Annotated in this window: 52 protein-coding genes (2 of these 52 cut by a window edge); 22 read left to right on the top strand and 30 right to left on the bottom strand. The window is 72.1% G+C overall.

From position 1 onward, the window contains the following. Positions 1–862, bottom strand: the 5' portion of a protein-coding gene (locus ACYVKX_RS07865; protein ID WP_460830375.1) for a thymidine phosphorylase. It extends 446 nt beyond the left edge of the window; 862 of the gene's 1,308 nt are visible here — the first part of the coding sequence; it begins with the start codon at positions 860–862; the stop codon falls past the left edge of the window. Next, complete coding sequence (locus ACYVKX_RS07870) at positions 859–1,266, bottom strand: cytidine deaminase (protein ID WP_460830378.1); 408 nt, start codon at positions 1,264–1,266, stop codon at positions 859–861. The genes ACYVKX_RS07865 and ACYVKX_RS07870 overlap by 4 nt, the downstream gene beginning before the upstream one ends. A gap of 126 nt (positions 1,267–1,392) precedes the next feature. On the opposite strand from ACYVKX_RS07870, the gene ACYVKX_RS07875 reads away from it, so the two are divergent. The 4 genes from ACYVKX_RS07875 to ACYVKX_RS07890 all read left to right on the top strand — a co-directional run bounded on the left by ACYVKX_RS07875 (position 1,393) and on the right by ACYVKX_RS07890 (position 6,663). Further along, positions 1,393–2,496, top strand: a complete 1,104-nt coding sequence (locus ACYVKX_RS07875; protein WP_460830974.1) for a BMP family lipoprotein — start codon at positions 1,393–1,395, stop codon at positions 2,494–2,496. 128 nt (positions 2,497–2,624) lie between these two features. Then, positions 2,625–4,139, top strand: coding sequence for an ABC transporter ATP-binding protein (locus tag ACYVKX_RS07880; protein WP_460830381.1), 1,515 nt, complete (start codon positions 2,625–2,627; stop codon positions 4,137–4,139). Beyond that, the gene (locus ACYVKX_RS07885; protein WP_460830383.1) at positions 4,136–5,374 is read left to right on the top strand and encodes an ABC transporter permease; all 1,239 of its coding nucleotides are present in this window, start codon (positions 4,136–4,138) and stop codon (positions 5,372–5,374) included. The genes ACYVKX_RS07880 and ACYVKX_RS07885 overlap by 4 nt, the downstream gene beginning before the upstream one ends. Then, a complete protein-coding gene (locus tag ACYVKX_RS07890; protein ID WP_460830386.1) occupies positions 5,371–6,663 on the top strand; it encodes an ABC transporter permease in 1,293 nt (430 codons plus the stop codon). Before ACYVKX_RS07885 ends, ACYVKX_RS07890 begins: the two co-directional genes overlap by 4 nt. 53 nt (positions 6,664–6,716) lie before the next feature. On the opposite strand, the gene ACYVKX_RS07895 is transcribed toward ACYVKX_RS07890, so the two are convergent. Both ACYVKX_RS07895 and meaB read right to left on the bottom strand, forming a co-directional pair. Continuing rightward, positions 6,717–7,895, bottom strand: coding sequence for an amidohydrolase (locus ACYVKX_RS07895; RefSeq protein WP_460830388.1), 1,179 nt, complete (start codon positions 7,893–7,895; stop codon positions 6,717–6,719). A 61-nt stretch (positions 7,896–7,956) separates the two neighbouring features. Further along, positions 7,957–8,967 carry a methylmalonyl Co-A mutase-associated GTPase MeaB gene (gene meaB, locus ACYVKX_RS07900; RefSeq protein WP_460830391.1) on the bottom strand — a complete coding sequence of 337 codons (1,011 nt, stop codon included), beginning with the start codon at positions 8,965–8,967 and terminating at the stop codon, positions 7,957–7,959. A 56-nt stretch (positions 8,968–9,023) separates the two neighbouring features. Between meaB and ACYVKX_RS07905 the strand changes: the two genes are divergently transcribed. Together ACYVKX_RS07905 and ACYVKX_RS07910 are read left to right on the top strand one after the other, a co-directional pair. Continuing rightward, the gene (locus ACYVKX_RS07905; RefSeq protein WP_460830395.1) at positions 9,024–9,386 is read left to right on the top strand and encodes a PadR family transcriptional regulator; all 363 of its coding nucleotides are present in this window, start codon (positions 9,024–9,026) and stop codon (positions 9,384–9,386) included. Next, complete coding sequence (locus ACYVKX_RS07910) at positions 9,383–10,708, top strand: permease prefix domain 1-containing protein (protein WP_460830398.1); 1,326 nt, start codon at positions 9,383–9,385, stop codon at positions 10,706–10,708. The genes ACYVKX_RS07905 and ACYVKX_RS07910 overlap by 4 nt, the downstream gene beginning before the upstream one ends. On the opposite strand, the gene scpA is transcribed toward ACYVKX_RS07910, so the two are convergent. From scpA to ACYVKX_RS07935, 5 genes are all read right to left on the bottom strand, one after another. Continuing rightward, positions 10,701–12,800, bottom strand: coding sequence for a methylmalonyl-CoA mutase (gene scpA, locus ACYVKX_RS07915; RefSeq protein ID WP_460830401.1), 2,100 nt, complete (start codon positions 12,798–12,800; stop codon positions 10,701–10,703). The genes ACYVKX_RS07910 and scpA overlap by 8 nt on opposite strands. After that, positions 12,797–14,467 (bottom strand): methylmalonyl-CoA mutase family protein, encoded by a 1,671-nt coding sequence (locus ACYVKX_RS07920; RefSeq protein WP_460830403.1) that lies wholly within the window; start codon positions 14,465–14,467, stop codon positions 12,797–12,799. Before ACYVKX_RS07920 ends, scpA begins: the two co-directional genes overlap by 4 nt. A 538-nt stretch (positions 14,468–15,005) precedes the next feature. Next, positions 15,006–15,782, bottom strand: a complete 777-nt coding sequence (locus ACYVKX_RS07925; protein ID WP_460830405.1) for a succinate dehydrogenase/fumarate reductase iron-sulfur subunit — start codon at positions 15,780–15,782, stop codon at positions 15,006–15,008. Between the two features lies 1 nt (position 15,783). Beyond that, positions 15,784–17,682, bottom strand: coding sequence for a fumarate reductase/succinate dehydrogenase flavoprotein subunit (locus tag ACYVKX_RS07930; protein ID WP_460830407.1), 1,899 nt, complete (start codon positions 17,680–17,682; stop codon positions 15,784–15,786). Next, positions 17,682–18,455, bottom strand: a complete 774-nt coding sequence (locus ACYVKX_RS07935; RefSeq protein WP_460830409.1) for a hypothetical protein — start codon at positions 18,453–18,455, stop codon at positions 17,682–17,684. The genes ACYVKX_RS07930 and ACYVKX_RS07935 overlap by 1 nt, the downstream gene beginning before the upstream one ends. A 260-nt stretch (positions 18,456–18,715) precedes the next feature. Between ACYVKX_RS07935 and ACYVKX_RS07940 the strand changes: the two genes are divergently transcribed. From ACYVKX_RS07940 to ACYVKX_RS07950, 3 genes are read left to right on the top strand one after another with little or no spacing between them, the layout of a single operon-like run. After that, positions 18,716–19,417: a succinate dehydrogenase cytochrome b subunit gene (locus tag ACYVKX_RS07940; RefSeq protein WP_460830411.1), complete on the top strand. Its 702-nt coding sequence runs from the start codon at positions 18,716–18,718 to the stop codon at positions 19,415–19,417. 18 nt (positions 19,418–19,435) lie between these two features. Then, the gene (locus tag ACYVKX_RS07945) at positions 19,436–21,469 is read left to right on the top strand and encodes a fumarate reductase/succinate dehydrogenase flavoprotein subunit (RefSeq protein ID WP_460830977.1); all 2,034 of its coding nucleotides are present in this window, start codon (positions 19,436–19,438) and stop codon (positions 21,467–21,469) included. Next, complete coding sequence (locus tag ACYVKX_RS07950) at positions 21,466–22,209, top strand: succinate dehydrogenase/fumarate reductase iron-sulfur subunit (RefSeq protein WP_460830414.1); 744 nt, start codon at positions 21,466–21,468, stop codon at positions 22,207–22,209. Before ACYVKX_RS07945 ends, ACYVKX_RS07950 begins: the two co-directional genes overlap by 4 nt. A gap of 64 nt (positions 22,210–22,273) precedes the next feature. Here ACYVKX_RS07950 and ACYVKX_RS07955 read toward each other — a convergent pair whose 3' ends face one another. From ACYVKX_RS07955 to trpS, 5 genes are all read right to left on the bottom strand, one after another. Next, entirely contained in the window at positions 22,274–23,314 is a 1,041-nt protein-coding gene (locus ACYVKX_RS07955) for a TIGR03032 family protein (RefSeq protein ID WP_460830416.1), read from the bottom strand. Further along, the gene (locus tag ACYVKX_RS07960; protein WP_460830419.1) at positions 23,311–25,110 is read right to left on the bottom strand and encodes an ELWxxDGT repeat protein; all 1,800 of its coding nucleotides are present in this window, start codon (positions 25,108–25,110) and stop codon (positions 23,311–23,313) included. Before ACYVKX_RS07960 ends, ACYVKX_RS07955 begins: the two co-directional genes overlap by 4 nt. 81 nt (positions 25,111–25,191) lie before the next feature. Continuing rightward, positions 25,192–26,229, bottom strand: coding sequence for a YihY/virulence factor BrkB family protein (locus ACYVKX_RS07965; protein ID WP_460830421.1), 1,038 nt, complete (start codon positions 26,227–26,229; stop codon positions 25,192–25,194). Beyond that, complete coding sequence (locus ACYVKX_RS07970; RefSeq protein WP_460830424.1) at positions 26,229–26,753, bottom strand: 2'-5' RNA ligase family protein; 525 nt, start codon at positions 26,751–26,753, stop codon at positions 26,229–26,231. Before ACYVKX_RS07970 ends, ACYVKX_RS07965 begins: the two co-directional genes overlap by 1 nt. Positions 26,754–26,762: 9 nt before the next feature. Then, entirely contained in the window at positions 26,763–27,821 is a 1,059-nt protein-coding gene (gene trpS, locus ACYVKX_RS07975; RefSeq protein WP_460830428.1) for a tryptophan--tRNA ligase, read from the bottom strand. A 68-nt stretch (positions 27,822–27,889) separates the two neighbouring features. Between trpS and ACYVKX_RS07980 the strand changes: the two genes are divergently transcribed. Both ACYVKX_RS07980 and ACYVKX_RS07985 read left to right on the top strand, forming a co-directional pair. After that, on the top strand, positions 27,890–28,495 hold the full coding sequence (locus tag ACYVKX_RS07980; protein WP_460830430.1) for a hypothetical protein: 606 nt from the start codon (positions 27,890–27,892) through the stop codon (positions 28,493–28,495). A gap of 13 nt (positions 28,496–28,508) precedes the next feature. After that, a complete protein-coding gene (locus tag ACYVKX_RS07985; RefSeq protein ID WP_460830432.1) occupies positions 28,509–28,709 on the top strand; it encodes a hypothetical protein in 201 nt (66 codons plus the stop codon). 93 nt (positions 28,710–28,802) lie between these two features. Here ACYVKX_RS07985 and ACYVKX_RS07990 read toward each other — a convergent pair whose 3' ends face one another. The 3 genes from ACYVKX_RS07990 to ACYVKX_RS08000 all read right to left on the bottom strand — a co-directional run bounded on the left by ACYVKX_RS07990 (position 28,803) and on the right by ACYVKX_RS08000 (position 32,777). Continuing rightward, positions 28,803–30,005, bottom strand: a complete 1,203-nt coding sequence (locus ACYVKX_RS07990; RefSeq protein ID WP_460830435.1) for an MFS transporter — start codon at positions 30,003–30,005, stop codon at positions 28,803–28,805. Between the two features lie 86 nt (positions 30,006–30,091). Continuing rightward, complete coding sequence (locus ACYVKX_RS07995; protein WP_460830438.1) at positions 30,092–30,592, bottom strand: hypothetical protein; 501 nt, start codon at positions 30,590–30,592, stop codon at positions 30,092–30,094. Next, on the bottom strand, positions 30,585–32,777 hold the full coding sequence (locus ACYVKX_RS08000) for an NADP-dependent isocitrate dehydrogenase (protein ID WP_460830439.1): 2,193 nt from the start codon (positions 32,775–32,777) through the stop codon (positions 30,585–30,587). Before ACYVKX_RS08000 ends, ACYVKX_RS07995 begins: the two co-directional genes overlap by 8 nt. Before the next feature lie 97 nt (positions 32,778–32,874). On the opposite strand from ACYVKX_RS08000, the gene ACYVKX_RS08005 reads away from it, so the two are divergent. Together ACYVKX_RS08005 and ACYVKX_RS08010 are read left to right on the top strand one after the other, a co-directional pair. Beyond that, positions 32,875–33,903: an MIP/aquaporin family protein gene (locus ACYVKX_RS08005; RefSeq protein WP_460830443.1), complete on the top strand. Its 1,029-nt coding sequence runs from the start codon at positions 32,875–32,877 to the stop codon at positions 33,901–33,903. 91 nt (positions 33,904–33,994) lie between these two features. Further along, positions 33,995–34,981, top strand: coding sequence for a malate dehydrogenase (locus tag ACYVKX_RS08010; RefSeq protein ID WP_460830445.1), 987 nt, complete (start codon positions 33,995–33,997; stop codon positions 34,979–34,981). 47 nt (positions 34,982–35,028) lie between these two features. Here the strand turns inward: ACYVKX_RS08010 and ACYVKX_RS08015 are convergent, their stop codons facing one another. The 5 genes from ACYVKX_RS08015 to ACYVKX_RS08035 are packed head-to-tail and all read right to left on the bottom strand — an operon-like array spanning position 35,029 to position 39,657. Then, positions 35,029–35,364: a DUF3017 domain-containing protein gene (locus ACYVKX_RS08015; RefSeq protein WP_460830447.1), complete on the bottom strand. Its 336-nt coding sequence runs from the start codon at positions 35,362–35,364 to the stop codon at positions 35,029–35,031. Beyond that, positions 35,361–36,206 (bottom strand): bifunctional methylenetetrahydrofolate dehydrogenase/methenyltetrahydrofolate cyclohydrolase, encoded by an 846-nt coding sequence (locus tag ACYVKX_RS08020; RefSeq protein WP_460830449.1) that lies wholly within the window; start codon positions 36,204–36,206, stop codon positions 35,361–35,363. Before ACYVKX_RS08020 ends, ACYVKX_RS08015 begins: the two co-directional genes overlap by 4 nt. 12 nt (positions 36,207–36,218) lie before the next feature. Continuing rightward, positions 36,219–37,784, bottom strand: coding sequence for a bifunctional phosphoribosylaminoimidazolecarboxamide formyltransferase/IMP cyclohydrolase (purH, locus tag ACYVKX_RS08025; RefSeq protein WP_460830452.1), 1,566 nt, complete (start codon positions 37,782–37,784; stop codon positions 36,219–36,221). Next, complete coding sequence (purN, locus tag ACYVKX_RS08030) at positions 37,781–38,398, bottom strand: phosphoribosylglycinamide formyltransferase (RefSeq protein WP_460830454.1); 618 nt, start codon at positions 38,396–38,398, stop codon at positions 37,781–37,783. The genes purH and purN overlap by 4 nt, the downstream gene beginning before the upstream one ends. Beyond that, on the bottom strand, positions 38,395–39,657 hold the full coding sequence (locus ACYVKX_RS08035) for a cell division protein PerM (RefSeq protein WP_460830456.1): 1,263 nt from the start codon (positions 39,655–39,657) through the stop codon (positions 38,395–38,397). Before ACYVKX_RS08035 ends, purN begins: the two co-directional genes overlap by 4 nt. A gap of 93 nt (positions 39,658–39,750) precedes the next feature. Here ACYVKX_RS08035 and ACYVKX_RS08040 point away from each other — a divergent pair, with 93 nt between their 5' ends. Continuing rightward, a complete protein-coding gene (locus ACYVKX_RS08040) occupies positions 39,751–41,592 on the top strand; it encodes a SigE family RNA polymerase sigma factor (RefSeq protein WP_460830458.1) in 1,842 nt (613 codons plus the stop codon). A 63-nt stretch (positions 41,593–41,655) separates the two neighbouring features. Here the strand turns inward: ACYVKX_RS08040 and sucD are convergent, their stop codons facing one another. The 3 genes from sucD to ACYVKX_RS08055 form a co-directional block, all read right to left on the bottom strand. After that, positions 41,656–42,537, bottom strand: a complete 882-nt coding sequence (sucD, locus tag ACYVKX_RS08045; protein WP_460830460.1) for a succinate--CoA ligase subunit alpha — start codon at positions 42,535–42,537, stop codon at positions 41,656–41,658. Between the two features lie 14 nt (positions 42,538–42,551). Further along, on the bottom strand, positions 42,552–43,718 hold the full coding sequence (gene sucC / locus ACYVKX_RS08050; protein ID WP_460830462.1) for an ADP-forming succinate--CoA ligase subunit beta: 1,167 nt from the start codon (positions 43,716–43,718) through the stop codon (positions 42,552–42,554). Between the two features lie 156 nt (positions 43,719–43,874). After that, complete coding sequence (locus ACYVKX_RS08055; protein ID WP_460830464.1) at positions 43,875–44,285, bottom strand: cobalamin B12-binding domain-containing protein; 411 nt, start codon at positions 44,283–44,285, stop codon at positions 43,875–43,877. 176 nt (positions 44,286–44,461) lie between these two features. On the opposite strand from ACYVKX_RS08055, the gene ACYVKX_RS08060 reads away from it, so the two are divergent. After that, positions 44,462–45,445: a M23 family metallopeptidase gene (locus ACYVKX_RS08060; RefSeq protein WP_460830466.1), complete on the top strand. Its 984-nt coding sequence runs from the start codon at positions 44,462–44,464 to the stop codon at positions 45,443–45,445. 2 nt (positions 45,446–45,447) lie between these two features. On the opposite strand, the gene pcrA is transcribed toward ACYVKX_RS08060, so the two are convergent. The 4 genes from pcrA to ACYVKX_RS08080 form a co-directional block, all read right to left on the bottom strand. Further along, complete coding sequence (pcrA, locus tag ACYVKX_RS08065) at positions 45,448–47,892, bottom strand: DNA helicase PcrA (RefSeq protein WP_460830469.1); 2,445 nt, start codon at positions 47,890–47,892, stop codon at positions 45,448–45,450. A 46-nt stretch (positions 47,893–47,938) separates the two neighbouring features. Continuing rightward, a complete protein-coding gene (locus tag ACYVKX_RS08070; protein ID WP_460830472.1) occupies positions 47,939–48,295 on the bottom strand; it encodes a hypothetical protein in 357 nt (118 codons plus the stop codon). Positions 48,296–48,391: 96 nt separating this feature from the next. Beyond that, a complete protein-coding gene (locus ACYVKX_RS08075) occupies positions 48,392–49,057 on the bottom strand; it encodes a response regulator (protein WP_460830476.1) in 666 nt (221 codons plus the stop codon). Beyond that, complete coding sequence (locus tag ACYVKX_RS08080) at positions 49,050–50,342, bottom strand: ATP-binding protein (RefSeq protein WP_460830479.1); 1,293 nt, start codon at positions 50,340–50,342, stop codon at positions 49,050–49,052. Before ACYVKX_RS08080 ends, ACYVKX_RS08075 begins: the two co-directional genes overlap by 8 nt. A gap of 252 nt (positions 50,343–50,594) precedes the next feature. Here ACYVKX_RS08080 and ACYVKX_RS08085 point away from each other — a divergent pair, with 252 nt between their 5' ends. From ACYVKX_RS08085 to ACYVKX_RS08100, 4 genes are all read left to right on the top strand, one after another. Then, positions 50,595–50,861, top strand: a complete 267-nt coding sequence (locus ACYVKX_RS08085) for a hypothetical protein (RefSeq protein ID WP_460830483.1) — start codon at positions 50,595–50,597, stop codon at positions 50,859–50,861. A gap of 161 nt (positions 50,862–51,022) precedes the next feature. After that, positions 51,023–51,391, top strand: coding sequence for an AAA family ATPase (locus ACYVKX_RS08090; protein WP_460830486.1), 369 nt, complete (start codon positions 51,023–51,025; stop codon positions 51,389–51,391). A gap of 135 nt (positions 51,392–51,526) precedes the next feature. Further along, positions 51,527–52,717, top strand: a complete 1,191-nt coding sequence (locus tag ACYVKX_RS08095; RefSeq protein WP_460830488.1) for a PspC domain-containing protein — start codon at positions 51,527–51,529, stop codon at positions 52,715–52,717. Then, complete coding sequence (locus ACYVKX_RS08100) at positions 52,714–53,010, top strand: hypothetical protein (RefSeq protein WP_460830491.1); 297 nt, start codon at positions 52,714–52,716, stop codon at positions 53,008–53,010. The genes ACYVKX_RS08095 and ACYVKX_RS08100 overlap by 4 nt, the downstream gene beginning before the upstream one ends. Here the strand turns inward: ACYVKX_RS08100 and ACYVKX_RS08105 are convergent. Continuing rightward, a complete protein-coding gene (locus ACYVKX_RS08105; protein ID WP_460830493.1) occupies positions 52,988–53,878 on the bottom strand; it encodes a glycerophosphodiester phosphodiesterase family protein in 891 nt (296 codons plus the stop codon). The two genes, ACYVKX_RS08100 and ACYVKX_RS08105, sit on opposite strands and share 23 nt — an antisense overlap. 72 nt (positions 53,879–53,950) lie before the next feature. Between ACYVKX_RS08105 and ACYVKX_RS08110 the strand changes: the two genes are divergently transcribed. The 3 genes in view from ACYVKX_RS08110 to ACYVKX_RS08120 are tightly spaced (at most 59 nt apart) and all read left to right on the top strand, a layout consistent with a single transcriptional unit that may run on beyond the window. After that, the gene (locus ACYVKX_RS08110; RefSeq protein WP_460830497.1) at positions 53,951–54,493 is read left to right on the top strand and encodes a YbaK/EbsC family protein; all 543 of its coding nucleotides are present in this window, start codon (positions 53,951–53,953) and stop codon (positions 54,491–54,493) included. A gap of 13 nt (positions 54,494–54,506) precedes the next feature. Continuing rightward, a complete protein-coding gene (locus ACYVKX_RS08115; protein ID WP_460830500.1) occupies positions 54,507–54,965 on the top strand; it encodes a DUF6328 family protein in 459 nt (152 codons plus the stop codon). A 59-nt stretch (positions 54,966–55,024) separates the two neighbouring features. Next, positions 55,025–56,298, top strand: partial view of an ABC transporter ATP-binding protein gene (locus ACYVKX_RS08120; protein WP_460830503.1) — the 5' portion only. 457 nt of this gene lie beyond the right edge of the window; 1,274 of the gene's 1,731 nt are visible here — the first part of the coding sequence; its start codon is at positions 55,025–55,027; its stop codon lies beyond the right edge, outside the window.

A 56,298-nucleotide genomic window follows, 5' to 3' on the forward strand; every position in this document is an offset into this window, starting at 1 on the left:
CCGCGCCGGCCAGCATCTCCCGCGCGAGCGCCAGGGTCAGCTCGACCACGTCGGCCGGGCCCCCGCCGGCGAGCACCTCGACCGACTCGGCGACCTCGATCGCGTTGCCCGCGCTGAGACCGAGCGGCGTCGACATGTCGGTGAGCAGCGCGACCGTGTGCACGCCGGCGTCCTGCCCGAGCGCGACCATCGTCTCGGCCAGCTCGCGCGCCTCGTCGAGCGACTTCATGAAGGCGCCGGTGCCGACCTTGACGTCGAGCACCAGCGCGCCGGTGCCCTCGGCGATCTTCTTGGACATGATCGAGGACGCGATCAGCGGGATCGCCTCCACGGTGCCGGTGACGTCGCGCAGCGCGTAGAGCTTCTTGTCCGCCGGGGCCAGCCCGTCGCCGGCCGCGCAGACCACCGCGCCGACCGACTCCAGCTGCGCGAGCAGCTCCTCGTTCGACAGCGCGGCCCGCCAGCCCGGGATCGACTCCAGCTTGTCGAGGGTGCCGCCGGTGTGGCCGAGGCCGCGGCCAGACAGCTGCGGCACCGCGACCCCGCACGCGGCGACCAGCGGCGCGAGCGGCAGCGTGATCTTGTCGCCGACGCCCCCGGTCGAGTGCTTGTCGGCGGTCGGCCGCGAGAGCGAGGAGAAGTCCATCCGCTCCCCCGACGCGATCATCGCCCGCGTCCAGCGGGAGATCTCGCGGCGGCTCATCCCGTTGAGCAGGATCGCCATCGCCAGCGCGGACATCTGCTCGTCCGCGACGTCCCCGCGCGTGTACGCGTCGACCACCCAGTCGATCTGGCCGTCGCTCAGCTCGATCCGGTCCCGCTTGGCGCCGATCACCTCGACGGCGTCATGGGGCTGGCTCACGCGAGGTCCTCCGGCCCGAACGCGTCGGGCAGCACCTGCGCCATCGTCCGGAGACCGGAGCCGGTCATCAGCAGCAGGTCCGGGCCGCCGTTCTCGTGCAGCAGCTGCCGGCAGCGCCCGCACGGCATGATCACCTCGCCCGCGCCGTTCACGCAGACGAAGTGCGTGAGCCGCCCGCCCCCGGTCAGGTGCAGCTGGCTGACCAGCCCGCACTCGGCGCACAGCACGACGCCGTACGCCGCGTTCTCGACGTTGCACCCCGTCAGCAGCCGTCCGTCGTCGGCGAGCGCCGCGGCACCGACGCGGTACCCGGAGTACGGCGCGTAGGCGTGGCCCGCCGCCTCGGCGGCGGCGGCGCGGAGCACCGCCCAATCGGCCTCGGCGGCCGCGACCGGAGCAGTCACGCGGGTCAGCGTAACCGTTACCCAATCTTGCTCTCGGATGGCCCTGACGGGCGGAGAACATTCGGTACGGTGACCGCTTGTCGCGCCGTACCGGACGGCCGGAACATGGAGGCAACTGTGAACAAGATGAGGAAGGCCGCGGCGAGCGGCTTCGTCGCGCTCCTCGCGGCATCCGCCCTGACGGCCTGCGGCGACGCGCCAGAGAAGTCCACCGACAACACCGGCAGCACCCCGGCGGCCTCGGACTTCCTGCCCTGCATCGTCTCCGACGCGGGCGGCTTCGACGACAAGTCGTTCAACCAGCTCAGCTACGAGGGCGTGAAGCAGGCCGCCGACGAGCTCGGCACCGACTTCAAGGCCGTCGAGTCCAACAGCGAGAACGACTACGCGCCCAACCTCGAGAACCTGGTCGCCGAGGGCTGCGACGTCATCGTGACCGTCGGCTTCGCGCTCGCCGCCGCGACCAAGGAGTCCGCGGCCGCGAACCCCGACATCGAGTACGTCCTCATCGACGACGCCGCCGACGGTGGCGACGACGGCCAGACCTTCGACGGCAAGCCCGACGTCGCGAACATCAAGCCGCTGCTCTACGACACCGCCCAGGCGGCGTTCCTCGCCGGCTACGCGGCCGCCGACTACACCAAGACCGGTGTCATCGGGACCTACGGCGGCCAGCCCTTCCCGACGGTGACCATCTTCATGGACGGCTTCAAGCAGGGCGCCGAGTACTACGCCCAGCAGAAGGGCAAGGACGTCAAGGTCGTCGGCTGGAACGGCAAGAACGGCTCCTTCACCGGTGGCTTCGAGGCCAACGAGACCGCGACCAACACCGCGCGTCAGCTCCTCGACCAGGACGTCGACGTGATCCTCCCGGTCGGTGGCCCGATCTACCAGGGCGCGCTGACCGCGATCGCCGACTCCGGCAGGGACGTCGCGATGCTCGGCGTGGACGCGGACTTCTACCAGACCGACCCGAAGACGCAGGACGTCGTGCTCACCTCGATCCTGAAGAACATGAAGGTCTCGACCTACGAGGCGATCATGGCCGCCGGCAACGACGAGTTCGACTTCACGCCGTACGTCGGCACGCTGGAGAACGGCGGCGTCGGCATCGCGCCGTTCCACAACTTCGAGGACAAGGTCTCCGACACGCTCAAGGGCGAGCTGGACAAGATCAAGGCCGGGATCATCGACGGCTCGATCAAGGTCAACTCGTACCTGAACCCGTGAGCCCGGCCACGGGCGGAGCGCTCTGACGACCGCGGCACCGGGCAGGGGGAGGCCGGCCCAGCCGGCCTCCCCCTGTCCTGCTCGGAATGCCCGGAACCGGCCCGTCCCCGACACTAGGATGCCGTGACATGAAGCTCGTCCTGCGAGACATCACCAAGCGCTTCGGGACCTTCGTCGCGAACGACCGGATCTCGCTGACCGTCGAGCCCGGCGAGATCCACGGCCTGCTCGGGGAGAACGGCGCCGGCAAGTCGACGCTGATGAACGTGCTCTACGGCCTCTACCGCGCCGACGAGGGCGAGATCGAGCTCGACGGCACGGTGCGGAGCTTCTCCGGACCCGGCGACGCCATCGCGGCCGGCATCGGCATGGTGCACCAGCACTTCATGCTGATCCCCGTCTTCACCGTCGCCGAGAACGTCATGCTCGGCAACGAGGCGACCGGCTTCGCCGGCGCGCTCGACCTCGACGCCGCGCGCGAGCGCGTGCGCGAGATCTCCGCCCGGTTCGGCTTCGACGTGAACCCCGACGCCGTGGTCGAGGACCTGCCGGTCGGCGTCCAGCAGCGGGTCGAGATCATCAAGGCCCTCTCGCGCGACGCGCAGGTGCTCGTCCTCGACGAGCCCACCGCCGTCCTGACGCCGCAGGAGACCGACGAGCTGATGGAGATCATGCGTCAGCTGCGGGCGGCCGGGAAGGCGATCGTCTTCATCACCCACAAGCTCCGCGAGGTCCGCGCGGTCGCGGACAAGATCACGGTCATCCGCCTCGGCAGGGTCGTCGGGGAGGCCAGTCCGACGGCGAGCAACGCCGAGCTCGCGGCCCTCATGGTCGGCCGCCCGGTCGAGCTGACCGTGCACAAGGACCCGCCGAGGCTCGGCGAGGACGCCTTCGTGGTCGAGGACCTGCGCGTGGTCGACGACCTCGGGCGCGTGCACGTCGACCGCGTCAGCTTCACGATCCGGTCCGGCGAGGTCCTGGCCGTCGCCGGCGTCCAGGGCAACGGGCAGACCGAGCTCACCGAGGCGATCCTCGGCCTCCAGGACCACGTCCGTGGCTCGATCAGGCTGGACGGCGAGGAGCTCGTCGGCCGTTCGGTGCGCCACATCCTCGCGGCCGGGGTGGGGTTCATCCCCGAGGACCGCCAGGCCGAGGGCCTGGTCGGCGACTTCACGATCGCCGAGAACCTGATGCTCAACCGCAGCCACGGCGAGCCGTTCGTCCGGCGCGGGTCGCTGCAGCTGGAGAGGCTCGCGACCTTCGCGCAGGAGAAGCTCGAGGAGTACGACATCCGCGCGCCCGGCATCACGACGCTGGCCGGGCAGCTGTCGGGCGGCAACCAGCAGAAGGTGGTCGTGGCGCGCGAGCTCTCCCGGGACCTCAAGCTCCTGGTGGCCGCCCAGCCGACGCGCGGCGTCGACGTCGGCTCCATCGAGTTCATCCACAAGCAGATCGTCGCCGGGCGCGACGCCGGCGTACCGGTGCTGGTCGTCTCGACCGAGCTGGACGAGGTCGTGGCGCTGGCCGACCGGATCATGGTCCTCTACCGCGGCCGGGTCGTCGGCATCGTGCCCGCCGACACCCCCCGCGAGGTGCTCGGCCTGATGATGACCGGTGAGCGCCCGGAGGGGATGACCGCATGAGCGCGCGCAGCGAGCGCAGGGTGGGGACCGAGGAGCGTCCGTCGGGCGAGCCCGAGGGGGAGCGGCAGGAGCCGAGTCGCTGGCACGGCGTGCTGCGCGAGATCACGTCGAGCGGCGCGCTGGTGGCCGTGCTCTCCGTGCTGCTCGCGATCGCGCTCGGCTCGGTCCTGATCGCGTTCACCGACGAGGAGGTCCGCAGCACCGCGGGCTATGTCTTCGCCCGGCCCAGCGACTTCCTCCAGGCGCTCTGGGACGCGATCTGGGGCGCCTACACCGCGCTGTTCCGCGGGGCGGTCTACAACACCCGCGCCGACACCTTCGAGGTGGCGATCCGGCCGCTCACCGAGACCGGCACGTTCGCGGCGCCGCTGATCGCGGCCGGCCTCGGCGTCGGCCTCGCGTTCCGCGCCGGCCTGTTCAACATCGGCGGCCGGGGGCAGATGCTGCTCGCCGGCGCCGCCGCGGGCTGGGTCGGCTACCAGTTCGAGCTGCCGTGGGTGCTGCACCTGACCCTCGCGGTCGCCGTCGGCATGGCCGCCGGCGCCCTGTGGGCCGGCATCGCCGGCGTCCTCAAGGCGCGCACCGGGGCGCACGAGGTGATCGTGACGATCATGCTCAACTACGTCGGCCTGTACCTGGTGTTCTTCGCGCTGTCGCGGCAGAGCCTGTTGCAGGCCCCGGACTCGTTCAACCCCAAGTCGCTGCCGATGAAGGACTCCGCGACGATGCCGAGGCTCTTCGGCGACCAGTTCAACCTCCACCTCGGCTTCCTGCTGGCGCTCGTTGCGGTGGCGTTCACGTGGTGGCTGCTGGAGCGCTCCTCGCTCGGCTTCCGGATCCGCGCCGTGGGCATCAACCCCTCGGCTGCGCGGGCGGCGGGCATCGACGCCGGCCGGACCTACGTCGTGGTCATGCTGATCGCGGGCGCGCTGGTCGGCCTGGCCGGCGCCAACCAGGTCCTCGGCACCGTCACCAGCGGTATCACCGTCGACCTCGACGCCGGCATCGGCTTCGACGCGATCACCGTCGCGCTCCTCGGCCGGTCCCGCCCGCTCGGCATCCTGGCCGCGGGCCTGCTCTTCGGCGCGTTCAAGGCCGGCGGCTTCGCGATGCAGGCCTCGCAGAACATCCCCGTCGACATCGTGCTCGTGGTGCAGTCGCTGATCGTGCTGTTCATCGCGGCCCCGCCGCTGATCCGGGCGATCTTCCGACTTCCCGCCAAGGAGGCGAAGTGAGCAGCCAGACCGGCGAGGCCAGCATCCCGATCCACGAGACCCCGCTGGCCGGGGTGACCGCGGTGGTCGACCGCAAGGCCCCGGTCATGCTCGGGGTCCTCACGCTCGGCCTGCTCCTCGTCGTGCTCCTCGCCGGCGAGTCGGGCGACACGACGTTCCGCCTCGCGGCGCGCACCGACCTCGTCGAGATCCCGGAGATCACGGTCCCCTCGGCCGCGACCGCGTGGCTGCTGGTGGTCCTCTGCGGGCTGTGCACCGCGTGGTCCGTCCGCCGGTACCTGCGCGGGCGCAACTCGCCCCTGTGGCTGGTCGTCGGGTTCGCGGTGCTGTGGATGGTCGGCTTCCTGACCTGGGCGGCCTCCGGCGCCACGATCCCGGTGGTCGGCCTGCTCGCCGGGTCGCTGGCGCTCGCCGTACCGCTCGTCTTCGGCGCGCTCGGCGGCGTCCTCGGCGAGCGCGCCGGCGTGGTCAACATCGCGATCGACGGCCAGCTCCTGGCCGGGGCGTTCGCCGCCGCGGTCGTCGCGTCGGTCGCCGGCAGCACCTGGGCCGGCGTCGGCGCCTCGATGGTGGCCGGCATGCTCGTGGCCCTGCTGCTGGGGCTCTTCGCGATCAACTACTTCGTCGACCAGGTGATCGTCGGCGTCGTGCTCAACGTGCTGGTGATCGGCCTGACCAGCTTCATGTTCACCCAGGTCCTCGCCCCCAACGCGGCGAGGCTGAACTCTCCCCCGCGCTTCCGCGCGCTGCCGATCCCGGTGCTCGGCGACATCCCGCTGATCGGCCCGATCTTCTTCCGGCAGACCGCGATCGTCTACCTCCTCTACGTCACCGTGGCCCTGGTGACCTGGGCGCTCTACCGCACCAAGTGGGGGCTACGGGTCCGCGCGGTCGGCGAGCACCCCAAGGCCGCCGACACGGTCGGCATCAGGGTCAACGCGACCCGCTACCGCACCATCCTGCTCGCCGGCGCGATCGCGGGGATGGGCGGTGCGTTCTACACGCTGGTGTCGGTGACGCAGTTCAACCGCGAGATGACCGGCGGCGCCGGCTACATCGCGCTCGCCGCGGTCATCTTCGGCAAGTGGGACCCGATCCGCGCGACGCTCGCGGCGCTGCTGTTCGGCTTCGCGTCGAACCTGCAGGGCGTGCTGTCGGTCATCGGCTCGCCGGTGCCCAGCCAGTTCATGCTGATGCTGCCCTACGTCGTCACGATCTTCGCCGTCGCCGGGCTGGTCGGGAGGTCGCGACCGCCGGCGGCCGACGGCATCCCCTACCGCAAGGGGTAGCTGGGCTCACTCGCTGTCGGGTCGTGTGCCTGAGCACGCGCCATGGCGCGTGCTCAGGCACACGACCCGTTCTGCGCTGCGCACGCGAGCACCTTCGCGCCGATGGCCACGGCGCGCTCGTCGACGCGCAGGTTGCCCTGGTGCAGGTCGTACGTCGGACCGCCCGGTGCGCGCGTGCCGAGCCGGCCCATCGCGCCGGGGACCCGGTCGAGGTACCAGCCGAAGTCCTCGCCGCCGAGGCTCTGCTGGGTCGGCACATGGCCCGCGACGCCGAGCACCCGCTCGACCGCGTGCCCGAGCCGGACGATCGACTCGACGTCGTTGACCACGGGCGGGACACCGCGCTGGTAGTCGACCTGCGCGTGCACGCCGTACGGCGCCACGATCTGCTCCACCAGCACCGGCACCAGCTTCTCGGCCTCGGACCAGGCGATCGCGTCGAGCATCCGGACGGTGCCGCCGACCGTCCCGGTCGCCGGGATCACGTTGTGGGCCGAGCCGGTGCGGACGATGCCCCACACGACGCTGACGCCCGCGCGCGGGTCGAGCCGGCGGGAGAGGATCGCGGGCAGCTCGGTGACGACCTTGCCGAGCGCGTAGGTGAGGTCCTCGGTCAGGTGCGGGCGCGAGGTGTGGCCGCCGGAGCCGGTGAGCGTGACCTCGAGGTGGTCCGCGGCGCCGGTGATCGGGCCCTCGCGGAGGCCGACCCGGCCGACGTCCAGGCTCGGGTCGCAGTGCAGGCCGAAGACCCGCTCGACGTCCTCGAGCGCCCCGAGCTCGATGAGCGAGAGCGCTCCCCCGGGCATCACCTCCTCGGCCGGCTGGAAGAGCAGCCGGACCCGTCCGGGCAGCAGCCCGGCCTCGTGCGCCCGGCCGAGCGCGATCGCCGCGCCCACGAGTGCGGCGGTGTGCACGTCGTGCCCGCAGGCGTGGGTGACGCCGTCGACGGTGCTCGCCCAGGGGTCGCCGGTGAGGTCGGTGACCGGCAGCGCGTCGAGGTCGGCCCGGAGCGCGACGACCGGCCCCTCCTCGGGGCCGATCTCGGCGATCAGCCCGGTGCGCGGCAGCTCGGCGACCCGCCAGCCGGCCCGGCGTACCCGCGCGGCCACCAGGGCGGTGGTGCGGACCTCGTGCCACGACAGCTCGGGGTGGGCGTGCAGGTCGCGGCGCAGCTCGAGGAGCTCCGCCTCGTGCTCGTCGACGGCGGCGTCGACCAGATCTGGCTCGGGCATCCCCCCGAGATTAGTTCACGACGCGGGACCCGCGGGCCGCGGCCGTGCCGACGACGAGGGGTCAGTCGGCGTCGTACGCCGCGAGGATCCGGTCGGCGGCGACGGTGGCCGGCAGCTCGCCGGAGAGCACGGCGGCGCGCACCTCGGCGCGGATCGCCTTCACCCCGGCCGAGCGCCGGAGCCGCTGGTCCAGCTCGTCGCGCACCAGCGCCCAGGCGAAGTCGAGCTGCTGGCGGGCCCGCTTGGACGCCAGCCCGTCGGTGCCGAGGTGGTCGCGGTGCGCGAGCACCCGGTCCCAGACGTCGTCCACGCCGACGTCCTCGAGTCCCGAGCAGGTCACCACCGGCGGCGCCCACTCCTCGCGTCCGCGGACCAGCCGCAGCGCGCCGGCCAGGTCGCGGGCGGCCGCGCGGGCCTCCTGCCGCCGGTCTCCCCCGGATCCGACGCCGTCGGCCTTGTTCACCGCGATCACGTCGGCGATCTCGAGGATGCCCTTCTTGATGCCCTGGAGCTGGTCGCCGGTGCGGGCGAGGGTGAGGAAGAGGAACGTGTCGACCATCCCGGCGACGGTCACCTCGGACTGGCCGACGCCGACGGTCTCGACCAGCACGACGTCGTACGCCGCCGCCTCGAGCACCGCCATCGCCTGGACCGTCGCGCGGGCGACTCCCCCGAGGGTGCCGGCGCTCGGCGAGGGGCGGACGAACGCGTGCGGGTCGGTGGCCAGCCGTGCCATCCGGGTCTTGTCGCCGAGCACGGACCCGCCGGTGCGCACGCTGGACGGGTCGACGGCGAGCACCCCGACCCGGTGCCCGGACGCCGTGAGCCGGGTGCCGAGCGCCTCGATGAACGTGGACTTGCCGACGCCCGGCACGCCGGAGATGCCGACCCGCACGGAGTCCCCGGCGCCCAGCTCGGTCAGCAGCTCGCGCGCCTGGGCGCGGTGCCGCGGGCTGGTCGACTCGACGAGCGTGATCGCCTGCGAGACGGCGGCCCGGCGGCCCTTCCGGATGCCGTCGAGGAGCGCGCTCACGTCCGCCACGGGCGCGAGTCTAGGGCGTGACCCCTCCATCCCTAGGTCTGCTAGGTATGCTTACCTCGTACTTCTAGGTATCGAGAGGGAGCACCATGCGCATCGACAAGGACCTGGTGGCGGCGTCCGCCACCCCGCTCGTGCTCGGCATCCTGGTCGAGGGCGAGTCCTACGGCTACGCCATCGGCAAGCGCGTCCACGAGCTGTCGCAGGGTCGGCTCGCGTGGACCGACGGCATGCTCTACCCGCTCCTCCACCGGCTGGAGCGGCTCGGCTACGTCAGCGCCGCCTGGCGGGTCTCCGAGCAGGGCCGGCGACGCAAGCACTACACGATCACCGGTGCCGGCCGCGCCGCCCTCGGCGAGCACCAGCGCCAGTGGACCGTGGTCAACGAGACCCTCGATCGGCTCTGGCGCGGCGGCCGGGCGCCGTCCGTCGTCCTCGGGGGTGCGCGATGACGCTCGACCAGCAGATCGGGCGATGGCGCGGCCACGTCGAGCGCCACCGGGCGATCTCGGCGCACGACGTGGACGAGATGGAGGCGCACCTGCGCGAGCAGGTCGACGACCTGGTGGCGGTCGGACTGGACGACGACGAGGCGTTCCTCGTCGCGGTCAAGCGGATCGGCAGCCTCGACGCGGTCTCCCGGGAGTTCGCCCAGGAGCACACCGAGCGGCTCTGGAAGCAGCTCGTCACCAGCGCCGCGGCCACCCCTCGGCCCAACCCCGACCTCGGGGTCGCGATCGGTCTCGCGGTCGGCGCGGCGCTCGTCGTCCGCCTCGCCATCGCGCTCCTCAGCCCCGAGCGGGCCGCCCTGAACGCCGCGCTGCTCGTGCTGCCGTTCCTCACCGCCTACTTCGCCTGGAAGCGGCGGCTCTCCCCCGTGGCGATCGCGGCGGCGGCCACGTCGTACGCCGGAGCGGCGCTGCTGCTCAACCTCTATCCGTTCGACGTGGATGGGACCACCGGGCCGCTCGCCGCCGCGCACTCCGCCGTCGCGCTGTGGCTGCTCGGCGTCGGGACCGCGTACGTCGCAGGCCGCTGGCGCTCGGATCGCCGACGGATGGACTTCATCCGGTTCACCGGCGAGATCACCGTCTACTACGCCCTGCTCGCCCTGGGCGGCGGCGTGCTCGTGGGGCTCAGCGCGGGCGCGTTCACAGCCGCGGGCATCGACATCGACGAGGTCGTCGTCCAGACCGTGCTGCCGTGCGGCGCCGCGGGCGCGGTCCTGATCGCCGCGTGGCTGGTCGAGGCCAAGCAGAGCGTGATCGAGAACATCGCGCCGGTGCTGACCAAGGTCTTCACGCCGCTGACCGTCGTGATGCTGGTCGCCGTCGCGGGCGCGTTCGTCGCCAGTCCGGGTGTCCTCCGCGTCGACCGGGAGCTGCTCCTGGTGATGGACCTGATCCTGGTGCTGGTCGTCGGACTGGTCCTCTACGCGCTCTCGGCCCGCGACCGCGGCGAGCCGCCCGGGTGGTTCGACGCGCTCCAACTCGGCCTGATCGTGCTGGCCCTGCTGGTCGACGCCCTGGTCGCGATCGCCATGGTCGGCCGGGTCGCCGAGTGGGGCTGGTCGGCGAACAAGGTCACCGCGCTCGGCCTCAACCTGGTCCTGCTGGTCAACCTCGTCTGGTCGGCCCGGCTCACCTGGGGCTTCCTCGGCCACCGGCGCGGACTCGTCGTGCTCGAGCGGTGGCAGACGTCGTACCTGCCCGTCTACGCGCTCTGGGCGGTCGCCGTCGCCGTCGTGGTGCCGCCGGTGTTCGGGTTCAGCTAGCCAGCTGCTCCCGCAGCCGGGCCAGGAGGTCGAGCGCGGACTCGGCGATCACCGTGCCGGGCAGGAACACCGCGGCCGCGCCCATCTCGGTCAGCGTGGGCACGTCGTCGGGCGGGATCACGCCGCCGATGACGACCATGATGTCCGGTCGGCCCTGCTCCTCCAGCGCCTTCCGCAGCGCGGGCAGCAGCGTCAGGTGGCCGGCCGCGAGCGAGGAGACGCCGACGATGTGCACGTCCGCGTCGACCGCCTGCTGGGCGACCTCCTCGGGCGTGGAGAAGAGCGGGCCCACGTCGACGTCGAAGCCCATGTCGGCGAACGCGCTCACCACGACCTTCTGGCCGCGGTCGTGGCCGTCCTGGCCCATCTTGGCGACCAGGATCCGCGGGCGGCGGCCCTCGGCCTCCTCGAACTCCGCGGTCGCGTCGAGCACCTGACGCACGAGCGTGCCGCCCGCCTCGTCGGAGGTCTCCCTGAACACCCCGCTGATCGTACGGATCACCGCCTGGTGGCGCCCGTAGACCTTCTCCAGCGCCTCGGAGATCTCCCCGACGGTCGCCTTCGCCCGGGCCGCGTCGACGGCCAGCCCCAGGAGATTCCCGGAGCGGCCGTCCGCGGCGTTCGTCAGCGCTTCGAGGGTACGTCGCACGTCCTGGTCGTCCCGCTCGGCGCGGAGCCGCTCCAGCTTGGCGAGCTGCTGGCGGTAGACGTCGTCGTTGTCGACCTTGAGCACCTCCAACTTGTCCTCGGCGGCGAGCCGGAAGGTGTTGACGCCGATCACCTTCTGCGCGCCGGAGTCGATCCGGGCCTGGGTGCGGGCGGCTGCCTCCTCGATGCGCATCTTCGGGATGCCCTGCTCGATCGCGGCGGCCATGCCGCCGGCCCGCTCGGCCTCGAGGATGTGCGCCCACGCGCGCTCGGCGAGGTCGTGGGTCAGCCGCTCGACGTAGTAGCTGCCGGCCCACGGGTCGATCGTGCCCGTCGTACCGCTCTCCTGCTGCAGCAGCAGCTGGGTGTTGCGCGCGATCCGGGCCGAGAAGTCGGTCGGCAGCGCGATCGCCTCGTCCAGCGCGTTGGTGTGCAGCGACTGGGTGTGGCCCTGGGTGGCGGCCATCGCCTCGATGCAGGTGCGCTGGACGTTGTTGAAGACGTCCTGGGCGGTGAGCGACCAGCCGGAGGTCTGCGAGTGCGTGCGCAGGCTCAACGACTTCGGGTTCTTGGGGTCGAACTCGCGCACCAGTCGCGCCCAGAGCGCACGCGCCGCGCGCATCTTGGCGATCTCCATGAAGAAGTTCATGCCGATCGCCCAGAAGAAGGACAGCCGCGGCGCGAACCGGTCGATGTCGAGACCCGCGTCGAGGCCGGCTCGGAGGTACTCGACGCCGTCAGCAAGCGTGTAGGCGAGCTCCAGGTCGGCGGTCGCCCCGGCCTCCTGGATGTGGTAGCCGGAGATCGAGATCGAGTTGAAGCGCGGCATCCGCTCGGCGGTGTACCGGAAGATGTCGCCGATGATCCGCATGCTCGGCCCGGGCGGGTAGATGTAGGTGTTGCGGACCATGAACTCCTTGAGGATGTCGTTCTGGATGGTCCCCGCGAGCCGTTCCGGCTGCACCCCCTGCTCCTCGGCCGCGGCGATGTAGAGCGCCATCACGGGGAGTACGGCGCCGTTCATGGTCATCGACACCGACATCTCGTCGAGCGGGATGCCGTCGAAGAGCGTGCGCGCGTCGTAGATCGAGTCGATCGCCACGCCGGCCATGCCGACGTCGCCGCGCACCCGCGGGTGGTCGGAGTCGTAGCCGCGGTGGGTGGCCAGGTCGAACGCGACGCTCAGGCCCTTCTGCCCGGCCGCGAGGTTGCGGCGGTAGAAGGCGTTGGACTCCTCGGCGGTCGAGAAGCCGGCGTACTGCCGGATCGTCCACGGCTGGGTCGTGTACATCGTGGGGTAGGGCCCGCGCAGGAACGGGCTCAGGCCCGGCAAGGTGTCGAGCGCGTCCAGGCCCGCGAGGTCCTCGGGGCCGTACACCGGCTTGATCTCGATGCCTTCCGGCGAGAGCCAGGGCTCGCCACTGAAGCTCGTCGGGATGGTCATGCCAGCTTCTCCCGGGTCCGGGTCAGGAAGTCGAGGGCGTCGACGCCCAGCGCGCAGGAGTCGTCGGCCCAATCCCGCGGCTTGCCGGCGACGATCACCCACTCGGCGCCGTTGCTGCGCAGTTCGGCGGCGACGTCGGCGCCCTGCTCGTCGTACGCGGCATCGGTGCCGGCGACACAGACGACGCGCCCCGCGTCCTGCGTGACGGCGATGCCACCGGCGGCCAGCAGGTTGGTGGCGAACGTCGCCCGCGCGGTGTGCTGGGCGACCGGCCCGAGCGTGGCCAGGTGGACGGGGGCGACGGCGGGCTCGTCGCGCAGCGCCTCGAAGCTCGCGCCGTAGCGGCGGACCGGGTCGGGCTCGCCGGCGCGCTCCGGCAGCGCCTCGCCGAGGTTCGGGAACTCGGTCAGCCCGGTGATCGGGCGCTTGCGGGTGGCGATCTCGCGTTCACGCTTCTCCACGACCCGGGCGATCTCCTCGTCCAGACTCGCGCCGTCGTCGAGGCGGCCGAGGATCGTCCAGGCGGCGCCGGCGAGGTCGTCGGTCAGCCTCTCGACGGCGTACGCCCCGCCCGCCGGGTCGGCGACGCGGGCGACGTGGGACTCGTCGATGAGCAGGTGGCTGGTGTTGCGCGCGATCCGGCGCCCGAACGCGTCCGGGCGGCCGAGCGGACCGTCGAACGGCAGCACGGTCACGCTGTCCGCTCCCCCGACGCCGGCGGCGAACGCCGCGACCGTGGTGCGGAGCATGTTCACCCACGGGTCGTACCTGCTCATCATCGGCCGGCTGGTGACCGCGTGCAGCCGCATCTGCGTCCCGTTGGTCGAGCCTGTCGAGACCCCCGACATCTCCAGCACGCGCGCCCAGAGCCGGCGCGCCGCGCGCAGCTTGGCGATCGTCGCGAACTGCTCGTCGGTGGCGGCGTAGCGGAACTCGACCAGCGCCGCGGCCTCGGCGACGGAGAGCTCGCCCTCGGTGAGCCGGCGGAGGTACGCCGCACCGGCGGCCATCGACCAGCCCAGCTCCTGCGCGTCGCTGGCGCCGCGATCGTGGACGGCGGTCGCGTCGACGACGAACGCGCGGACGCCGCGCTCCTGTGCCTGGCGCGCGACCCCGGCGGCGGCGTCGGCGGCCGGGATGCCGAGGTTGGTGTCCGGGTGGAGGTCGCGACCCTCGGCGTACTCCAGGAACGCCCGCGGGTCGCCGCCGTCGAGCACGACCGGGGCGAGGTCGAGGAGCACGTCCTTCAGCACGACCGGGTAGTCGGCATCGCCCGCGAGCCAGAGGCTGGTGACGCCGCCGTCGAGGTCGACCAGCGACTCCTCCTGGGCGAGCCTCGCGTCGCGGGCGTCGACGCGGGCGCGGATGTCCCAGGCGCCCTGGCGCGTGGGCCGGCCGCTCGTGTCGAGCCCCTCGAGGAGCGCGGCCGTGCCGAGCGGGGTGACGGCGATGCCGTCCAGGGTGGTGCGGGTCAGCTTGTCCCAGACCTTCGCGTCGGGGTCCTCGTCGCTCAGCCGCCTGCTCTTGCCCAGGACGGCGGCCGCCTCGCGCTCCCAGTCGGCGACGGTCCACCGGTCCTCGGGGGACGCCAGGTCGAGCGAGCCCTGCGCCGGCTCCAGCTCCTGCGGCTCGTCCAGCCCGCCCTCGACGGTCCCTGGTTCGGTCATGGAGCGAACGATAGGAGCCCGTCCGGGCCGGTGCCACGCACTGTGACCTTTTCGACCCTCGCGCTCGCTCGGCCGCTGCCGCTGCCGCCGCTTCACCATGGTCCGTGGGTGAACCCGCACTTCCCACGAAGTGCCCACCGTGGGAAGTGCCGGTTCGCCGGCATCCCGTGATGAAGCTGCAACCTCACGATGCCCGACCGTCGACAACCCCGCCGCCCGCTCCCGCGTCGTACCGGCAGGAGCGAATCGAAAGGGGGCTCGGGCCCATGAGGTGCCTGAAGGCAGTGCTGACCCTGGTGCTGGTCACCGCGGTGGTCGCGGCGGGAGCGGGGGTGGCGGCGTACGCCGCCTCGCGCGTCCTGGTGGGGCTGATGAGCTGACACGACGTACCCTCCTCCGCGTGAAGGTGAGCCCCCGGACGGGACGACGGGATCAGCCGGAGGCGCGCGGGAGACGACTGCGGAGACCGACTCGGCTCCCTAGCAGCCGACCGAGTCCGCGGGTTTCGGCTGCTGACGGCCGAAACCCGGCGCCCGGCTCAGACCTCGGTCCGCCCGTCGTTGTCCCGGTTCCGCAGCCCGATCTTGCTGCCGAGCCACACGAGCGGGTCGTACTTGCGGTCCACGACCCGCTCCTTCATCGGGATGATGGCGTTGTCGGTGATCTTGATGCCCTCGGGGCACACCTCGGTGCAGCACTTGGTGATGTTGCACATCCCGAGCCCGGCCGCGCCCTGCGCGAGGGCCCGCCGGTCGTGGGTGTCGAGCGGGTGCATGTCCAGCTCGGCGTACCGGAGGAAGAAGCGGGGGCCGGCGAAGGCGGGCTTGTTGTCCTCGTGGTCGCGTACGACGTGGCAGGTGTTCTGGCACAGGAAGCACTCGATGCACTTGCGGAACTCCTGCCCGCGCTCGACGTCGATCTGCGCCATCCGGCGCTTGCCGTCGGCGTCGCGCGGGCCGAGCTCGGCGTACGGCAGCTCCTTGGCCAACTCGTAGTTGTACGAGACGTCGGTGACCAGGTCGCGGACGACCGGGAAGGTCCGCATCGGCGTGACCGTGATGGTCTCGGCCGGGTCGAAGTCGGAGAGCCGGGTCATGCACATCAGCTTGGGCCGGCCGTTGATCTCCGCCGAGCAGGAGCCGCACTTGCCGGCCTTGCAGTTCCAGCGGATCGCGAGGTCGCCGGCCTGGGTGGCCTGGAGCCGGTGCAGCGCGTCGAGGACCACCTCGCCCTCGGACACCTCCACCGTGTAGTCCGCCAGCGAGCCGCCGTCGGTGTCGCCGCGCCAGACGCGCATCTTCAGGTCGTAGCCCATGTCACTTCTCCTCGAAGTACTTCGTGAGCTCGTCCGGCATCACCGGGAGCGGCTTCTCGGACAGGTCCACGCCGGTGCCGCCGGCGTTCAGGGTGACCACGAGGTTCTTGGTGCCCCACACCTCGTGGTCGGTGGCCGGGTAGTCGTCGCGGGTGTGGCCGCCGCGCGACTCCTCGCGCGCCAGCGCCGCCTTCGCGATCGCCTCGGAGACGATCAGCATGTTGCGCAGGTCGATGGCGAGGTGCCAGCCCGGGTTGTACTGCCGGTGCCCCTCCACGGCCATCGTCTTCGCCCGCTCCTTGAACCGCTCGATCTCGCGCAGCGACTGCTCCAGCTCGGCCCCGGTGCGGATGATGCCGACCAGGTCGTTCATCGACTGCTGGAGGTCCTGCTGGATCGTGTAGGGGTTCTCCCCTCCCTCCACCGCGAACGGCGCCAGCGCGCTGTCTGCGGCCTTGCGGATATCTGCCTCCGCAACCACAACGTTGCCGCCGGAACCCCGTAGCTGCCTTACGTACGCCGATGCCGCCTCGCCCGCGCGCTTGCCGAACACCAGCAGGTCGCCGAGCGAGTTGCCGCCGAGCCGGTTGGAGCCGTGCATGCCGCCGGAGCACTCGCCCACGGCGTACAGCCCGGTGACCGCGCTCTCCTGGGTGTCCGCGTCGACCTCGACGCCGCCCATCACGTAGTGGCAGGTCGGGCCGATCTCCATCGGCTCCGCGGTGATGTCGACGTCGGCCAGCTCCTTGAACTGGTGGTACATCGACGGCAGCCGCTTGCGGATGAACTCCGGCGTCCGCCGGGACGCGATGTCGAGGAAGACGCCGCCGTGCGGTGACCCGCGCCCGGCCTTGATCTCGGAGTTGATCGCGCGGGCGACCTCGTCCCGGGGCAGCAGCTCGGGTGGCCGCCGGTTGTTCAACTTGTCCTCGTACCAGCGGTCGGCCTCCTCCTCGGTGTCGGCCGTCTCCGCCTTGAAGAACTCCGGGATGTAGTCGAACATGAACCGCTTGCCGTCGGAGTTGCGGAGGATGCCGCCGTCGCCGCGGACCGACTCCGTGACCAGCAGCCCCTTCACCGACGGCGGCCAGACCATGCCGGTGGGGTGGAACTGCACGAACTCCATGTTGATGAGCGCCGCCCCCGCGCGGAGCGCGAGCGCGTGGCCGTCGCCGGTGTACTCCCACGAGTTCGACGTGACCTTGAAGGACTTGCCGATGCCGCCGGTCGCGAGGATCACGGTCGGGGCGTCGAAGGTGACGAACCGGCCGGTCTCGCGCCAGTAGCCGAAGGCCCCCGAGATCGCCCGCTCCGCGGTGGTCGAGCCTGTCGAGACCAGCAGCTCGGTGATCGTGCACTCCATGAACACGTCGATGCCGAGCTGCACCGTGCGCTGCTGGAGGGTGCGGATCATCTCCAGCCCGGTGCGGTCGCCGACGTGGGCGAGCCGGGCGTACTTGTGGCCGCCGAAGTCGCGCTGCGAGATCAGCCCGTCCTCGGTGCGGTCGAACAGCGCCCCCCAGTCCTCGAGCTCCTGCACCCGCTCGGGCGCCTCCTGGGCGTGCAGCTGGGCCATCCGCCAGTTGTTGAGCATCTTCCCGCCGCGCATGGTGTCGCGGAAGTGCACCTCCCAGTTGTCCTCGGGCCAGCGGTTGCCCATCGCGGCCGCGATGCCGCCCTCGGCCATCACCGTGTGCGCCTTGCCGAGCAGCGACTTGCAGACCACGGCGGTCCGCGCGCCCGCCTCGTGCGCCGCGATGGCGGCCCGCAGACCGGCGCCGCCGGCGCCGACCACGACGACGTCGTACTGATGGCGCTCCATGCCGCCCTCGCTGGCACCGGACATCTCGTTGCCGGTCATGGGGTGTCGCCCGCCGGTGGTCGAGCTCGTCGAGGCCATCAGAAGAACCTCGGGTCGGTGATGGTGCCGGTCGCGAGGAGGAAGACGTAGAGGTCGACGATCGCGACGGAGAACAGGGAGTACCACGCGTACCTGCCGTGGTTGGCGTTCAGCCTCGAGACGAAGGTCCACATCTGGTAGCGGACCGGGTGCTTCGAGAAGTGTCTGAGCCGGCCGCCGGTGATGTGGCGACAGGAGTGGCAGGACAGCGTGTAGAGCCAGATGAAGACGATGTTGACGATCATCAGCACCGTGCCGAGGCCCATGTGGCCCCATTCGCGCTGCTCGTTGCGGAACGCCAGCACGGTGTCGAAGGTGAGCACGCAGGCGACCAGCACGGCGGCGTACCAGAACCAGCGGTGGACGTTCTGGAGGATCAGCGGGAAGCGGGTCTCGCCGGTGTACTTGCCGTGCGGCTCGGCGACCGCGCAGGCCGGCGGCGAGAGCCAGAACGAGCGGTAGTACGCCTTGCGGTAGTAGTAGCAGGTCATCCGGAAGCCCAGCGGGAAGACCAGGATGATCAGCGCCGCCGAGAGCGGGAAGCCCGCGAACGGCTGGCCGAAGTCCGATGCGCCCTCGACGCAGTCGCCGAGGCAGGGCGAGTAGAACGGCGAGAGGTACGGCGAGGCGTAGTAGTACGCGCCCTGGAACGCCCGGATGGTGGCGTAGACGACGAAGGCGGAGAAGACCACGAACGTCGCCGCCGGGTAGAGCCACCATCGGTCGGTGCGGAGGGTCTTCGCCCCGATCCGGGCCCGGGTGGGCCCGTTCACCCCGTTCACCCCGTTCACACCGTGTCCTGCTGCCGTCCTGGTCTCGCGTGCGTCCGTCGACGCCATCGCCACCTCCGTGGTCGGGTGCTCTCCCGCATGTCCGGCTGAGTCTGCACACTCCGAGCCGGATGTGAAAGGGCACACACCGGTTTTCCGGGAACAGCGTCCCCGGCGAGACCGCCTGGGACCTGGCGCAACCGGACGTAAGTCACACCGCCCGCGGGCGTGACGGCCGATCCCGAGCGGTAGCGTGGCCCCTCGTGGCAACGACGAACTTGGTGACCGGAGCCCGGGCGTCGCGCTCGACCATCGCGCTCAAGCTCCTGATGGCCGCGAGCGGCATCCTGTTCATCCTGTACGTGCTCCTGCACATGTACGGCAACCTCAAGGCATTCTCCGGCCACGACGCCTACAACGCCTACGCGGAGCACCTGCGCCGGCTCGGCGAGCCGATGCTCCCCTACTCCGGCTTCCTCTGGATCATGCGCGTGGCGCTGATCGTGGCCCTGGTCGTCCATGTGTACGCCGCCGCGACGCTGTGGCGCCGGGCCAACTCCGCGCGCAGCCAGAAGTACGTGGTGAAGAAGAACCTCGCGTCGTCGTTCTCCTCGCGCTGGATGCGCTGGGGCGGCCTGACCCTGCTGCTGTTCCTGGTCTGGCACCTGCTCAACTTCACCGTCGTCAAGGTCAACGTCGCCGGCGGCGAGACCAACGACCCGTACAACCTGCTGGTCGACACCTTCGACACCTGGTGGATGACGCTGATCTACCTGGTCGCGATGCTCGCGCTCGGCATGCACCTGCACCACGGCACCTGGAGCGCCGCCCAGACGCTGGGGCTGACGAACAACGCCCGCGCCCGCCGCAACGCCAAGGCCCTCGGCTGGATCCTGGCGGTCGTCATCGCCGGCGGCTTCTCCCTCGTCCCGATCTTCGTCCTCGCCGGCGTCATCACCAAGTAAGGGCCCCCGATGACCGACATGCCCGACACCACCCTCACCGGCGACCCCTCGCACGACGCACCGGGCGCCCACGGCGACGACGCCGCCGGCTACTACACGCCGGGCGACCCGATCGCCGACGCCAAGGCTCCGGGCGGCCCGATCGACGAGCGCTGGCAGACCCGCAAGTTCGAGGCCCGCCTGGTCAACCCGGCCAACCGCCGCAAGCTCGACGTCATCATCGTCGGCACCGGCCTGGCCGGCGGCTCCGCGGCCGCCACGCTCGGCGAGGCCGGCTACAATGTGAAGTCCTTCTGCTACCAGGACTCCCCGCGCCGGGCGCACTCGATCGCCGCGCAGGGCGGCATCAACGCCGCGAAGAACTACAAGGAGGACGGCGACTCCGTCCACCGCCTCTTCTACGACACCGTCAAGGGCGGCGACTACCGCTCGCGCGAGTCGAACGTCTACCGCCTGGCCGAGGTCAGCGCCAACATCATCGACCAGTGCGTCGCGCAGGGCGTCCCGTTCGCCCGCGAGTACGGCGGCCTGCTCGACAACCGCTCGTTCGGCGGCGTCCAGGTGTCGCGCACGTTCTACGCCCGCGGGCAGACCGGCCAGCAGCTGCTCATCGGCGCCTACCAGGCGATGGAGCGCCAGGTCGCGGCCGGCACCGTGCAGCAGTTCACCCGCCACGAGATGCTCGAGCTGATCGTCGTGGACGGCAGGGCGCGCGGGATCATCGCCCGCGACCTGGTCACCGGCGAGATCGAGACCCACCTCGCCGACGTGGTCGTGCTCGCGACCGGCGGCTACGGCAACGTCTTCTTCCTCTCCACCAACGCGATGGGCTCCAACGTCACCGCGTCGTGGCGCGCACACCGCAAGGGCGCCTACCTGGCCAACCCCTGCTACACACAGATCCACCCGACCTGCATCCCGGTCACCGGCTCGCACCAGTCGAAGCTGACGCTGATGTCGGAGTCGCTGCGCAACGACGGCCGGATCTGGGTGCCGAAGCGGAAGGCCGACTGCGACAAGGACCCTCGGGACATCCCCGAGGAGGACCGCGACTACTACCTGGAGCGGATCTACCCGTCGTTCGGCAACCTGGTCCCTCGCGACATCGCCTCGCGCGCCGCGAAGAACGTGTGCGACGAGGGCCGCGGAGTCGGCCCGGAGGTCGACGGCGTACGCCGTGGTGTGTACCTCGACTTCGGCGCCGCCATCGCGCGCCTGGGCCGCGACGGCATCGAGGAGAAGTACGACAACCTCTTCGACATGTACGCCCGGATCACCGGCGAGAACCCGTACGAGACGCCGATGCGGATCTACCCGGCGGTCCACTACGTGATGGGCGGGCTGTGGGTCGACTACGACCTCCAGTCCACGATCCCCGGCCTGTTCGTGACCGGTGAGGCGAACTTCTCCGACCACGGCGCCAACCGCCTCGGCGCGTCCGCGCTGATGCAGGGTCTGGCCGACGGCTACTTCGTGCTGCCGCACACCATCCGCGACTACCTCGCGGACGGCCCGTTCGAGAAGATCGAGGAGAGCCACCCGGCCGTGGTCGAGGCCAGGCGGGCGGTCGAGGGCCGGGTCGCCCACTTCCTCGGCACCAGCGGCACCCGCAGCGTCGACTCCTACCACCGCGAACTCGGCAACATCATGTGGGAGTACTGCGGCATGGAGCGGACCGAGGACGGCCTGAAGAAGGCGATCGACCTGATCCGCACGCTCAAGGACGACTTCTGGCGCAACGTGAAGGTCCTCGGCACCGGCGACGGCCTCAACCAGTCTCTGGAGAAGGCCGGCCGCGTCGCCGACTTCTTCGAGCTCGGCGAGCTGATGTGCATCGACGCGCTCAACCGGCGCGAGTCCTGCGGCGGCCACTTCCGCGCCGAGTCGCAGACCGAGGACGGCGAGGCGCTGCGCCACGACGACCAGTTCGCGTACGTCGCCGCGTGGGAGTTCGCCGGCGACCCGGAGTCGCACGGGATGGGCACGCCGGTCCTGCACAAGGAAGACCTGGTCTACACGTCCATCGAGATGAAGCAGAGGTCCTACAAGTGAAGGTCACGCTCAAGATCTGGCGCCAGCCGGACTCCCAGACCAGGGGCGCGATGCACGGCTACCAGCTCGACGGGGTCTCGGAGGACATGTCCTTCCTCGAGATGCTCGACGTGCTCAACGAGGACCTCATCGCCCGGGGCGAGGACCCGGTCGCCTTCGACTCCGACTGCCGCGAGGGCATCTGCGGCATGTGCGGGCTGATGATCAACGGCCAGGCCCACGGCCCCGAGGTCACCACGACCTGCCAGCTGCACATGCGCTCCTTCCAGGACGGCGACGAGATCGTCATCGAGCCGTGGCGCGCCGACGCGTTCCCGGTGATCAAGGACCTGGTCGTCGACCGCGGCGCCTTCGACCGGATCATCCAGTCCGGCGGCTACATCTCGGTCAACACCGGCTCGGCCCCCGAGGCCCACTCGGTGCCCGTCCCCCGCGACGACGCCACCCGCGCGTTCAACGTGGCCACCTGCATCGGCTGCGGCGCCTGCGTCGCGGCCTGCCCGAACGGCTCGGCCTCGCTGTTCATGGGCGCCAAGGTCACCCACCTCGGCGAGCTGCCGCAGGGCCAGCCCGAGCGCGACAGCCGCGTGGTCGGCATGGTCGCCCAGCACGACGCCGAGGGCTTCGGTGGCTGCACCAACATCGGCGAGTGCACCGCCGCCTGCCCCAAGGAGATCCCGCTCGACGTGATCTCCCGGCTCAACTGGGACCTGCACCAGGCCCTGCGCCACGGGCACTGATGAGTTGACGCCGAGTCGGCGCAGTCTCAGCCTCATTGAGGCTGAGACTGCGCCGACTCGGCGTTCAGGCCGGCAGCACCCAGACGTCGTCCTCGCCGAAGGTGGGGCAGCGCGCCCCGGGCACGACCTGCACGTCGAAGATCTCCTCGACGCCGTTCTCGAACTGCAGGGTCGCGACGGTCGTGCCGCTGCGGAGGTCGACGACGCCGACGCCGCACTTGAGCTGGTCGTGGTACGCCGCGATCGGGGCGCCCCCGAAGACGTTGGTCTCGCGGATCCGGGAGAGGCCGACGAAGGCGAGGCCGCGGTGGAGGGCGAGGCCGCGGGCGTAGCCCGGGAACGTGGCGACCACGTCCCGGCTCCCCGTCGCGAGGTCGACGCGCTCCAGCCGGCCGAGGCCGGAGTTCAGCACGAACAGCGCACCGGCGTACCACCGTGGCGAGTGCGGCATCGCCAGGCCCGTGGTGACCGCCTCGCCGGAGGCGACGTCGAGGACGGTGCCGCTGTCGTTGCGCGTCGCCCGCCAGCCGCCGGGCTCGTCGCTCGGCGCGAACAGGCTGACGAAGGCCGGCCGGCCCGCGCGCATCGCGAGGCCGTTGAGGTGGCAGCGGTCCTGGGCCGCCAGCGCCGAGACGAACGGCGGCCGCCACCGCGGCTCGAAGCTGTGGCGCTCGTCCAGCCCGGCCAGGCACGAGAAGGCCGTGTTGACCACCCACAGGTCCGGCTCACCGGCGCCGGTCGTGCCCCACGCGAGCTCGTGGCACGAGATCGGGCCGGTGACCACCGAGGAGCGCGGCAGCCAGCACCGGTCGTACCGGCCCACCGGTGCCATCGCCGGGGCGATCTCGGAGTGGTCGCGCAGCGTCCACACCTGCGTCTTGCCCCCGACGGCCACCCGGTCCGGGCCGACCGCGACGCCCATCGCACGGTCGAAGCGCCGGAACGAGAGGCTCAGCCCTCCCTCGGCGACCCCGACGGCGACGACCTGTCCGGCCTGGTACGTCGAGACGAGGAGCGAGCAGGCCGCCTCCTCGAGCACCCGTGGGAACCGGTCACTGTGGTGGAACCGCACCTCCGTCCCCGGCGCCTCGGCCGGATCGGTCACCGCAGCCTCAGGGTGTACCCGTTCACCACGCTGCCGACGCCGCCGGCGCACGTGATGAACGTGAACCGGGCACGCACGCGGAGCTTCCCGGTCTGTCGGAGCTCCCGCAGGCCGGCCTTCGTCGGCGCGAGGACGATGTTCGTGCGGCCCGCCTCGACGAAGGCCCGGCTGGCCCTCCTCAGCTTCGAGCCACCGACCGGCCGCACCTCCAGCCGGCCGGCCGACTCGACGGATACCGGCAGCCGCAGGGTGCCCTTGCGGGTGTCGAGCCTCCCTTGCGGGCCGACGGTGAAGGCGGCCTGGTTGATGTCCTCGACCTCGGCGGTACCGGCCTCGCTCCCGTCGGACTTCCACAGTTCGAGCCCGTGGGTGCCGTCGTCGGCCGCGAAGAACAGCGTCCCGCCCACCTCGGTGAGCTGGGAGGGGCTGTAGTAGGCATCCCCGGGGTTGATGTCCTTGACCAGGGCGGTCCCCGCCCCGGTGCCGTCGGACGTCCACAGCTCCCGGCCGTTGACGCCGTCCCGGGCGGTGAAGAAGAGGGTGTCGCCGACCGCGACCAGGGCGTCGGGGTCGCTGTTGTAGACGTCGGGGTTGATGTCCTTGACCATCACCGTGCCGGCCTCGGAGCCGTCGGACGTCCACAGTTCGCGACCGTTGACACCGTCGTCGGCGGTGAAGAACAGCGTGCCCCCGACGCCGATCATCGCGGACGGGGTGTCGTAGTAGTCGCCGTCGTCGCCGGGGTTGACGTCCTTGACCAGGACGGTCCCGGCCGCGCTGCCGTCGGTCTTCCACAGCTCGGGCCCGAGGGTGCCGTCGTCGGCGGTGAAGAAGAGGGTGTCCCCCACCGCGGTCAGCGAGCTGGGGTTCGCGTCGCGGGCTCCCGGGTTGATGTTGGCGACCAGGGCCGTGCCGGCCGCGGTGCCGTCGGACTTCCACAGCTCCCGGCCGCGGGCGCCGTCGCGGGCCGCGAAGTACACCGTCTCGCCGACGGCCGTCAGGCCGGTGTAGCCGATGCCGTAGGCGCCCGGGTTGACGTCCTTGACCAGGACGGTGCCGGCCCTGGTGCCGTCGGACCTCCACAGCTCCCGGCCGCGGACACCGTCGTCGGCGGTGAAGAACAGCGTGTCCCCCACCGCGGTCAGCGAGGAGATCGCGTCGTACTCGTCGTCGGCGGAGATGTTCCTCACCAAGACGGTCCCGGCGGCCGTGCCGTCGGACCGCCACAGCTCCCGGCCGCGGACACCGTCGTCGGCGGTGAAGAACAGCGTGTCCCCCACCGCCGTCAGCGACGTCGGCCCGCTGTAGTAGCCGTCGTCGGGGTCGATGTCCTTGACCATCACCGTGCCGGCGGCCGTGCCGTCGGACTTCCACAGCTCGCGGCCGTTGACGCCGTCGTCCGCGGTGAAGAACAGCGTGTCCCCCACCGCCGTCAGCGACGTCGGCCCGCTGTAGTAGCCGCCGTCGGGATCGATGTCCTTGACCATCACCGTGCCGGCGGCCGTGCCGTCGGACACCCAGAGCTCGGCGCCGTTGACGCCGTCGTCGGCGGTGAAGAACACCCGGTCGCCGACCGCCTCGAAGTCCTTCGGCGAGCTCGAGGAGGTCTGCGGATCGCAGACCGGCACCCCGGCGGCCACCGCCTGCCCCTGGCCCAGGCCGGTCAGGGTCACCGCGGCCGCGGTCGCGGCGGTGGCGGCGCGGCCGGCCACGCGAGCCTGCCTCCGCAGCGCCTTCGCGCGCGCCGAGCGCAGCCGAACGACCTTCTCTCGAGCAGTACGACGCCGACGACTCATGTCAGGTACCTCTCCGTCCCCCAGGCGTTGCTGGATGCTACGCCGTGGGACGCCTCAGGGGCGCGATCGGTTGCCCCGGGCTCACCGTCGTCCGGCCAGCCTCTTCGCCACGGCCATGATCCCGAGCGTGCTGAGCGCTCCGGCGACGTACGGCGGCACCCAGGCCGGACCCTCCCGCTCCGGACGCCGGACCGGCGGGGACGGCGGGCCCTGGACGGGAGCCTCGCCGGGGTCGGGGCGGGCGGCCCGGGCGGCGGGCGAGGTGTGGGCGAACGCGGCGGCGTAGAGCACGACCCGGGAGAAGTAGTTGATCCAGACCAGCACGATCAGCGCGAGGCCGAACGCCTGGAACGCCGGGTTGCCCTGCGTCGCGGAGATCAGGAGGCCGGAGACCTGCTTGAGCACCTCGAACGCGATCGCGCCGAGGAGGGCGCCCGACCACAGCGACCGGGTCGGGGTGTGCGGCTCGGCCAGCAGCTTGAACATCGCGAAGAACAGCAGCATGTTGGCGCCGAGGCCGAGGACGACGGTGATCAGCCTGACCAGCCAGCCGAGCTCGGAGTCGAGGCCGACCCAGTCCAGCAGCACGCCGGCGAAGCCGCCGACCAGGCCGGCGACCGCCACCGCCACGAGCAGGATCAGCCCGATCAGCACCAGCGTGACCAGGTCGCGAAGCTTGCCGAGCACGAAGCCCGGCTGCTCCTTGTCCGGGACCTCGAACACGACCACGAGCGCGTCGCGCATCGCCGCCAGCCAGCCGAGCCCCGAGTAGAGCAGCACGACCGCGCCGAGGATCCCGACCGTGGCCGCGGCGGACTGGATGTCGCTCAGCTGCACCTGGTCCTCGCCGCTGCCGATCAGGCCCGGCATCACGCCGTTCAGCGCCTTCTCGAGGTCGTCGTCGGCCCGGGGGTAGACCCGGACGATCCAGCCGACCGCGAAGAACGCGAGCGCCAGGACCGGGAAGAACGACAGGAACGCGAAGTAGGTGACCGCGCCGGCCTGCTGGCCGGCCTTCACCGCGCCGTAGTGCTCCTGCATCCGCACCAGGTGGTCGACGAGGGGCCGCCGCCGGCGTACCTCCTCGACGCGCTCCCGGGCCCGCTCGATGAGCGGCATCAGTCGGCCGTCGCCGCCTGGAGCGGGAAGTCCCGGGTCGGTCGCCAGCCGGCGGCGTCGTCGTGGACGTAGAGGTGGAAGCCGTCGACGTCGAACTCGCACTCGAAGTCCGCGAGCTCCTCGAAGGCCCGGTCGAGCTGCTCGTCACCGAGGTGGTGGGCGATGGTGACGTGCGGGTGGTACGGGTACTGCAGGTCGATGTCCAGCGGCCCGCGGCGCAGCGAGGTCGCGAGCTGCTCGCACTGGGAGATCCCCTCGACCAGCGTCACGAACACCACCGGCGAGACCGGGCGGAAGGTGCCGGTGCCGCGCAGGTGGACGCAGAAGCTCGCGACCTCGGTCGCGGCCTCCTCGAGGTGCTTCTCGACCTCCGCCACGTGGACGGCGTCGATCTCGGTCGGCGGGACCAGGGTGATGTGCGTGGGGATCATGGCGGCAGTGGTATCCCCCACCGCGGTCCGGTAGTCCTGCAGCTCGGTCGCCCAGGGCTCGGGGATGGCGACGGCGACTCCGATCGTGACCACCCGTCGACTCTACTGACCCGCCGCGACGAAGCCGACCCGCCGGTAGACGTCCCGCAGGGTCGTCCGCGCGACGGCGCCGGCCTGCTCGGCGCCCTGGCGGAGCAGGCCGGTGAGGTACGCCTGGTCGTCGAGCAGCTCGAGCGTGCGCTCGCGGAACGGCGTCACGAACTCGACCACGACCTCGGCCAGGTCCTTCTTGAGGTCGCCGTAGCCGCGGCCGCCGTACTCCGCCTCGAGGTCGGCGATCGGGCGGTCGGTGAGGGCGGAGTAGATCGTGAGCAGGTTGCTGACGCCCGGCTTCGCGTCGGGGTCGAACCGGATCTCCGAGCCGGAGTCGGTGACCGCGGAGCGGATCTTCTTGGCCGAGGCCGACGGGTCGTCGAGCATCTCGACGATGCCGGACGGCGAGGACGCGGACTTCGACATCTTCGCGGTCGGCTCCTGGAGGTCGGCGATCTTGGCCGTGGCCTTGAGGATGTAGGGCTCGGGCAGGCGGAACGTCTTCTGGTAGCGGCCGTTGAAGCGCTGCGCGAGGTCGCGGGTCAGCTCGAGGTGCTGGCGCTGGTCCTCGCCCACCGGTACGTAGTGGGGCCGGTAGAGCAGGATGTCGGCCGCCTGGAGGATCGGGTAGGTGAACAGGCCGACGCTGGCCGCGCCCTCGCCGCCCTTGGCGGACTTGTCCTTGAACTGGGTCATCCGGCGGGCCTCGCCGAAGCCGGTCAGGCACTGGAGCACCCAGCCGAGCTGGGCGTGCTCGGGCACCTGGCTCTGCACGAAGATCGCGGACCGGGCCGGGTCGATGCCCATCGCGACCAGCTGCGCGGCCGCGCGCAGGGTGCGCTCGCGGAGCACCTTCGGATCCTGCTCGACGGTGATCGCGTGCAGGTCGGCGATGAAGAAGAACGGCTGGTAGTCCTGCTGCAGGTCCACCCACTGCCGCAGCGCGCCGAGGTAGTTGCCGAAGTGGAACGAGTCGGCCGTCGGCTGGATCCCGGAGAGCACCCGTGGGCGGGCCGTCCCGGTCCCCGCCGCCGACGTCGCGACCTCGGGTGCGGTCGTGGTGGACATGGGCGTCATTCTCCACGAGTCGTACCGACCGACGACCATCGGGCCATCGACCCGTCTACTGTCTCGGCATGGCCTACTCGCCATCCGTACCGCTGACCCGTTGGTCATCGAACCGGCGAGAGGTCATCGGCGTCCTGGCCGAGGCTCACCGAACCATCGGCGACGTGGCAGGACCGGGCCGGCCGAAGGACGTGAGCAAGCCGTTGGCTCACGCCTACCTCACCGGAATGGTGAGCGAGTTCCAAGGGTTCTGCCGCGACCTACACGACCTCGTGGTCGAGCGGATCGTCACCAACGCCACTTCGACCATCACCTACGTACCGCTCCTCACGGAGGGGTTCACGAAGGGCCGCGGCATCGATCGGGGCAACGCCACGCTGTCGACCATCAAGAACGACTTCGCTCGGGTGGGTCTGAGCCCCCTCGACCTGAGTGTCCACGACTCACAGTGGAGCTCCGGCGACAGCGTCGAGTTCCCGAAGGTGTTCGAGCTCCGCAATGCGCTCGCACACGGCAATCAGAAGGACCTCGACGATCTCCGCAGACGAGACATCAAGGACACGGTCACCTGGGCCCGTGACCGACTCCCCGTGCTGAACCGGGTCGCGAAGGCTCTGGATCGCGCAGTGTGGGACCATCTGTCAGTAGTGATCGGCACCGATCCATGGACGTGACGAAGGTGGCGCGATGGCACGCAGGCTGAGGCCCGGCATGCGCGTGCGCGTGCCGTGGGGCCTCGGCGAGGAGCGCCTCGCCGTGATCGTCGAGGTGTGGGGCCCCTCCGAGAGTCCGACCCAGGTCCGGATCCGGTTCGTCGACGACGCTGAGCGAGACGATCCCGGCACGCTGCTGATCTCGCCGAAGGCCGTCGAGCCGATACCCGCCTGATCCTGGCGTGTCCGTGGTCCCCACTCTGACCGACGGCGTGGTCACGCTGCGCGCGCACCGGCCCTCCGACGTAGCCGCGGTCGACCTGGTCGGCTACGACCTCCTGGCGGCCGAGTGGGCCGACCAGAGCAGCACGCCGATGCCGGCCGCCGAGAGCAGCGCGCCGACCAGCGCGGGCGACCGGTAGCCGTAGCCGGCGGCGATCACCACGCCGCCGAGCCAGGCGCCGAGGGCGTTGGCCAGGTTGAGGGACGCGTGGTTCATCGCGGCGCCGAGGGTCTGCGCCTCGCCGGAGACGGTCATCAGCCGGAGCTGGAGGTTGACCACCAGCACCGAGCCGGTCGCGGTGACCAGGAAGATCACCGGCAGCAGCGCCCAGCCGAACGGCGCGACCGCCCACACCAGCAGCATCACCAGGCCGGAGGCGATGCCGGACAGGATCAGCGTGCGGAACACCGACCACTCGGCGAGCCGGCCGGCCAGCCAGGTGCCGGCCACCATGCCGAGGCCGAACGACGCCGTGAAGACCGGCACCGCGCCCTCCGGCAGGCCGCCGACGTCGGTGACGGTCGGCGCGATGTAGGAGTAGACCGCGAACAGGCCGCCGAAGCCGACCGCACCGGCGAGCAGCGTCAGCATCGCCTGGCCGTTGCGGAAGAACAGCAGCTCCTTGCGGCCGGTCGCCTCCGGGTTGCCCGGGCAGGACGGCACGAACGCGAGGATCATCGCCGCGGCGACCACGGCGATCGCGCCGGCGGCGACGTACGCCGAGCGCCACCCGGCCTGCTGGCCGAGCCAGGTCGCGGCCGGGACGCCGACCACGTTGGCGACCGAGAGGCCGAGCATCACGCTGGCGACGGCCCGGCCCTGCCGGCCCGCCGGGGCCAGGCTGGCGGCGACCAGGCTCGCGACGCCGAAGTAGGCGCCGTGCGGCAGGCCGTCGAGGAACCGCGCCGCGAACAGCACCCCGTAGCCCGTCGCGAGCGCGCTGAGCACGTTGAAGGCGCCGTAAGCCACCATCAGCCAGATCAGCAGCGCCCGCCGCGGCAGCCTCGCCCCGAAGACCGCGATCACCGGCGCACCGACCACCACGCCCAGCGCGTACGCCGAGATCACGCTGCCCGCCTGGGGGATCGTGACGTCGACGCCGTCCGCGATCCGCGGCAGCAGCCCCATCGTGACGAACTCCGTCGTACCGATCGCGAACCCCCCGAGCGCCAGCGCGAGGACCGCGAGCGCGAAGTGGCTCGCCCGGGTCGGCGCGGCCGTCGTCGGGCCGGGGGCGGTCGTCGTCATGGAGCGGGAGAGGCCTTCCGGAGTCGCTGGGGCGGAGGACACAGTCTCCAACCCGGCCGCGTCGAGGACCTATTCCGCGACGGGTGCTACTGCAGGACGGTGACCTTCGACTGCACGGCGAACACGTCGCCCGAGTCGGGCAGGCACGGCTCGGAGGAGAACGTGCCGGCCGGGATCGAGCCGCCGCCGACCCGGACCTGGTTGCCGTCCTGGGCGACCAGATTGCCGTTGGAGTCGCGGAGGGCCAGCCGGCCCTGGTCGAGGGTGGCCGAGTAGCCCGCGGGCCAGACGAGGAACACCTGGCTCCCGCCGGTGTCGAGGTAGACGCACTGCCGGTCGTCGACCTGCAGCACGCCCTCGAGGGCGGCCCCGTCGGCGATGTCGCCCGCCCAGCCGGAGACCGGGAGCCGGACCGAGGTCCCGCTCCCGGTCTCGTCGCCGGCCGAGACGAGCGAGACGATGCCGAAGCCGATCGCGGCGATCACGAACGGCACCAGCGCCACGATCACGTAGCCCCGCCTGCTCAGCGCGTCGGGGCGCGACCAGCGGTCGTACTGCTGCTCCTGGTCCTGCCGGGTGTCAGACAAGGGACGCCACCGCCTCGTTCAGCGTCGCCGACGGGCGCATCACGGCCGCCGCCTTGGCGTCGTCCGGGCGGTAGTAGCCACCGATGTCGGCCGGCGAGCCCTGGACCGCGATCAGCTCGTCCACGATCTTCTGCTCGTTCGCGGCGAGGGTGTCGGCGAGCGGCTTGAACGCCGCGGCGAGCTCGGCGTCCTCGGACTGGCCGGCCAGTTCCTGGGCCCAGTAGAGCGCCAGGTAGAAGTGCGAGCCGCGGTTGTCGATGCCGCCGAGACGGCGGGTCGGCGACCTGTCCTCGTTGAGGAAGGTCTCGGTGGCCCGGTCGAGCGCGCCCGCGAGCACCTTCGCCGCCGGGTCGTCGGCCTGCTCGGCGTACAGCTCGAGCGAGGGCACCAGCGCGAAGAACTCGCCGAGGCTGTCCCAGCGCAGGTAGTTCTCCTTGACCAGCTGCTGCACGTGCTTGGGCGCCGAGCCGCCGGCGCCGGTCTCGAACAGGCCGCCGCCGTTCATCAACGGGACGACCGAGAGCATCTTCGCCGAGGTGCCGAGCTCGAGGATCGGGAACAGGTCGGTGTTGTAGTCGCGGAGCACGTTGCCGGTGACCGAGATGGTGTCCTCGCCGCGGCGGATCCGCTCCAGGGAGTACGCCGTCGCCTCGGCCGGCGCGAGGATCTCGATGGTCAGGCCCCGGGTGTCGTGCTCGGGGAGGTACTCCTTCACCTTCGCGATCAGGTTCGCGTCGTGGGCGCGGGCCTCGTCGAGCCAGAACACCGCCGGGACGCCCGTGGCGCGGGCGCGGGTGACGGCGAGCTTGACCCAGTCGCGGATCGGGGCGTCCTTGGTCTGGCAGGCGCGCCAGATGTCGCCGGGCTGCACGTCGTGCTCGATGAGCACGTCGCCGGCGCGGTCGACGACCTGGACCGCGCCCGCCGCGGGGATCTCGAAGGTCTTGTCGTGGGAGCCGTACTCCTCGGCCGCCTGGGCCATCAGGCCGACGTTCGGGACCGAGCCCATCGTGGCCGGGTCGAGGGCGCCGTGCGCGCGGCAGTCGTCGATGACGGCCTGGTAGACGCCCGCGTAGGAGGAGTCCGGGATCACCGCGAGCGTGTCGCCCTCGGCGCCGTCGGGGCCCCACATGTGGCCGCCGATGCGGATCATCGCGGGCATGGAGGCGTCGATGATGACGTCGGAGGGCACATGCAGGTTGGTGATGCCCTTGTCGGAGTCGACCATCGCCATCCGCGGGCCCTCGGCCAGCCCGGCGTCGACCGCGGCCCGGATCGCGTCGCCCTCGGGCAGGTCGGCGGCGGCGCCGAGCAGGGCGCCGAGGCCGTCGTTCGGGGAGATCCCCGCGGCACCCAGCTGCTCGCCGTACTGCTCGAAGAGGGCCGGGAAGAACGCCTGCACGACGTGGCCGAAGATGATCGGGTCGGAGACCTTCATCATCGTGGCCTTCAGGTGCACCGAGAACAGCACGTCCTCGGCCTTGGCGCGGGCGATCTGCTCGGCGAGGAAGCGGCGCAGCGCGGCGACGTCCAGGAAGGTGCCGTCCACGACCTCGCCGGCCAGCACCGTCAGGCCGTCCTTCAGGACGGTCTCGGTGCCGTCGGCGGCGACGTGCCTGATGGTCAGGGTGTCGTCGGCGGGGATGACGACGGACCTCTCGTTGGCGAAGAAGTCGCGCTCGCCCATGGTCGCGACGTTGGTCCTGGAGTCGGGGGCCCACACGCCCATGCGGTGCGGGTGCGCCTTGGCGTAGTTCTTGACCGACGCCGGCGCGCGACGGTCGGAGTTGCCCTCGCGCAGGACCGGGTTCACCGCGGAGCCCTTGACCTTGTCGTACCTGGCCCGGATCTCCCTCTCCTCGTCGGTCGCGGGGCTCTCCGGGTACGCCGGCAGGTCGAAGCCCTGCTCCTGGAGCTCCTTGACCGCGGCCTTGAGTTGCGGGAGCGAGGCGGAGATGTTGGGCAGCTTGACGATGTTGGCCTCGGGGGTCTTCGCGAGCTCGCCCAGCTCCCCGAGCGCGTCGTCGGCCAGCCCGAACGCGCTGAGGATCCGCGCCGCCACGGAGATGTCGCGGGTCTCCACCTCCACGCCCGCCCTGGCGGCGTACGCCTGAACGATCGGCAGGAGCGAGTAGGTCGCCAACAGCGGCGCCTCGTCGGTGTGCGTGTAGATGATCTTGGCCATGCTGCGCCACTCCTGGGGGCTCGGAAATACCTTGACGTCAAGATACCTGACGGGCCGACCCGCGACGGGGCCGGCCCACTCAGCCTAGAGTCGTCCCATGGCAGAGCAAACCGCCCTCCCGGGCCTCCAGCAGAAGCTCACCGCCGAGGTCCTCGGGACGTTCGTCCTGGTGCTCTTCGGCTGTGGCTCCGTGGTGTTCGCCGGCGCGGCCGGCGTACCGACGACGATCACCGCGATCGGCCTGACCTTCGGTCTCGCCGTCATGGTGATGGCCTACGCGTTCGGCCGGGTCTCCGGCGCGCACTTCAACCCCGCGGTCTCCCTCGGCGCGGCGATCGGCGGCCGGCTCTCCTGGCTCCACGCCGCGTTCTACGCCGTCGCCCAGCTCGTCGGCGCCTTCCTGGGCGCGCTCGCGCTCTTCCTGCTGCTGAACGGCTACGACGGCTTCGACGCCACCGGCAACATGGGGCAGAACTCCTTCGGCGACCAGGGCAGCGGGTACGCCGCCTGGGCGGCGTTCCTCCTCGAGCTGCTGCTCACGGCCGTCTTCGTGATGGTGATCCTCGCCGTCACCGACGAGCGGTTCGAGCACCCGGCGCTGGCGCCGCTGGCGATCGGGCTCACGCTGGCCGCGATCCACTTCGTGGCGATCCCGGCGACCGGCACCTCGGTCAACCCGGCCCGCTCGATCGGCCCGGCGCTGTTCGCCGGACCGGACGCGATCGTGCAGCTCTGGCTGTTCATCCTCGCCCCGCTGATCGGTGCCGCGCTCGCGGGCATCGCCTACCCACTGCTGTTCGGCCGGGCCTCCGACCCGATCCCCGGCTCCGGCTGGTCGCTCCCGCAGCGCCCCGCGGTCGTGGTCGGCCCGGACGCCTACCAGCAGCAGTGGAACCAGGAGACGGCCGCCACCACCGCGACCTACGGCATCGCGCCGATCGTGCAGGACGGCTGGCAGTGGGACCCGGTCGGCCAGTCCTGGCACCCGGTCGGCCAGACCCCGGAGCAGTGGCGGGCGCAGCAGGCGGCCCAGGAGCAGGCGGCGGTCGAGCCGGCCCCGGCCGCCCCGGCCGCCCCGGAGGACGAGGACCCGGGCGAGCAGACCCGGATCCGCCCGCCGCAGTAGGCGGGCGAGGGGTGGACCCTGGGATCGCGGAGGCTCCCGGCGCTGCTAGCGTCGGGAGCCGACCAGACCAGACCGTGATCGAGGAGTCGTCGTGAGCTCTACCCCGTTGAAGGTGGCCGTCACCGGCGCCGCCGGCCAGATCGGCTACAGCCTGCTGTTCCGCCTGGCGAGCGGCTCGCTGCTGGGCGACCGCCCGATCGAGCTGCGGCTGCTGGAGATCACGCCGGCGCTCAAGGCGCTCGAGGGCGTCGTGATGGAGCTCGACGACTGCGCCTTCCCGAACCTCGCCGGCGTCGAGATCGGCGACGACGCCGAGACGATCTTCGACGGTGCCAACCTGGCCCTGCTCGTCGGCGCCCGCCCGCGCACCGCCGGCATGGAGCGCGGCGACCTGCTCTCCGCCAACGGGGCGATCTTCACCGCGCAGGGCCAGGCGCTGAACAAGGTGGCCGCCGACGACATCCGCATCGGCGTGACCGGCAACCCGGCCAACACCAACGCGCTGATCGCGATGACCAACGCCCCCGACATCCCGCAGGAGCGGTTCTCGGCGCTCACCCGCCTCGACCACAACCGCGCGATCTCGCAGCTCGCCGCGAAGACCGGCGCCGCGGTCACCGACATCAAGAGGATGACCATCTGGGGCAACCACTCCGCGACCCAGTACCCCGACATCTTCCATGCCGAGGTCGGCGGGAAGAACGCCGCAGAGGTCGTGGACGACCAGGCCTGGCTGGAGGACACCTTCATCCCGACCGTCGCCAAGCGCGGCGCCGCGATCATCGAGGCCCGCGGCTCCTCCTCCGCAGCCTCGGCCGCGTCGGCCACCGTCGACGCCGCCCGCGACTGGCTGCTCGGCAGCCCCGAGGGCGACTGGGTGTCGATGGCGGTCGTCTCCGACGGCTCCTACGGCGTCCCCGACGGCCTGATCTCGTCGTTCCCCGTCACCACGAAGGACGGGAACTGGGAGATCGTCTCGGGCCTCGACATCGACGACTTCTCCCGCGCGAGGATCGACGCCTCCACCGCGGAGCTCGCCGAGGAGCGCCAGGCCGTCACCGACCTCGGCCTCATCTGACGCCGAGTCGGCGCAGTCTCAGCTGAGACTGCGCCGACTCGGCGTCTCTAGAGGGGTTGGTCGGGGATCGAGACGGCGAGGAAGACCAGCGCCGCACCGGTCCCGGCCAGCAGCAGGCAGTCCCACCAGCGCGTGCGTACGGCGAGCATGCCGGCGTCCTTCGCGGGCAGCGCCGCCCGGACGACCGCCGCGAGCCCGAGCGCGCCGCCGAACCACTGGACGCCCAGGCGCCACCTGCCGGTCGTGACGATGCCGATGCCGATCGCGACGATCGCGATGACGACGAGGTAGAACGCGCCCCCGATGGTCGACGGGTAGCGACGGCCGTCCCCGTCCTCGACCGGTGGCTCGGCCGAGACGGGCTCCTGCTCCTCCTCGCTCACGCCACCGACTGCTCGGCCGCGGTCACGATGTTGGAGAGCAGCATCGCGCGGGTCATCGGGCCGACTCCGCCGGGGTTCGGCGACACCCAGCCGGCGACGTCCCAGACATCGGCGGCGACGTCGCCGGCGATCTTGCCGTCGACGCGCGAGACGCCGACGTCGAGCACGGCCGCGCCGGGCTTGACCATGTCGCCACGGATGATGTCGGGCACGCCCGCGGCGGCGACGATCACGTCGGCGTTCCGCGTGTGCGCGGCGAGGTCGCGGGTGCCGGTGTGGCAGAGCGTCACGGTGGAGTTCTCCGACCGGCGGGTGAGCAGCAGGCCCATCGGCCGGCCGACGGTGAGTCCGCGGCCCACGACGACGACCTCGGCGCCGTTCAGCTCGACGCCGTGGCGGCGCAGCAGCTCGATGCAGCCGATCGGCGTGCACGGAAGCGGTCCGGCCTCGCCGAGCACCAGCTTGCCGAGGTTGACCGGGTGCAGGCCGTCGACGTCCTTGTCCGGGGCGACCCGGGAGAGGAGCCGGAACTCGTCGAGCCCGGTCGGCTGCTGCACGATGAAGCCGGTGCACGCCGGGTCGTCGTTGAGGCGGTCGATCTCCGCCTCCGCCTCGGCCTGAGTCGCGGTCGCCGGCAGGTCGACCCGGATCGACGCGATGCCGATCTCGGCGCAGTCCTTGTGCTTGGCCCCGACGTACCAGTGCGAGCCCGGGTCGTCGCCGACCAGCACCGTGCCGAGGCCGGGCACGACACCGCGCTCGCGCAGCTTCGCCACCCGCTCGGTGAGGTCGGCCTTGATCGCGGTGAGGGTCGCGGTGCCGTCCAGCTTCTGTGCAGTCACGGGGTCATCCTGTCAGTGGAAGAAATGCCGAGTGTCGGTGAAGTACATCGTGACGCCCGCGGCCTTCGCCGCCTCGATGGTCAGCTCGTCGCGGACCGAGCCGCCGGGCTGCACGATGGCCGCCACGCCGGCGTCGATGAGGAGCTGCGGGCCGTCCTCGAACGGGAAGAAGGCGTCCGAGGCCGCGACCGATCCGGCCGCCCGCTCCCCCGCCCGCTCGACGGCGAGCCGGCAGGAGTCGACCCGGTTGACCTGACCCATGCCGACGCCGACGGAGGCGCCGTCCCTGGCGAGCAGGATCGCGTTGGACTTCACCGCGCGGCAGGCCCGCCAGGCGAAGGCCAGGTCGGCGAGCAGCTCGGGCGAGGCGGCCTCGCCGACGGCGAGGGTCCAGGTCGACGGGTCGTCGCCCTCGGCGTCGACGTGGTCGACGCGCTGCATCAGCAGACCGCCGCTCACCGGCCGGATCTCGGCGGCTGCGCCGGCGTCGACGGGGCAGACCAGGATCCGGAGGTTCCTCTTGCCCTGCAGCACCTCGACCGCGCCGTCGTCGTACGCCGGCGCCACGATCACCTCGGTGAAGACCTCGGCCACCTGCTCGGCCAGTGCCACCGACACCGGCCGGTTCACGGCGATCACGCCGCCGAACGCCGAGACCGGGTCGCACTCGTGGGCCTTGCGGTGCGCCTCGGCGACGTCCGCGCCGACCGCGATGCCGCACGGGTTGGCGTGCTTGATGATCGCCACCGCAGGCTCGGCGAAGTCGTTGGCCGCGCGGCGGGCGGCGTCGGTGTCGACGTAGTTGTTGTAGGACATCTCCTTGCCGTGCAGCTGCTCGGCCGCCGCGAGACCGCCGCCGAGCGCGCCGGCGTAGAGCGCCGCGGGCTGGTGCGGGTTCTCGCCGTAGCGCAGCACCGCCTTCCGCTCCCACGTCGCGCCGGCCCAGGCCGGGAACCCGGTCCCGTCGGTGCTGTCGGTGAGCACGCTGCCCATCCAGGACGCCACCGCAACGTCGTACGACGCGGTGTGGGTGAACGCCTCGGCGGCGAGTGCCCGGCGCTGCTCGAGGGTGAACCCGCCGGCCGCGACGGCGGCCAGCACCTCGTCGTACCTGGCCGGGGAGGTCACGATCGCGACCGAGGGGTGGTTCTTGGCGGCGGCGCGGACCATCGAGGGGCCGCCGATGTCGATCTGCTCGACGCACTCGTCCGGGCTCGCGCCGGAGCCGACGGTCTGGACGAACGGGTAGAGGTTCGAGACGACCAGGTCGAACGGCTCCACGCCGAGGTCGGCGAGCTGCTCGACGTGGGAGTCGAGGCGGCGGTCGGCGAGGATGCCGGCGTGCACCCGCGGGTGCAGCGTCTTCACGCGGCCGTCGAGGCACTCGGGGAAGCCGGTGAGGTCCTCGACCCGGGTGACCGGCAGGCCCAGCCCCTCGATGAGGGCCGCGGAGCCGCCGGTGGACACCAGGGCGACCCCGGCCCCGTGCAGGCCGCGGACCAGCCCCTCCAGGCCGCTCTTGTCGTAGACCGACACGAGCGCGCGCCTGATCGGAACCTGGTCGATAGCTGAGGTCATCGTCCGAACCGGACCTTCCTGTCGTTGATCGTGAAGCCCTCGCGAGCCAGCCGGCCCACGGCGTCGACGAGCATCCGGCGCTCGGCGACCTTGATCCGCTCGTGCAGCGTCGCGACGGTGTCGCCGTCCTCGACCGGGACCGCCCGCTGCGCGACGATCGGGCCGGTGTCGACGCCCGTGTCGACGACGAAGAGGGTGCAGCCGGTGACCTTGACCCCGTAGTCCAGCGCGTCGGCGGGCCCGCGCATCCCGGGGAACGCCGGCGACAGCGCCGGGTGGGTGTTGACGACCCGCCCGCCGAGGCGGTCGAGGAGCTCCGCGCCGACCAGCTTCATGAAGCCGGCCAGCACCACCAGGTCGGGCTCGAAGCTCGCGACCGTGTCGGCCAGCGCCCGGTCCCAGTGCTCGCGGGAGGTGAAGTCGCCGACCCTCCTCACGAAGGTCGGCACGCCGGCCCGGTCGGCGCGGGCGAGGCCCTCGATGCCGTCGCGGTCGGCGCCGACGGCGACCACGCGGGCGCCGTACGACGGATCGGCGGACGCGTCGAGCAGGGCCTGCAGGTTGGTCCCCGAGCCCGACACCAGGACGACGAGTCGGGCGGGGCGGGAGGTCACGCAGCGGAGTCTAGGGCCGCCCTCCGGGCGATCCGCCGCTGCCACCAGGTCATGAGAACGCCGCCGAGCAGCCCGCCGATGCCGAGCGCGGTGATCGCGTTCACCGTCACGTCCAGCGCGGCCGGGCCCACCTCGGCCATCCGGCCCGGGCCGACCGCTCCACCGGAGACCGCGGCGAGCACGCCGAGCAGCACGCCGGCCAGGACGCCGCCGGCGCAGCCGCGCAGGGCGCCCTCGTCCCAGCGCAGGGTCGGGCTGCGCCGCTGCGACCGGGCCGCGGCCAGGGCGGCCACGATCGGGGCGAGGCCGATGACGTACGCCGTCCAGGCCGGCGTCGGCCCGGCATCGGGCAGCGCGGCCAGCAGCGGGAACATCGGCAGCGGGCCGAGCGAGACCAGCGTCGGCGAGACGAGCGTGTCGACGCCGACCGCAAAGCCGGGGCCGAGCAGGTAGCTCGCGGAGAGGACGGTGGCGTTCGGGACCACGGTGGCGCTGAGCACGGTGTAGACGGTCGCGTCGCCGGCGTCGGTGTGCAGCCGCGACATCACGTTGACCGCCGTGTCGAAGTCGACAACCAGCGCGCCGAGGAAGAACAGCGCGGAGACGGCCAGGTAGGCGCCCAGCACCCGCAGGCAGGTCGCGGCGGACGTGCGGAGCGAGGGCGGCAGCGTCGCGGCCCAGATCGCGGCCCGTCCGGAGCCGGTCGCGATCGCCGCGAGGCCGACGGTGAGGCAGAGCAGCAGTGACCAGAGCAGCACCCGGCCCAGCGAGGGCGCGGTCTCCGGGGTGGCGGCCAGCCGGAGGGTGACGACCGCCACGGCGGCGTACCCGGCGGTGAAGGCGGCCACGGCGATCGCCACGGTCCAGTCCCGCTCGCCGTCGGCGATCCGCTCGGCGTCGGGGCCGTGCCCCGAGATCGAGTCCCCGACCCGGTGCCCGAGCCGCCAGACCGCCCAGGCGGCGAGCGCGGTGAGGCCGAGCGGCACCACCGTGATCGCGACGCCGTCGACCCGGATCCCGGAGCCGTGGGCCAGCAGCCACCCGAGCGCACCCACACGCAGTCCGTCGCGTGGGGTTCCGTGGACGCCCGCGTCGGCGAGGAACCAGCCCACGACTCCGGCCGCCAGGCAGACCAGGAGCGTCGCCAGCGCGGCCCCGGCGCCGCCGAGCAGCGCGACGAGCACGAGGGGGCGGCGGTGGCGCGCGTCGGCCCGGTCTCCCGCCAGGGTGGGGGCCGATCCGGGCAGCAGGGAAGTCATGGCCCGGCCATCATCACCCGATGCCGGGCCCGGATCCGGGCGCACACGCCGGTTCGGCCCTCTCGACTCGATCGGGCTACGGTGGAGGACGCCATGAGGGACCCCGACGAGTTCGACCAGTTCTACAAGGACGTCCGCGGCCGGCTGCTGCTGCTGACGTACTGCCTCACCGGCGACCTCCCGGCCTCCCGGAACGCGGTCCGCGACGGCTTCGTCGCCACCTGGCACCACTGGCGCAAGGTCGCCCGGCTCGAGGACCCCGAGGCGTGGACGCGGGTCCGCGCCTGCGCCCGCGCCCAGCGCCGGCACACCGCCAAGCTGTGGCACCGGGAGAGGGACCTCGACCCCGAGGTCCGCGCGACGCTGGAGGCGCTCGGCAAGCTGTCGATGACCCAGCGGCGGGTGCTCCTGCTCACGCACCTGACCCGCGCCTCGCTCGCCGAGATCGCCCGCGAGGTCGGCCTCCCCCGCGCCGACACCGAGCGCGAGCTGCAGACCGCCGCGGCGCAGTTCGCGGTCGCCCGCGAGGTGCCGACGACGAGCATCCGTGCCGTCGTCGAGTCGGTCGCCGCCCACCTCGAGACCGGCCGCTGGCCGCGCGCGACGATCGTCCGCCGCGCCGGCGCCGCCCGCCGCCGCACCCACACGCTCGTCGGCGTGGTCGGCACGGTCGCCGCACTGGTGGTCACCGGGACCCTCGTGAGCGACGCCACCGGCGTACGCCCCACGCTGGCGGGCGACCGCGTGAACGCCGCCGGGCCCTCGGGCAAGCCGACGCCCGAGCCCCCGGACCTGCCCGAGACCGCCCTGCTGCAGACGAGCCAGGTCGCGAGGTCGACGCCGGGCACCGAGTGGATCACGGTGCGCACCCACGACAACACCGGCGGCGACGGCCTGGTGATGGCCTGCCAGGACGCGCGGTTCGCGGACGCCCGGGGCACCGCCGCGCTGGTCCGCAACTTCGAGCCGACGCGGCGCAAGCGGGCGGACACCACCGAGGTCGTACAGACCGCCCAGGCGTCCGCGACCGAGCGGGGCGCCCGGCGCGGATACGAGACCGCGCTGGGCTGGTTCGCCGCGTGCGACGACGAGCAGGCGCTGCTGATCGACACCCGACCCGTCGCGGGCCTCGGCGACGACGCGACCCTCTTCACCGTGCGGACGTTCGCGGGCGACGGCTCCACCCTGGTTGTCGGCGTGGCCCGGACCGGCGTCTACACGACCACGACGTTCACCCGCTTCCCCGCCGGCGGGCAGCCCCCCCTGGCGAGGTCCGCGCGCCTGCTCGGCGACGCCGTCAGCGGGCTCTGCTCGCTCGAGGACGCCGGCGCGTGCGCCGTCACGCCCCGGGTCGGCGAGACCGCCCTGCGACCGGCCGCGCCGGTCCCCGCCATGCTCGACGAGGTCGACCTCCCGCCGGTGACCGGCGTGTCCCGGCCGTGGGTCGGCACCGAGCCGCGGGTGGCGAGGACGAACACCGCCGCGACCGGCTGCGACACCACCGACTTCTCGAAGGGGTCGGTGACCAACAACATCACCCGCACGTTCCTCATCCCGGACGCGAAGCTGCCCGCCCAGTTCGGGCTCACCCAGACCGTCGGCTCGCTGCCGACGGCCAAGCAGGCGGAGGCGTTCGTCCAGACCATCCGCACCGAGCTGGCCCGCTGCTCGGCGAAGCGGATGGGCACCGACGTGACGCCGGTGCGCCAGATGGACGCCAAGGGCCAGGATCTCGCGGCGTGGCGTGTGCGGACCGAGATCGGCGACAACGCCTCCGTCGACTACCTGATGGGCGTGGTGCGCGACGGCACGTCGGTCGCCCAGGTCGGGTTCGTGCCCGCTTCCAAGGTCGACTTCGCGCCGGGCGACTTCCTGTTCGTCGTCCAGCGGGCGCTGGCCCGGCTCGGCGCCATGCCGCCGCCGAAGGCCCGCTGAGCCTCCGCAACGCCGAGTCGGCGCGTCTTGCCCGGGCAAGACGCGCCGACTCGCGCCTTCGGATCAGAGGCCCTGCAGGACCTCGCGCATGAGGGCGGCGGTCTCGGACGGCGTCTTGCCGACCTTCACCCCGACGGCCTCGAGGGCCTCCTTCTTGGCCTGCGCGGTGCCGGAGGAGCCGGAGACGATGGCGCCGGCGTGGCCCATGGTCTTGCCCTCGGGCGCGGTGAAGCCCGCGACGTAGCCGACGACCGGCTTGGTCACATGCTCCTTGATGTACGCCGCCGCACGCTCCTCGGCGTCGCCGCCGATCTCGCCGATCATCACGATCGCCAAGGTCTCGGGGTCGTTCTCGAACGCCTCGAGCGCGTCGATGTGCGTGGTGCCGATGATCGGGTCGCCGCCGATGCCGATGGCGGTCGAGAAGCCGTAGTCGCGCAGCTCGTACATCATCTGATAGGTCAGCGTGCCGGATTTCGACACGAGGCCGACCGGGCCCCTGCCCGCGATGGTGTGCGGGGTGATGCCGGCCAGCGACTCCTCCGGGGTGATGATGCCCGGGCAGTTCGGGCCGATCATCCGGGTGTCCTTGCCCGCCAGGTAGGACCACACCTCGGCGGTGTCCTGCACCGGCACGCCCTCGGTGATGACCACGAGCAGGCCGATGCCGGCGTCGATGGCCTCGACGCAGGCGTCCTTGGTGAACGCCGGCGGCACGAAGACGACCGACACGTCGGCGCCGGTCTCGGCCATCGCCTCCTTGACGCTGCCGAACACCGGCAGCTCCCTGCCGCCCAGCTCGACCGACGTACCGGCCTTGCGGGCGTTCACGCCGCCGACGATGTTCGACCCGGCGTCGAGCATGAGCGTGGTGTGCTTGGAGCCCATCCCGCCGGTCATGCCCTGGACGATGATCCTGGAGTCCTTGTTGAGGTAGATAGACATCTGCTTCTTCGTCCTTACGCGTTCGCGAGCTCGGCGGCCTTGTCGGCGGCGCCGTCCATGGTGTCGACCTGGGTGACCAGCGGATGGCTCAGCTCGTCCAGGATCCGGCGGCCCTCCGCCACGTTGTTGCCGTCGAGGCGTACGACGATCGGCTTGGTCGCCTCGCCGCCGAGGATCTCCAGCGCGCCCCTGATGCCGTTGGCGACCTCGTCGCAGGCGGTGATGCCGCCGAACACGTTCACGAACACGCTCCTGACCTGCGGGTCGTGCAGGATCACGTCGAGGCCGTCGGCCATCACCTGGGCGTTCGCGCCGCCGCCGATGTCGAGGAAGTTCGCGGGCTTGACGCCGCCGTGCGCCTCGCCGGCGTACGCGACGACGTCGAGGGTCGACATGACCAGGCCGGCGCCGTTGCCGATGATGCCGACAGCACCGTCGAGCTTGACGTAGTTGAGGCCCTTGTCCTTGGCCTTCGCCTCGAGCGGGTCGGCCTCCTCGCGGATCTCGAACGCCTCGTGGTCGGGGTGGCGGACCTCGGAGGCGTTGTCGTCGAGCGAGACCTTGCCGTCGAGCGCCTCGAGCCGGTCGCCGGCCAGCCGCGCGAGCGGGTTGACCTCGACCAGCGTGGCGTCCTCCTCGACGAAGGTCGTGTAGAGCGCCTGGATCATCTCCACGGCCTGCTCGAAGACGGCCTCGGGGAACTTCGCCTCCATGGCGATCTCGCGGGCCCTGGCCTCGTCGACGCCGGTGCCCGGGTCGACCGGGATCTGCTTGACGGCGTCGGGGTTGGTCTTGGCGACCTCCTCGATCTCGACGCCGCCCTCGACCGACGCGATGCACAGGTAGCGCCGGTTCGCGCGGTCGAGCAGGAAGGAGAAGTAGTACTCCTCCTCCGGCGGGGTGGCGGGGGTGACCAGGACCCGGTTGACGGTGAGGCCCTTGATCTCCATGCCGAGGATGTTCGACGCGTGCTCGAACGCCTCGTCGGCGGTCTTCGCGAGCTTGACGCCGCCGGCCTTGCCGCGACCACCCGCCTTGACCTGCGCCTTGATGACCGTCACGCCCCCGAGCTGCTCGGCGGCCTCGCGGGCCGCCTGCGCCGACTCGACGACGACGCCCAGCGTCGTGGTCACACCGTGCTTGGCGAAGAGCTCCTTCGCCTGGTACTCCATCAGGTCCACTGATCCACCAAGTCCTCATCGGTCGGAGCGGGCGCGCATCGAGACGCGGCCTCGCGCTCAGGGGGTGTCCGTCGCACCCTAGTCCCGGGCTCCGGCGTACGACGAGGCCGGGCCGACGTGACGTGGGGCACGGTCCCCGGAGGTCTGCAGGTGGGGTCACTCGGAGAAGTGCGCCGCCACCCAGTCGGTGATCTCGGTGGTCGGCGCACCGGGGGTGAACACCTTGGCGACGCCGATCTCCTCGAGGAGCGAGATGTCCTCGTCCGGGATGATCCCCCCGCCGAAGACGACGATGTCGGCGGCGTCGCGCTCGGCGAGCAGCTCGACCAGGCGGCGGAACAGCGTCATGTGCGCGCCCGAGAGCACGGAGAGGCCGATCAGGTCGGCGTCCTCCTGGATCGCGGTCTCCACGATCTGCTCGGGCGTCTGGTGCAGACCGGTATAGACCACCTCGTGCCCGGCGTCGCGGAGCGCGCGGGCGACGATCTTGGCGCCCCGGTCGTGCCCGTCGAGGCCGGGCTTGCCGACCACGATCCGGATGCGCCGTACGGGGGTCGCTGCGGTCATGGGCGCAGGCTAGCCCACGCGTGAGGCTGGCCAGGGACCCGCCACGGAGCCGCCACGGAGCAGGGCGGCCGGGCCGCAAGAAATCCACAGGATCGGGAGTTGGTTGCCCGCGGCCGTGACCAGTCCGTTACAGTCTTGCCTCGCCGTCTGAACCCCGAGCAGCGGAGAACTTATTCATGGGCAACCACCGAGCGGATCGCCGCGGCCACGGCCGCGGTCCCTCGGACCTCCCGACCCGCGTCGCGACCGCGACCTCGGCCGGGAAGCGCAGGGCCACCAGGCCCACCAAGGCCGATCGAGCCGTCGCGACCACCGTCGCCGAGCGCAGCACCGAGGTCCCCGTACCCCGTGCGTCCGAGAAGAACCCCCGTCCGACCGAGAAGCGCGCACCCGCGAGGCGCTCCGCCGGCAGACGCGCCGCCAGCCGCGGCCCGCTCTTCCGCGGACTCCCCTCCCCGCCGATCCTGCTCGGCGTCGCCGCCCTCGCGATCTCCGCGGGCGGCGCGCTGACCGCCGCGAGCGGCGCCATCGGTGACGACGCCACCAAGTTCAACCAGGCCAGCGCCCTCTCCGGCGCCAGCGACGTCTCCCGGGTCAGCCTGCTCGACCGCGACACCGTCTCCCGCGACTCCCGCCGCGACGCCCTCGAGAGCTCGGCCGACAAGGAGCTGGTGGCCGCCGCGGAGGACCAGGCCAAGCAGCGCGACGTCGCGCTCGCCAAGCTCGACCAGAGCTCCGAGAAGTGGTCGGCCAAGCTCGCGCTCAACCAGTGGGTGCTGCCCCTGGACAGCTACCAGCTGACCGCCCGGTACGGCGAGTACGGCCTCTGGTCGAGCTACCACACCGGCCTCGACTTCGCGGCGCCTCCGGGCACCCCGATCCGCGCGGTCGCCAACGGCGTGATCACCTCGGCGCAGTGGGACGGTCCCTACGGCAACAAGACCGTGATCACCCTCGACGACGGCACCGAGCTGTGGTTCTGCCACCAGACCTCGTTCCTGGTCAGCGCCGGCGAGGAGGTCCGCGCCGGCCAGGTGATCGGCACCGTCGGCGCGACCGGCAACGTGACCGGTCCGCACCTCCACCTCGAGGTCCGGCCCGGAGCGGGCGACCCGGTCGACCCGTTCCAGGCGATGGTCGCCAACGGCGTCACGCCGTAGCGCTACAGCTTCTCCACCGGCGCGTAGCGCAGCAGCAGCCGCTTCACGCCCTCGGACCCGAAGTCGATCGACGCCACGGCCTTCTCGCCGACACCCTCGAGCGCGACGACCGTGCCCAGGCCGAACGAGTCGTGCAGCACCCGGTCGCCCGGCTCCAGACTGGGGATCTCCCGGGCTGGCTTGGACCGCGCGGCCGCGTCGGCACGCACCGCGGCCGACGAGAAGTGGCGGCGCCCCGCCGCCGTCGGCTCGCCGAAGCGCTGGCCCCCGGAGAGGTCGGGCCGGCCCCAGCGCGTCTGCGCCGCCTCGGTACGCCGCCAGTCGACCAGGTCGACCGGCAGCTCGTCGAGGAAGCGGCTGCCGGGGTTGTGCGAGGGCGCGCCCCAGGCCGAGCGCACCACCGCCCGGGAGAGGTAGAGCCGCTCGCGGGCACGGGTGACGCCGACGTACGCGAGCCGGCGCTCCTCCTCGAGCTCGGGCTGGTCGCCCAGCGCGCGGGCGTGCGGGAAGACGCCGTCCTCGAGACCGGAGAGGAACACCACCGGGAACTCCAGCCCCTTGGCGGTGTGCAGCGTCATCAGCGTGACCACGCCCGTGTTGTCGGGGTCCTCGGGGTCGTCGTCGGGGAGCTGGTCGGTGTCGGCGACCAGCGCGACCCGCTCCAGGAAGTCGGCCAGGCCGGGCACGACGATGCCGGCGTCGACGTCGGCCGGGTCGGCGGACGGCCCGGCGACCTCCCCGAAATCCGGCGGCGTCTCGGCGAACTCGCGGGCGACCGCGACCAGCTCGGCGAGGTTCTCCAGCCGGGTCTCGTCCTGCGGGTCGTCGCTCTCCTCCAGCGAGGTGAGGTAGCCCGAGCGCGCCAGCACCGTCTCCAGGACGACGTCGGGCCGCTCTCCCCCGTCGACCATCGACTGGAGCTCCTCGACCAGCGCGACGAACCCCTGGATCGCGGTCAGCGACCGGGTCGCGAGGCCGGGTGCGTCCGCGGCCCGGCGCAGCGCCTCCCAGAAGGTGAGCCCGTCGCGCTCGGCCAGCGCGTTCACGCACTCCACCGCCCGGTCGCCGATGCCGCGCCTGGGGGTGTTCAGGACGCGGCGCAGCGAGACCTGGTCGGCCGGGTTGACCAGCAGCCGCAGGTAGGCGAGCGCGTCGCGCACCTCGCGCCGCTCGTAGAACCGGACGCCGCCGACGACCTTGTAGGGCAGCCCGAGGCGGATGAAGACCTCCTCGAAGACCCGGGACTGCGCATTGGTCCGGTAGAACACCGCGACGTCGCCGGGGCGGTACCTGCCCTCGTCGGTGAGCCGGTCGATCTCGTCGGTGACGAACCGGGCCTCGTCGCGCTCGTCGTCGGCGACGTACCCCACGATCCGCTCGCCGTCGCCGGCGTCGGACCACAGCCGCTTCTCCTTGCGGCCCTTGTTACGGCTGATCACGGAGTTGGCCGCGGTGAGGATCGTCTGCGTGGAGCGGTAGTTCTGCTCCAGCAGGATCGACGTGGCGTTCGGGAAGTCCTGCTCGAAGTCGAGGATGTTGCGGATGCTCGCCCCGCGGAAGGCGTAGATCGACTGGTCCGCGTCGCCGACCACCATCAGCTCGGCGGGCCCGACCCGCTCGGCGTCCACCTGCTCCGGATCGTCGGCGCAGAGCTGGTGGATCAGCGCGTACTGCGCGTGGTTGGTGTCCTGGTACTCGTCGACGAGCACATGCCGGAACCGGCGCCGGTAGGTCTCGCGCACCTCCGGGAGCTGCTGGAACAGGTGCACGGTCAGCATGATCAGGTCGTCGAAGTCGAGCGCGTTGGCCTCGCGCAGCCGGCGCTGATAGAGGGTGTACGCCGCCGCGTAGGTCTCCTCCAGCCGGTTGTGCGCGTCCTTGGTCGCCTCCTCGGCGTCGCGCAGCTCGTTCTTGTGGTTCGAGACCCAGTGCAGCAGCGCGCCAGGCTGGTAGCGGCGCGGGTCGAGGTCGAGGTCGTTGCAGACCAGCGTCATCAGCCGCTTCTGGTCGGCGGCGTCGTAGATGGAGAAGTTGGACCTGTAGCCCGAGCCGCCGACGTCCAGCGCCGTGATCTCCTTGCGCAGGATCCGCACGCACGCGGAGTGGAACGTCGAGACCCACATGATCCGGGCGCGCTTCCCGACGAGGTCCTCGACCCGCTCCCTCATCTCGGCCGCGGCCTTGTTGGTGAAGGTGATCGCCAGGATCGACCCCGGGTGCGCCTTGCGCTCGGAGATCAGCCAGGCGATCCGGCGGGTGAGCACCCGGGTCTTGCCGGACCCGGCCCCGGCCACGACCAGCAGCGGGGCGCCCGCGTGGACGACGGCCGCGCGCTGCGGCTCGTTGAGCCCGTCGAGGAGCTCGTCGGGGGTCGGGCCGCGCCGCGTCGTACGCGGCTCCTCGGGTGCGACGGACTCCAGGCCGGGAAGCGGGATCGAGCTGCTCATCTCGGTGCCCAGCCTACGGCCGGGCGCCGACAGGTCCGCCCGAGTGTCAGGCGTGGGCGGAGGACCAGAGGACCGCGACGCCGACGTTGGCGACGGTCAGCCCGAGCAGCAGCGCCCAGAGGCCCTTGGCGATGCTCGGCTTGCGCACGTTGGCCATCACCAGCACCAGCAGGGCCAGGCCGATCACGCCCTTGACCGCGATCTTGGCGTTGTTGACCTCGGCGTCACCCGCCTCCAGGACCCCGACGAGCAGCAGGCCGGCGAGGAACGCCGTACCGGCCCCGTCGCGCATCAGCGAGTTCACCGACTTCTCCGGGCTGCGCACCTGGACGAGCAGGCCGCCGAACAGGGCCGCGAAGCCGAGGAGGTGGAGGACGAGCAGGATCTGGCGCAGGAGGTCCATGCCCGAAGCCTATCCTCGGCGGCGCGACGTCCTCCTCGGCGCGTGGGTCGTCCGCCTGAGGGCGGCGTATTCACCCGCGAGAGGCGGACGACCCGGTCAGAGCAGGCGGCGGTCGGAGGCCCAGCGGGTGAGCTCGTGGCGCGAGGAGAGCTGGAGCTTGCGGAGCACGCTGGACATATGGGTCTCGACGGTCTTGATGGAGATGAACAGCTCCTTGGCGACCTCCTTGTAGGCGTAGCCGCGGGCGATCAGCCGCATCACCTCGCGCTCGCGCTCGGTGAGGCGGTCGAGGTCCTCGTCGACGGCGGCGACCTCGATCGTGCCGGAGAACGCGTCGAGCACGAAGCCGGCCAACCGCGGGGAGAACACCGCGTCGCCCTCGGCGACCCGCCGGATCGCGGAGACCAGCTCGGGGCCGGTGATGGTCTTGGTGACGTAGCCGCGGGCGCCGCCGCGGATGGTGCCGATCACGTCCTCGGCGGCGTCGGAGACGCTGAGCGCGAGGTAGCGGGTGTCCGGCGTCGCGGCCTGGGCCCGCCGCATCACCTCGACGCCACCGCCCCCGGGCAGGTGCACGTCCAGCAGTACGACGGCGGGCCGGTGCGCCTCGACCGCGGCGACGGCCTCGTCCACGTCGGCGGCCTCGGCGAGCACCTCGACCGCTCCCTCGCCGGCGGACTCCAGCTCCGCGCGCACGCCGCGGCGGAACATCGCGTGGTCGTCGACGACGACGACCGTCACCGGACTCCCGGCCTCACTCATGGCTCTCCTCCTGAACTCGCGCCAGGTGCAGCCGCACCTCGGTCCCCTCCCCGGCCGCGGACCGCACCTCGGCGGTGCCGCCGTGCCGGGCCATCCGGTCCACGATGCTGTGGCGTACGCCGTACCGGTCGGCCGGCACCGAGGCCGGGTCGAAGCCGCGGCCCCGGTCCCGGACGAACACGTCGACGACGGCGTCGGTGATCTCGGCGTAGACGTCCACGCGGCCGGTCCCCGCGTGCTTGGCGGCGTTCGTGACCGCCTCGCCGGTCGCGTTGACGAGCGCCCGCAGCCGCTCGTCGAAGTCGCAGTCGCCGACGGTGACGACGTCGACGGATACGCCGTACTCGTCCTCGACCCGGGCCGCCACGCCGCGCAGCGCGCTCGCGATCGAGCGCTCGTCGGTCGACTCGCCGGAGTAGAGCCAGGCGCGCAGGTCGCGCTCCTGGGCGCGGGCGAGGCGCGCGACCGTGGCGCTGTCGCCGGCGTTCTTCTGGATCAGCGCGAGCGTCTGGAGCACGGAGTCGTGCAGGTGCGCGGCGACGTCGGCGCGCTCCTGGGTGCGCACCCGCTCGGCGCGCTCGTCGCTGAGGTCGGAGGCGAGCCGGTAGATCCACGGGCCGATCACGATGGCGAGCCCGACGATCGCGAGCACCGACGCGGTGAACACGTCGCGCGCCAGGCCCAGCGAGCCGCCGCGGATCGACCACAGCACGACGGCGAGGACGATCAGGGCGACGCCGGCGCCGACCCGGGCGTACGACGCCCAGCCGCCGCGGCCGAACACGACCCGCACCGGGTCGATCCGGCCGCCCTGGTCGAGCCAGCGCTCCCGCTGCGCCTCGTCGGCCTGCCGCCACAGCAGGCCCACCCCGACCAGCGCGATGAGCAGCGGCCAGAAGACCGCGCCCCGGCCGAAGACCGCCTCGAGCAGCAGGATCGCGCCGAAGCCGAGCGCGGCCAGCGCGACCGCGGGCCCGACGTCGGTGAGCCGCCGGATCCGGCCCGGGCGGCGGCCGCCGCGCGACGCGCTCTCGAGGCCCGGCGTGCTGGTCTCGAACCTCGAGTCCGACGGCAGCATCGCCCACAACGCGGCGTAGAGCACCACGCCGGCGCCGCCGAGGAAGGTGCCCAGCACGAAGCCCGCGCGCACCCAGAGCACCGGGGCGGCGAGGTGCCTCGCGAGGCCGGAGGCCACGCCGCCGAAGATCGGCTCCTGGGTGTCGCGGGTGGCGCGCCGCGCGCCGAGCGGGACCGCGGCCGCCGCGGTGGGGTGGGTGCTGCTCATCGTGGCTCCATCGTCACACAGCGCGGACCCCCTCACCATGAGGGCCGACCCCGAGCGCACCCTGGCCGGAGACCGCCTTCCCCGGCCCGGGATCAGGGGCGTCCCCGAGACCTTCTCCAGGGCGGTCGCCGTCGGATGCGGCGCCCCTCGGCATGGGCAAACACAGCGCTCAGCTACGGCAGGTGCGTCACCTTGAACGATCCGAAGATCGGGCCGACCGTCCTGTGGATCTGGGATTGCTAGGCTCACGCCATGTCTGCACTGGCGTCTGTCGCCTCAGCAGTCCTGGGTGCCGGCATCGGCGCCCTCGGTTGGTGGCTCTATGGGAAGCTCCGGCCAGGCAGGGAGTGGCTGCGTCTGGCGGTTCCGTTGGGTCTTCTCGCCTGCTGGGTGCTCTTTGTGGCCTCGGTGCTCCGGGGATTCGAGGGCCGGCCGGCGTTCTGGGCAGGATTCGCCGGGTTCATGGCTGTATATGTCGTGTGGATCGTCAGTGGAAGGTTCCACACCACCTCGCGTTGATTGGCGGCGATTTCCGAGACCGTGCAGGGCTGGCCGCGGCGGTCGATCCCCACTCGGCCCTGCACGGCAGTCCGCGTTCCCCGGCAGTTCCGGAACTTATGGGTCGGCAGTTCCGGAGTTAGAAGTCCGGCAGTTCCGGAGAAGACGGTGGGATCCCGCCCATGACGGGCCTCGGCGGACTGGTCACGCGCAGGATCCAGGAGGTGGCGCTCGAGCGGCACCAGGAGAGCCCGGTGCTGCTCATGGAAGGGCCGCGCACGGTGGGCAAGTCCACCTTGCTACGCCAGTTGGCGGACCGACTCGATGCGGCCGTGCTCGATCTCGACGATCTCGACACCCGTGCGGCGGTGGCGAGCGATCCCGCCACGATGATCGACGAAACGCGCCCGTGTTGGTCGACGAGTACCAGCGCGCGCCGGTCGTCCTGGACGCGATCAAGGCGCGGCTCAACAGGTCCGGTCGCCCCGGGCAGTTCATCCTCGCCGGCTCGGCACGGCACGAAGCGCTCCCCCGCGCAGCTCGGGCACTGACCGGCGGCTGCAACGCCTCCCGCGACGGGTGAGGGCTGACCCCGAGCGCACCCTGGCCGGAAGCCGCCTTCCCCGGCCCGGGATCAGGGGCGTCCCCGATGGTCCGGCGGCGTCGGCGGCGTCAAGGTTGGTGCCATGACCAGTACGCCGCCAGAGGCACCGTCACCACCCCCGGCGCCGCCCCCGCCCGCCGCCGGCGACCCCGGCCCGCGGGTGAGCGGCGACCAGGCCCGCGACCTGGGCCGGCTGCGCCGCTCCCGCACCGACCGCAAGGTCGCCGGCGTCGCCGGCGGGCTCGCGCGGCACCTCGACGTGGACCCGCTGATCCTGCGGGTGGCGTTCGTCGTCCTAGCGTTCTTCGGCGGTGCCGGCCTGATCGTGTACGGCGCCTGCTGGCTGCTCGTCCCCGAGGACGGCGCCCGGCGCGCGCCGTTCCACCTCGACGAGCGGTCCCGCACGGTGGCGCTGGTGATCGTCGGCGTGCTCGCCGCGCTCGCGCTGGTCGGCGACTCCTGGGGCGCCTTCTGGTTCCCGTGGCCAGTGGCGATCGTGGCACTGGTCGCGCTGTGGGTGCTCACCCGCAACAACCAGCGGCCCGCGCCGCCGCCCCCGCCGGCGTACACCCCGCCCTACACCCAGACGGACGCCCAGGCCGCCGCACCCACGCCGCAGCCCTACCACACCGAGCCGGTCCGGCCGTTCCAGTCCTACGTGCGGCCCCCGAACCCGCGCCGGCGCGGCCCGATCCTGTTCGGGTTCACGGTCGCGCTGATCGCGCTGGCCGTGGGGGTCCTCGGGATCGTCGACATCGCCGGGGCTCGGGTCGCCACCCCGGCGTACCCCGCCCTCGCGGTCGCCATCTGCGGCGCGATGCTGCTGGTCGGCGCGTTCTTCGGCCGCGCCGGCGGCGTCATCGCCGTCGGCCTGGTCGCGGCTGCCGGGCTCGCCGGCGCCACCGCCGCGACCAGCCTGGACGGCGACCGGGTCACCGTGACGCCGACCAGCGCGTCCCAGGTCGACGGTCGCTACTGGCTCGGCGCCGGCCGGCAGGTCATCGACCTGACCGAGGTCACCGACCTCGCGAACCTCGACGACCGCGTCGTCCGGGTCGAGGGCGGCGCCGGCCGGATCGAGGTGATCCTCCCCGAGGGCCTCGCCGCGACCGTCTCGGCGGACGTCGACGGCCCGGGCGACATCGACCTGTTCGGCGAGGAGGTCGGCGGCATCGACGTCAGCAAGACCGTGTCCCAAGGAGGCTCCCGTGACCCCGAGATCACCATCGACGCCCAGCTCGGCGTCGGCCGGATCGAGGTGAGCTACCGATGAGCGCAAATGCGCCGGAACGGCAGTCCGGCCGGCATCCGGTCAACGTCGGCCACCTGGTGATGGGCATCGCGTTCCTCGCCATCGTCGGCGTGTGGGCCCTGGTCCAGGCCGACCTGGTCGGCGACGGCGACGTCCGCTGGCTGCTGCCGGTGCCGTGGGTGCTGGCCGGCCTCGGCGGCCTGCTCGCCCTGGCCCTGTCCGGCAGCCGGAGGTGGACCACCCGCCAGGCCGACCACCAGGCCGACCGCCAGGCCGACGAGGACGGATCGGCTACGTCGCCGCCTGGACCCTGATGCGGGAGGTGTGCAGGCGACAGGCCTCCAGCGTGGTGTCGGGGTGGTCGGTGAACAGGCCGTCCACCCCGGCGTCCAGGAGCGCCCAGGTGTCCTCGATCGAGTCGGTCTCGTCGCGCAGCGTCCACACATGCAGGCCCAGCCCCGCGGCGTGCGCGTCGGCGACCACCCGCGGCGTGACCAGCTCCTTGTCGACACCGACCGCATCGGCGTACCGCGCGACGCGGCGCAGCCCCGGCTCGGTCACCAGGTCCACGCGGCCACTGCCGCCGACCAGCTGCACCAGCGGGAGCGAGGTGCGCGGCCGCAGCCACTGCAGGTTGCCGGGGTCGAAGGACTGGACGAAGACCGGCAGGTCCCGACCGGCCAGCGCCGCCAGCAGCGGCTCCTCGAGGGCCAGGCCGCACTCGGCGAAGTACGCCGGGTGCTTGGTCTCCGGGTAGACCCCGATCCGCCGGCCCAGCCGCCGCGACTCCTCCTCGACCAGCGCGAGGATCTCCTCGAACGTCGGCACGTCGTAGCGCCCGTCGTACCGGGTGTTGCGCGGCCGGGTCTGCGGCATCCGCTCGACCGCGCGCAGCGTCTTGAGCTCGGCGAGCGTGAGGTCCTCGGTGAACCAGCCGGTGATCTCGCGGCCCTCGACCTCCTTGGTGGTCATCCGGTCGGCGAACTCCGGGCGCCGCGCGATGTCGGTGGTGTGGCCGATCTCGTTCTCGTGGCGGGCGACGAGGACCCCGTCGCGGGTCGAGACCAGGTCGGGCTCGACGTAGTCGGCACCGAGGGCGACGGCCAGGCGGTACGACGCGAGCGTGTGCTCGGGCCGGTAGCCGGACGCCCCGCGGTGGGCGATCACGATCGTCTCGCGCATGCCTCCAGCACAGGCGGGGACGGTGACCCGCGTGCGGGAGCGACATGAACGGCGGGTGACAGGATGACGGCCATGAGCAGCCCGACCCTCGGCCGGATCACGACCGTCCCCGCCCTGGAGCGCCCCGACCTGCTCGCCGCGCCGGTGCTGGCCGCGCTGCGGGACTGGCGGTACGCCGAGCGGGTCGGCGTGGTCGAGATCGACCCGGCGATCGCCGACACCGCCACGATGTCGGCGGCCTACGGCCTCGGCCTGGACACCGGCGCGAACTGCGTCGTGGTGGCGGGGAGGCGCGACGGCGCCGAGCGGGTCGCCGCCTGCCTGGTCCGCGCCGACACCCGCGCCGATGTCAACAGCCTGGTCAAGCGCACCCTCGACGTCCGCAAGGCGTCGTTCCTCTCCATGGAGCGCGCGGTCGAGGAGTCCGGCATGGAGTACGGCGGGATCACGCCGGTCGGGCTGCCGGGCGGCTGGCGGCTGCTGGTCGACACCCGCGTGCTCGACATCGAGGTGGCGGTGATCGGCTCCGGCGTCCGCCGGTCCAAGCTGCTGATCCCCGGCGCCCTGGCCGGCGAGCTGCCCGGGGCCGAGGTGGTGGAGGGACTGGCCTCATGAACGGACCGGCCTCATGAGCAGCGGACGCGACGAGAGCGAGGAGGAGCGGCTCGACCGCAAGTTCGACGACCTGCTCCAGGAGCTCCGGGTGATGCAGACCGGGGCGCAGCTCACGGCCGGCTTCCTGCTCACGCTGCCCTTCCAGGACCGCTTCGCGGATCTCGACCGGTTCCAGGTCGGGCTGTACCTGGCCCTGGTGCTCCTCTCCGCGCTCACCACGGCGCTGGTGATGACGCCGGTGGCGATCCACCGCCGCCTCAGCGGGCGGCACGTCAAGGAGCGGGTGGTGGCGTCGGCGCACCGGCTGGTCTACGGCGTGATCGCCTGCATCGCGCTGCTCGTGGCCGGGATGGTGCTGCTGATCTTCGACGTGGTCGTCGCCCGGACCTGGGCCGCGGTCGCCGCCGGCGCGATCGCCGGCGTCCTCGCGCTGCTGCTGCTCGCGCTCCCCCACCGCCTCGAGCGGAGGTGACGGGGGCTCGCCGCGAAATCGATTCGCCCGCGGCCGGGGCCACTCCGTAGCGTAGGGGGGTGCGGCACCTTCCTCTCGACCATCCCGGCACCGCCGACCACCGGTCGCCCGGCCGGTTCCTCTGGTGGCTGGCCCGGGGCCAGTGGCGGACGCTGCTCGGCGGCATGCTCTTCGGCATCGTCTGGATGGGCGCGCAGGCGGTCGTCCCGGCCGTGATCGGCCGCGCGATCGACCTCGGCGTCGCCGCGAGGGACACCGGCGAGCTGCTGCGGTGGGGGCTCGTGCTGTTCGGCATCGGCCTGGTGCAGGCCGCCAGCGGCATCATGCGGCACCGGTTCGCGGTGACGAACTGGCTGATCGCGGCCTACCGCACCGTCCAGCTGGTCGCCCGCCAGACCACGCGCCTCGGCGGCACCCTGCCCCGCAGGGTCTCCACCGGCGAGGTCGTCGCGATCGGCACCAGCGACCTGTCCCACCTCGGCCAGGTGATGGACGTGTCCGCCCGGTTCGCCGGCGCGATCGTCTCGTTCGTCCTCGTGTCCGTGATCCTGCTGCAGACCTCGGTCACGCTGGGGCTGGTCGTGCTGGTCGGCGTACCCCTGCTGATGCTGGGCCTCGCGCCGATCCTCGGCCCGCTGCAGCGGCGCGCGGCGCACCAGCGGCACCTGACGGGCCGGCTGTCGAACACCGCCAGCGACATCGTCGGCGGCCTGCGGGTGCTGCGCGGCATCGGCGGCGAGCAGATCTTCCACGACCGCTACGCCGAGCAGTCGCAGACGACCCGCCGCGCCGGCGTCCGCGTGGCGAGCCTGCAGTCGGTGCTCGATGCGCTGGAAGTGTTCCTGCCCGGGCTGTTCGTGGTGATCGTGGTGTGGATCGGCGCGCGGTACGCCGTGCGGGGCGAGATCAGCCCCGGCGAGCTGGTCGCGTTCTACGGCTACTCGGCGTTCCTGATGATCCCGTTGCGGACCGCGACCGAGTACGCCAACAAGCTCATCCGGGCCCGGGTCGCCGCCTCCCGCGTGTGCCGGGTGCTCGCCCTCGACCCCGACGTGGCGGAGCCCGAGTCGCCTGCCGCCTCGCCCGCGCCGGGTGCCGAGCTCGCGGACGCCCGCAGCGGACTGCGGGTGCGCTCCGGCGTGCTCACCGCGATCGCGAGCGAGCAGCCCGACGACTCGGCCGAGCTCGCCGACCGGCTCGGCATGACCCATGCGCCGGTCGACGACAAGGTCACCCTCGGCGGGGTGCCGCTGACCGCGCTGTCGCCGCTGGAGGTGCGCAGCCGCGTCGTCGTCTCCGACACCGCCGCGATGCTCTTCTCCGGCCGGCTCGG

The organism is Nocardioides hungaricus (genome assembly GCF_054782915.1).

Coding starts and splice junctions, on each gene's coding strand:
- ACYVKX_RS07875 (WP_460830974.1), top strand. CDS start 1,393: ATGAGGAAGGCCGCGGCGAGCGGCTTCGTCGCGCTCCTCGCGGCATCC.
- ACYVKX_RS07880 (WP_460830381.1), top strand. CDS start 2,625: ATGAAGCTCGTCCTGCGAGACATCACCAAGCGCTTCGGGACCTTCGTC.
- ACYVKX_RS07885 (WP_460830383.1), top strand. CDS start 4,136: ATGAGCGCGCGCAGCGAGCGCAGGGTGGGGACCGAGGAGCGTCCGTCG.
- ACYVKX_RS07895 (WP_460830388.1), bottom strand. CDS start 7,895: ATGCCCGAGCCAGATCTGGTCGACGCCGCCGTCGACGAGCACGAGGCG.
- meaB (WP_460830391.1), bottom strand. CDS start 8,967: ATGGAGGGGTCACGCCCTAGACTCGCGCCCGTGGCGGACGTGAGCGCG.
- ACYVKX_RS07905 (WP_460830395.1), top strand. CDS start 9,024: ATGCGCATCGACAAGGACCTGGTGGCGGCGTCCGCCACCCCGCTCGTG.
- ACYVKX_RS07910 (WP_460830398.1), top strand. CDS start 9,383: ATGACGCTCGACCAGCAGATCGGGCGATGGCGCGGCCACGTCGAGCGC.
- scpA (WP_460830401.1), bottom strand. CDS start 12,800: ATGACCATCCCGACGAGCTTCAGTGGCGAGCCCTGGCTCTCGCCGGAA.
- ACYVKX_RS07920 (WP_460830403.1), bottom strand. CDS start 14,467: ATGACCGAACCAGGGACCGTCGAGGGCGGGCTGGACGAGCCGCAGGAG.
- ACYVKX_RS07925 (WP_460830405.1), bottom strand. CDS start 15,782: ATGGGCTACGACCTGAAGATGCGCGTCTGGCGCGGCGACACCGACGGC.
- ACYVKX_RS07930 (WP_460830407.1), bottom strand. CDS start 17,682: ATGGCCTCGACGAGCTCGACCACCGGCGGGCGACACCCCATGACCGGC.
- ACYVKX_RS07945 (WP_460830977.1), top strand. CDS start 19,436: ATGCCCGACACCACCCTCACCGGCGACCCCTCGCACGACGCACCGGGC.
- ACYVKX_RS07960 (WP_460830419.1), bottom strand. CDS start 25,110: ATGAGTCGTCGGCGTCGTACTGCTCGAGAGAAGGTCGTTCGGCTGCGC.
- ACYVKX_RS07965 (WP_460830421.1), bottom strand. CDS start 26,229: ATGCCGCTCATCGAGCGGGCCCGGGAGCGCGTCGAGGAGGTACGCCGG.
- trpS (WP_460830428.1), bottom strand. CDS start 27,821: ATGTCCACCACGACCGCACCCGAGGTCGCGACGTCGGCGGCGGGGACC.
- ACYVKX_RS07980 (WP_460830430.1), top strand. CDS start 27,890: ATGGCCTACTCGCCATCCGTACCGCTGACCCGTTGGTCATCGAACCGG.
- ACYVKX_RS07985 (WP_460830432.1), top strand. CDS start 28,509: ATGGCACGCAGGCTGAGGCCCGGCATGCGCGTGCGCGTGCCGTGGGGC.
- ACYVKX_RS07990 (WP_460830435.1), bottom strand. CDS start 30,005: ATGACGACGACCGCCCCCGGCCCGACGACGGCCGCGCCGACCCGGGCG.
- ACYVKX_RS08000 (WP_460830439.1), bottom strand. CDS start 32,777: ATGGCCAAGATCATCTACACGCACACCGACGAGGCGCCGCTGTTGGCG.
- ACYVKX_RS08005 (WP_460830443.1), top strand. CDS start 32,875: ATGGCAGAGCAAACCGCCCTCCCGGGCCTCCAGCAGAAGCTCACCGCC.
- purH (WP_460830452.1), bottom strand. CDS start 37,784: ATGACCTCAGCTATCGACCAGGTTCCGATCAGGCGCGCGCTCGTGTCG.
- ACYVKX_RS08035 (WP_460830456.1), bottom strand. CDS start 39,657: ATGACTTCCCTGCTGCCCGGATCGGCCCCCACCCTGGCGGGAGACCGG.
- ACYVKX_RS08040 (WP_460830458.1), top strand. CDS start 39,751: ATGAGGGACCCCGACGAGTTCGACCAGTTCTACAAGGACGTCCGCGGC.
- sucD (WP_460830460.1), bottom strand. CDS start 42,537: ATGTCTATCTACCTCAACAAGGACTCCAGGATCATCGTCCAGGGCATG.
- ACYVKX_RS08055 (WP_460830464.1), bottom strand. CDS start 44,285: ATGACCGCAGCGACCCCCGTACGGCGCATCCGGATCGTGGTCGGCAAG.
- ACYVKX_RS08060 (WP_460830466.1), top strand. CDS start 44,462: ATGGGCAACCACCGAGCGGATCGCCGCGGCCACGGCCGCGGTCCCTCG.
- pcrA (WP_460830469.1), bottom strand. CDS start 47,892: ATGAGCAGCTCGATCCCGCTTCCCGGCCTGGAGTCCGTCGCACCCGAG.
- ACYVKX_RS08070 (WP_460830472.1), bottom strand. CDS start 48,295: ATGGACCTCCTGCGCCAGATCCTGCTCGTCCTCCACCTCCTCGGCTTC.
- ACYVKX_RS08075 (WP_460830476.1), bottom strand. CDS start 49,057: ATGAGTGAGGCCGGGAGTCCGGTGACGGTCGTCGTCGTCGACGACCAC.
- ACYVKX_RS08080 (WP_460830479.1), bottom strand. CDS start 50,342: ATGAGCAGCACCCACCCCACCGCGGCGGCCGCGGTCCCGCTCGGCGCG.
- ACYVKX_RS08085 (WP_460830483.1), top strand. CDS start 50,595: ATGTCTGCACTGGCGTCTGTCGCCTCAGCAGTCCTGGGTGCCGGCATC.
- ACYVKX_RS08090 (WP_460830486.1), top strand. CDS start 51,023: ATGACGGGCCTCGGCGGACTGGTCACGCGCAGGATCCAGGAGGTGGCG.
- ACYVKX_RS08095 (WP_460830488.1), top strand. CDS start 51,527: ATGACCAGTACGCCGCCAGAGGCACCGTCACCACCCCCGGCGCCGCCC.
- ACYVKX_RS08100 (WP_460830491.1), top strand. CDS start 52,714: ATGAGCGCAAATGCGCCGGAACGGCAGTCCGGCCGGCATCCGGTCAAC.
- ACYVKX_RS08105 (WP_460830493.1), bottom strand. CDS start 53,878: ATGCGCGAGACGATCGTGATCGCCCACCGCGGGGCGTCCGGCTACCGG.
- ACYVKX_RS08110 (WP_460830497.1), top strand. CDS start 53,951: ATGAGCAGCCCGACCCTCGGCCGGATCACGACCGTCCCCGCCCTGGAG.
- ACYVKX_RS08115 (WP_460830500.1), top strand. CDS start 54,507: ATGAGCAGCGGACGCGACGAGAGCGAGGAGGAGCGGCTCGACCGCAAG.